We start from the raw sequence: 55,828 nt of genomic DNA on the forward strand, positions 1-55,828 counted from the left end.
TTATACTTGAAAATTATGATCATCATCCTGCAATTAAAGCAAAAATGGCAATCTAAATGATAATTTCTCATGTAGTTGCAATGTCTAATAATAATGTTATCGGGGTCGATAATGATTTGCCTTGGAATTTGAAAAAAGATCTTGAGCATTTTAAAAAATATACTCTCAATAAAGTTATTGTGATGGGAAGAAGAACATATGATTCAATCGGAAGGCCGCTTCCAAATAGACAAAACTATATTGTCTCAAATACTCTAAAACATATTCCAAATGCACAAATATTTACGAATATAAACTTAGCTATCAAAGCTGCAGAAGAATACAATTTAGAAAATGATTTAGAAAATGAGATAGTTATTATAGGCGGTGGTTTTTTATTTAGAGATACTTTGGACTATTTTAATAAACTCATATTAACACGCGTAGATTGTGAAATAGAAAATGGAGAGGTATTTTATCCAGAATTTGATCTTAAGAATTGGAAAAAAACTCAGAGTGAAAGTTATTTAAAAGATGCTGACAATGATTTCGATTTTAAAGTTGAGGAATATGTAAAACTATGAGGAGTTTTGAATGTAATCTCTTCTCAATGCTAAATTTTTAACTCTTATTTCTTCGTTCTCTGTATATTTCAACCAATTATTTGCCGTTCCTTTAATTTTCTTGTCTTTGTCTCTGGCTGCTATTCTAAATTGTTTTCTTGCTTCATCGAATTCTTGAAGTTCAAAATATGCTTGACCAAGAGTCAAGTATACTTGAGATAGTTTTTTGCCTTCTATCTTACCCTTTTTTAAACCTAATTTTATTGCTGTTACAGCATCATCAATTCTATCTTCTGATAAGTATAAATTCCCCAATAAAACATATGGTTCTCCATCTTTCGCCAACTTTGCAGCTCTCTCTAAGACAGGTATGGCTTCATTAATCTCTTGTGCCATTCTCCATGCATCTGCAAGAAGTCTTAGATTTTTTTCAGTATCTTTTACAACAGGAACTATTTTTTCTTCTTTTGTCTTTTCATCTACTATCGTAATTTTTTTATTCTGACCTGATACCAAAACTTTAGCTGCCCAATAAGGATTTTCATTTAGAAGTAATAATTGCGTTAATGCTAAATATTCGGATTCTTTGTTCAAAAAATCTTTTGCATGTGCAGCTTTTAAAGTAATCATATAATCTCTTTCTCGATTTAATCTAGCGTATGACCCACCAAGTTGAATAAAGTAAAGTTTTTTTGGGTATAGATTTACAAGAATCTCATAAATATCAACTTGCCTTAGTAGAGAATCTTTCTCTCCTATTTCAGCTTTTAATTCTTCAATATTTGCTGCTAGCAATACATACCAATTTTCTTTAGGTTTATAGCCCTCAACTTCTTCAGCAAGCTGTATTGCTTTTTCGATAGCAGACATAGATTTTTTATGATCTTCTAACTGAAAATAAGCTTGTCCTAAAATACCCCAAGATTGTGCAGTAACTGTTTCAACTTCAGACATCCAATCTAAAATAAATTCTACACCTTTCCTATAGTTTCCTTGAACCATATAAAGCTGACCCATTGTTAATAATGCTTGCACTCTTATTGGAATAGTAACTTCTGGCTCAGAAATTGTTTTCTCATATGCTTGAATTGCTTGATCATATTTTTCATCTGAAAAATATACGTAACCCCAAGCATTCCACATGACAGATCTATCGTAACTTTTTAAATTTGCTGAATCATTTCTTAGCTCAGTAAGAATATTGGTAACTGTTTCCATATCTGGATCAAGATCACCTACATCATTTACTCTTTCGAGAGCTTCATATACTTTTGCCATTTTTTTTGCTGTAGACGATTGTAATGCCCTTGCTTTTCTGTATTTAATTTCTTTTTTTGGTTTTTCAGATGCTTCTTGAGCCTGAATATTCGACGCAACAAATAAGAAAGAGCCACTAAAAATAATTAGTGAAAAAAAGATATAAATAAATTGATTCTTTAAATTAATCATACATCTTGCTCCATAATATAAGTAAATCTATGAAGAACGCCTTGGACTGGTGTTGCTTTACCATCAACTATTTTTGGTTTGTATTTAAGTTTTAATGCTGCCCTTGCTGATGAACTATTAAATATGGTACATGGTCTATACTCAGTATCTGGATTCGTTGGATCTCCACACCATCCTTCTAATGGTTCAACATCTTCAACAGTTCCGGTCTCTGTAATTGTGAATTGAACTATCGCGTAACCTTGCGTTCCTCTTTCCTGAGCCCTTCTCGGATATACTGGCTGTACTTTAAATAAAGGAATATATTCACCGTCCCTAAAAAAACTACCTCCAGCTTTGAAATTTGCTTTAGGTTTTGCAATATTAACGTCTATCCCAGCCAGAGGTTGAAGATCTAACTCTGGTTGTGCAATATCTTCTGGTTGTTCCTCAGGCTTATCAGGCTTATCAACTTCTGTAAGAAACGTATCTATTTCTCTCTCTGGCATTACTACATCAGCTAGTTTTACAGAACTATCCTCTTTCATACCACTATCACCAAGAGCAATTAATATAACCATTATTGAAAATAATCCAAATGTGATTAAAACAGAAAAACCTATGCCAGCAGCAATTTTATTTGCATTAAAAGCTCTTATATATAGATCTTTAATAGGCCTAATGATTGAGTTTAAAATTGAAAGGGCTTGATCCATAATTCTATTTTGGTTCAGATGCTAATGATATTGCGTTGACTCCTGCTTCTCTTGCACCATCCATTACTTTAATTATAGTATCAGCCATTGCCTTTTCATCAGCCTGTATTACAACTGAGCCTTGCGGATTGTCTGCTAAAAGTTTAACGACATTTGCTTTAACTTGTCTAACATCTATTCTTCTGCCGTCCATCCAAACCTCACCAGTGGGACCAACAGCAACTAATATTGCAGCATTTTCTTGGGTTTCTGCAGTTTCAGAATCTGGTCTATTAATTTCAAGGCCTGGTTCTTTGATAAAGTTTGCAGTAACAATAAAAAATATGAGCATTATGAATACTACATCTAACATAGGTGTTAAATTAATTTCACTTTCTTCATCTTTTACAGCTGATGAAATTGCATTTCTTCTCATAAAAACTCCTTATATTTCTCTCTTAATTATTTCATTTAGATCGGTTTTATGTTTTTCACTTGCACTATTTAAATATATGCTAGCAAATACACCAGAAAGGGCAACAACCATACCTGCCATTGTTGGAAGAGTGGCTTTTGAAACTCCTCCAGCCATAGCTCTGGCATCACCACCACCGTTAAAAGCCATAACTTGAAAAACCTCTATCATTCCTGTGACTGTTCCCAGCAATCCAAATAATGGTGCAAGCATTACACAAGTTTGAATAATGCTTAGGTTCTTGCTGATTTCAATTTTTGCTTGTGAAATTATTTTTTCTCTGATTTGCAGGGCGTGCCAAGAAGTTTTATCAGATCTGTTATTCCATTTCTGAGATTGAACTGAAATGTACTGATTATAGCCATATGAAAAGAACCAAATTCTCTCAAATATCATTGCCCACATAGCAAATACAAGAATGGCAATAAGCCAGAGCACACTTCCACCAGCTTCCATAAAGTCCCTGATAGATGAAAATGCCTCTGAAATTGCAAAAAACATACTCGATCCTAATTAGTTTCTGCGTGCTCTGCTAATATTCCAGTGCTCTGCTCTTCTAAAATACCAATAATTCCTTTAGCAGATGATTGTGTAAAAGAATGTAAAAAAGTAGTTGGAATTGCAACAAGAAGTCCAAGCACCGTGGTCACAAGAGCTTGAGAGATACCTCCAGCCATTAATTTTGGATCACCAGTACCGTATAAAGTAATCATTTGGAATGTAACAATCATACCTGTGACAGTTCCCAAAAGACCAGCGAGCGGCGCAATAACTGAAATAATTTTTATTGCTCCAATACCTCTTTCAATGGATGGTCTCTCTGCCATAATCGCTTCAGCTAATTTTAGTTCAAGAGTATCTATGTCTTTACTGAAATTTTCCTGCCCAGCTTTCAAAACTCTTCCCAACGGATTATTTTCATCTGGAGTCTTAGATTTAGCTTGTTTTCTGACCAATCTTCCAAGCATAAATAAGCTATATAATTTATAAAATGCATAAAGTATTCCAATAGCACCCACAGCAATTATTGCAGCACCAACTTCTCTTCCCTGAGCAGCTCTTTCCATTAGTGATGGAGTTTGAATAAGATTTGCTAAAAGACTTCCGCCAGTTGGTCCAGTTGGATCTACGCCAAATCTAATTTCATCACCTGGGTCAGCTCTACCAATTCTTCTTGCAGTCTTTGTATATCTGCTTGCAGGCTGTCTTGGTAAAAATGCATATTGTCCCTTTGAAGTAGCATACTCTAAATATTTGTCGTCACATACGGCATTAAATAATCCTATTCTAGTGACATTACATTCTTCTGCTTCACCATTAACATCTATTACTTCTGTATCAAATGACACAACTTGACCACTTGCAACCATTTCTCTTTGAAGTTCGTACCATAATCCTTCAATTTCTCTAATGGTAGGTAATTCAGTTGTTTCTGACATTTTGCTTGTAAGATCATTTAAAAAGTCTACCCTTTCTTGACCATATTGAGCGCCAGTTAAGGAACCTGAAAATTGAACTGCAGCTTCACCTGCAGAGCTTTGTAAATGACCAAATAGCTCTACTAAAGATCCTAGTTCTTTTTTATAAGCATCTTCTTTAACTATTAATATGCTCTCGTTTTTCTTATATTCTGCTTCTAATGTATCTGCTATCTTCTCTTGTCTTGCTAATTCTCTTTTTTCAGCAGCCAAAATAGATGCTTGTTTATTCTTGTTAGCAAGAAATTCATTTTCTCTATCAGTATTTGCAGCTTGTTCAACAGTTTTGCCTTCTTTAACCAAAAGAAGAAGAGCTTCAACAGTTGAAATCTCTTCAGAAGCCTCATCAGAATCCTGAGCAATAACATTATTGCTTAAAGCAAATGAAAAAATAGCTAATGAAAATAGTAATTTATAATTATTCATTACACTTCTCCTTTAACAACTGGCATTAAAAGCATATCTGTTGGAGCTAGTTTTTTTGCCATTCTGATTCCATCTCTTATTGGTTTTCTGTATGAAGATGATAGTTCATCCCATGAATTAGTATCATTATTCCATCTACCACTCGTTCTTTCGTCCTTTGTCTGATAAAACATACCAATTCTTCCTATTACTAATATATTCACAACAGTTCCGTCAGAAAGTGTGTCCTCATATGTATCAATTTTTCTGCCATATTCCGCTTCAATGTTATAAGCTTCAAGAACTTGTCTTACCTGTTCTGATGCTGTTACTTTAGGTTTGGCTAATGATGCTCGAACTAAATCAACTCTATTTTGTCTCTCTGCTTTTCTAAATGGTGTATCTAAAGAAATAAATGTTTCTAAACTTTCTAGCATTCTTTGAGCCAAAGGCGGTATCTGTCTTTGCATGACAACTACTTGTATGAGTTGTTCATCTAGCTTATCCATTAAATCAAGTTGAGCTTGAATCTGTATTCTTTTTTGTTCGTTATAAAGTTTTAGGCCTTCGACTTGTTTTGAAACAACTTTATATTCATTTACAATTTTGTCTGTTTGTCTTTCAGTTTTATCGATTCTGTCCTGTGAACTTGCTGACAGTTCTTGATTTTCTCTTCCAACTTCTAAAACTGCTTCCATATCAGATGTATGAATCTGCATAGAAGAAAGTATTAGAGCCAATGAAGAAAATGTTATTAATCCATATTTCATTGCATAACTCCCTTAAAGTTTGTCTATATTAACAGGCATTACGCCTATATTAAAACTTATGTCCCTAACTTTTCTCAATAATCATTATAATACATCGATATTGTTAATTATTAATTTAATTATTTTTTTTATTTAAGGCTAAAAAATAAGGCTGGGGTTTCTTTTCTATATTTTTTATATTCTTCAAGATGCCCCCATTTTTTATTAGCTCTGTCCTCCAACATCCTAACTCCGCTTATGTAAACAAGTAACAAATATGTAAAAATTGGTGATATAAGTGCAATATATTGCATCCCATTAAGAGATGAAAAAGATATTACTGCAATAGCAAACCATAAGACAATCTCACCTAAATAATTTGGGTGCCTTGATTTCGACCAAAGTCCAGAAGTAATAAATTTGTTCTTATTTTCTGAGTTTGATCTAAAAACTGTTTTTTGATGATCTGCAATTATCTCAATAGAGAATCCAATAATAAATAGACCAATACCAATGTATGTTATTAAATTCATCATTACTCCAGATGGATTGGCCATTGCAGTCCAAGCACAAATGGAACAAAGAGATACCCACATGCCTGAAAGTGTCCATGTAAAGAAAAACTGGGAAGCTGAAGTTTTAATGGTTCTGAATCTTTTATCTTCACCATCTTTATGAATTCTCATGAATAAAAAACTACCTAGTCTTATTGTCCAAATAGAAATGAGAGAAGCTAATATTAAATTTCCACTACTATATCCATAAAGTTCATGAGAAAGTATATAAATGAACCAAGTTAGAAGTAGGTATTTAATACTTCCTGTTAAATCATAAAACTTTTCAGTTTGGAATAAATAAGCAGGTATATAAGCTAGCCAACTAATCAAAAATGCCAATAAAACTGCAATAAACACTATTCTACTACCAACTGCATAAGCTATAACCATTGTTATAAGGAAGGCAACAATAGACGAAAGAAAATATAAATACCATTTCATGATTTTTCCCATCCACATGTTCTGTTTTGATTTTGTTCATCTAACCAAGTCTTTAAGGGAGCATAATAATTTAATATAGATTTTCCACTTAATTCTCTTGAGCCTGTTAATTTTTCGAATGCATCTTGCCATGGAACGCTTTGTCCTAATGCCATTGTTGATATAACTCTTTCCCCAGCTTTTTTACTATCATATATAGAACATTCATGAAGGGGTCCATCAAAATTGATTGCATTGCATAATGCTTCATGAAACTGATATTGCATTATTGAAGCAAGAAAATATCTAGTATAAGGAGTATTGGCTGGAATATGATATTTTGCTCCGGGATCAAAGAAGTTCTCTGGTCGATCAATTGGTGGTGCTATTCCTTGATATTTTTCTCGAAGTTCCCACCAAGATTCATTTAAGTTTGATTCGTCTATTTTTCCAGAAAATAATGCAGCACGCCATTTATCAAGCATTATTGCCCATGGAACAATGACAACTCCATCAAGTGCTTTTTTCATTAGCAACCCAATAGGATCCTCATTGGCTTTATTGGCTTGATTTATATCAATAAACCCTATTTGCTCAAGGTAATTTGGGGTTACAGATAAAGAGAGTAGATCACCAAAGGCTTCATGGAAACCATCATTGGCTCCAGCTTGAAATATAGTTGGCAAATGATTATAAGCCTGATAATAAAAAATATGTCCAAGCTCATGATGAATTGTTGAAAAATCCTCTTCATTTTTTTCAATGCACATTTTAATTCTCAAATCGTTATTTTTTGAGTCCAAATTCCATGCAGAAGCATGACAAACAACTGACCTATCCTGAGGTTTTACGAAAAGTGATCTGTCCCAAAAAGTATTAGGCAGAGGATCAAAACCTATAGAAAGAAAAAAATTCTCAGCAATTTGTACCATTTCTATCTCATCAATTTCTTTTTCATTTATTATTTTTGTTACGTCAATTGAATTATTATCATTTGGTTTTTTATAAACAAGATCATAAATATTTGACCAAGACTGCCCCCACATATTACCTAATATATGGGCTGGTAGAGGACCAGTCTTAGAGACAATTCCATCACCATATTCTTTATTAAGTGAGTCTCTAACGTGGCAGTGAAGTGCTTCATATAGAGGTTTCACTTCATCTAATACCCTATCAATCTCCGATAAAAATTCTTCTTTTGGCATATCATATTTACTAAACCATAAATCATCTAAACCATCATAACCAAGATCTATTGAGCCCTTATTTCCAATTTCGACCATCCTTAAATATAGAGGTTTCATTGGCTTACCTACTTCATGCCAACCAGACCAAGCCCTTAATAATTCATCTTCATTCCTAGATAGGTCCATAATTGCTTCAAAGCCTTCGAGATCAAAACACTCATTATTTTCAAAACAGTATTCACCATTTCCATACATTGCTCTTAGCGTTGATTGAATTTCTGATAACTCTTTAGCTAAACTTTCATCTAGGGGAGGCGGCATAACAAAAGAGCTTTTTAGTAATGCTAATTTTCTTCTATTATCTTTGGTTGTTTCAAAATTATTGAAGAGGGATGCTTCTCTTGCTCTTTCTAAAGAATTTATTGAGTATCTTTTACTATAATCAGCAATAACTTTTTGTGAATCATAAGTAATAAAATTGGAGCTTATCCAAGATGCTGAACTAATTATTGGACCTTCTTCAATATTTTGTTTTTCAACTTTTTCTAAAAAAGTCTCTAAGTCTTCAATTGATTTACTTTGTTCGCCAGTTTTTGCACAAGAAGCTACAATTGCTATCATAGCAATAATAAATATCATTTTTTTCATGGTCACACCTCTATCTCACAGATTAAAATAACATAAATAATAATTAATATGAAAATTTCTACAAATCAATTTAAAAATGGAACTAAAATTATTGTAGATAACGCACCATGTTCAATTATAGAACATGAATTTCATAAACCTGGTAAAGGTCAAGCAGTGATGCGAGTAAAATATAAAAATCTTATTACTGGGAATACAAATGATAAAACATTCAAATCTGGCGAGTCAGTTGATGCCGCAGATGTTAATCATAAAGAAATGGATTTTTTGTATTCTGATGGTAATTCGTGGCATTTTATGGATCCTTTATCATATGAACAACTTGAAATTGATTCGTCTTTGATGTCAGAAGCAAAAAAATGGTTAATAGGTCAAGAGAAGTGTGAAATAGTTCTTTGGGATTCTATTCCTATTCTTATCGAGACGCCTGTGTTTGTAGAGCTAAAAATCGTAAAATCTGAACCAGGCGTAAAAGGCGATACTGTTTCTGGTGCAACTAAACCAGCTGAATTGGAAACAGGGGTAATCATTCAAGTGCCTCTATTTGTAAATGAGGGTGAAATTGTAAAAGTTGATACTAGAAAAGAAGCTTACGTGGGAAGAGTATAAGAAAAATGTTCAAAATCATTCAAGACAATATTAATTCTTATCTAAACTTAATAGAAGGTATATCTGAATCAGATATTCAAGCAATAAAAGATAAATACACTATTTCTATTACGGATGATATGTCTAAAGGACACATCACATCGAACATATGCTTGATATTAGGTAGCATACACAAAGCTAACCCCAAGGAATTGTCAAAAGATTTATGTGCACAACTTAATAAATTAAAAAAGTTTGAAAAAGTTGAGTCTGCAGGTCCAGGATTTATAAATATATTTCTTAAAAGAAAAGATTTTGCTTCTATTATCAATAAGGCTAATAAAAAAACATTCGGAGAGTCTGATGTTGGAAAGAAAGAAAAGATTCAAATTGAGTTTGTCTCTGCAAATCCAACTGGGCCACTTCATGTTGGACATGGAAGAGGAGCAGCTTTTGGCGATGCATTGGCCAGAATATTTACTGCCACAGGTTGCGAAGTCCAAAAAGAGTACTATGTTAATGATGCAGGGAGACAGATTGATATTTTGTCAGCAAGTGTTCTTTTAAGATTATATGAAGAAGAGCTTGAGAGTTTTTTTCCAGAAGTTGCATATAAAGGGAAGTATATTAATGTTTTAGCAAACGAATTTTTAAAAAATAATAAAAAACAAAATATAGAAATTAAAGAAATTTTAAAAAATCTACCTAGTGACAATGAAGATCAAATAGATGCAATCATTACAATCTTTAAAAAAAATCATTTGGACTTATGGGAAGAAGTTAAATCGTACTCATTGGACAAGGTTCTAGACGAGATAAAAAGCGATCTAAGTAAATTTAATGTAAATTTTGATAATTGGTTTTTTGAATCTGATTTAGGAAACATTATGGATTCTAATTCAGAAATTTCTAATGCAATAAAAAAATTGCAAAGCAATTCTCTAATTTATAAAGAAAACGGTGCTACTTGGTTAAATACATCAGCAAGTAATGATGATAAAAACAGAGTGCTAATAAGAGATGATAATAGAGCAACATATTTTGCATCTGATGTTGCTTATCACAAAAACAAACTAGATAGAGGTTTTTCAAAAATTATAAACATATGGGGAGCAGACCATCATGGATATATAAAAAGAATTGAATCATCAATTATTGGTTTAGGTTATAAAAAAGAACAGATGAGTGTCCAACTTGTTCAATTTGCAAATCTTTTTAAAGAAGGGAAAAAAATAAAAATGTCTACAAGATCTGGTGAGTTTTATACTCTTTCAAACCTTATTGACGAGATAGGCAAAGATGCTTCAAGATTTTATTATCTTTCAAAACAAGCTGATCAACACCTTGATTTTGATCTTGATTTAGCCAAAACAGACAGTAAAGAGAATATTTTTTATTATATTCAATATGCTCATGCAAGAATTTCATCTCTTCAAATCAAGAGCAAGCTTAAAGATAAAGACTTCGATTTAATAAAACTTCAAGATGGCTCATATAATTTTTGTGATCAATTGATTCATGAAATTTATAAATACCCTTCTATAGTTTTAAGGGCTTCAAATAAGATGCAACCACATTTAATAATATTTTATTTAAAAGACGTAGCTCATAAATTTCATAGTTATTACAACGACAACAAAATTCTCTCAGAAAATGAAGATAATCTTAAATCTATAATGTTTTGTTTAAGTGCAGTTAAAAACGTACTTTCAAGTGGTCTTAATTTATTAGGCATAGAACCAATGAATAAAATGTAGTTTAAATGAAAGATTTTGCAAACAGAAAGACATATAAAAAATCAAATACTTTAAGCAATACTAGAGCCAGCTTTAAGTCAAAAAAAAATACTGCTCAAATAAGCTTTTCAGTAATTGGAAGTCTTTTATTATGTTCTTTTTTTTTAATATTTTTTTCAAACTTTTACTTTGATACTGATATTAAATTAATTGAACCAAGAGAAGAAACAAATTCTGTTAGAGTAATATGCAAGTAAATATAAAATCAAATATAGATTCCTTATATCTTAAAGTTACAAAAAATTCTAGTATTGATGAAACCTTAATCGTTGCCGTATCAAAAAAGAAACCAATTGAAGATATTCTTAAAGCTAATGAATTTGGCATTACCAACTTTGGTGAAAATTATGCTCAAGAATTACAATTAAAGGCAGAACAACTTGATAAAAATATTATTAAATGGCATTTTATTGGCCCTATTCAGTCAAACAAAGCAAAATTGGTAGCTACGCATGCCAATTGGATTCACTCGCTTTGTAGAGAAAAAGTAATAAAAAAAATCAATAATGAGTGTATTAAAATTGGAAAACAGATTAATGGTTTAATTCAAATAAACATTTCAAATGAAGAATCAAAGGATGGAATAGATCCGAAAGAATTAATGGATTACGCAAATTTGATTAATTCACTGGAAAAAATCAATTTAAAAGGGATAATGGTGCTCCCAAAAATTATGGAAGACGAAGCTGAGACAAATAAAATAATGAATGAATGTAAGCAAATACATAACAAGTTATTGAGCAAATATCCTAAAGCAACTTTTCTATCTATGGGAACAACGTCAGATTTTGAGATAGCATTAAAGAATGGATCAAATTTGATAAGAATTGGAGAACTTATTTTTGGTAAGAGAGTCAAATGAAAAAAATACTATTTTTCGGATGTGGAAATATTTCACAATCACTAATAAAAGGTTTATTAAATAATGGATTTAATAATGAAGATATTTTTTTTAAAGATAGAAGTATTCGAAATCACAAGATACCTAACAAGATGGGTATTTCAAAATTTAGGGAATCTCAAAAGAAAGATGTTGGAATTATATTTTTGGCTGTTAAGCCCAAAGATGCCTTAAATGCATTCAAAGAAATTACTACTGAATTTAAAAATCCTAAAATTGTTTCATTAGTGGCGGGAATCAAGTCGAAATCTTATATGACTATCTCAAATAAAAATGAGTTAATTAGAGCAATGCCCAATACATCATCTGCCTCAAATAATGGAATAACAGGAATTTTTAATTATAGTTCAAAAAATACGACACTTTCTCGAGTAAAAACAATTTTCAAAAAAGTTGGGTCGGTTATAGTTTTTGAAAAAGAAAATGAGATGCATGAATTTACAGGATTGATTGGAAGTGGTCCTGCTTATTTTTATTATTTGTTAAAAGTTTATGAAAAAAGGATACTTAAGATTTGCAAAGGCGACAAAAAGATGGCTGAAAAAATTTTAAAAACCTTCATTAATGGAGTTAGTATGTCTGTTAGCAATCATGCAAATATGGATGATTTAATAAATAAAGTTGCATCAAAAAAAGGCACTACGGAAGCTGGTATAAAATCATTAATAAATGATAAAGCTCTTTCAATTTTTAATGATGCAATAAATGCTGCTTCAAAAAGATCTAAAGAGATAAGTGATGAATTCTAGTATTGTTTTAATTTTTGATCTGCTAAGTTATTTCTTTGTAATACTTTTTGTATTCAATCTATTTAAAGTCAATTACTTTAACCCTATAGTGAAAATTTTTGTAAACATTTATAAACCAATTGCTAAAATTAATATTTTTCCAAGTCAGCTAATTACAATTTTTTTAATTGCCCTTCTAATTAAATTTACTGGTTTTTATTTAAGCTATAGTTCTTCATATGATGAAATGACCCTTGCGCTTGTTTCATTGATAAAAACTATATCAATAATTTTTAGGGTCATGTTTTTTGCTATTATTGGGTCGGTTATTTTAAGTTGGGTGGCACCGAATAATAATCATCCTCTTTTAGCATTAATAAATGAAATATCCTCAGGAGTCCTTGATCCAGTTAGAAAATATATTCCTGCATTTGGCGGTCTTGATTTTTCTCCCTTATTTGCATTGATTTTATTCAATCAACTTGAAATTCTCTTAAACAGTATCCTTAGGTCAATAATATGAAAGTGGCCACTAATTTAATTAAATTTAATAAGGGAATTACATTGGAGTCTGGGGATGAGCTTCAAACATTTGAACTAATAATTGAAACTTATGGTGAACTTAACAAAGATAAGTCTAATGCAATACTTGTCTGTCATGCTTTTTCGGGAAATCATCATGCTGCTGGGATTAATGATGCTGAAGTTGAGGGGTGGTGGACTCAAATTATTGGTCCAGATAAGGCCATAGATACTAACAATTATTATGTGGTTTGCTGCAATAATCTTGGTGGGTGTTCTGGATCATCAGGGCCAACAAGTATCAATCCAGACACAAGTGAGGTTTTCGGAAAAGATTTTCCACAGGTATCTGTAAAAGATTGGGTGAAATCTCAAAAAATGCTTTCTGATCACCTAGGTATAGATAAATGGGAATTAGTTTTAGGTGGAAGTTTAGGTGGTATGCAAGCTCTCCAATGGGCAATTTCGTATCCTCAATCCCTAAAAAAAGCAGGTATATTTGCTGCTGCGGCAAAATCAAGCACACAAAACATAGCTATGAATGAAGTAGCTCGGGAATCAATTAGAAAAGATCAAGATTTTCATAATGGTGACTATATCAAGCACAATACAAAGCCAAAAAATGGATTAAAAGCTGCAAGAATGCTCGGGCATATCACATATTTATCTGAAGAACATATGAATATTAGGTTTGGAAGAAAATTTCAAGATGTTAATTCAAGAGTAGCTGGAGAAGTCGATTACGAAGTTGAAAATTATTTACAATACAAAGGAGAAAAATTTTCTGATATTTTTGATGCAAATTCTTATATATTAATGACAAAGGCAATGGATGATTACGATGCATCATCTGATGCAGATGGTAAATTAGAAAAAGCATTAGCAGCAATTGAAGCAAAATTATTAATTATTGGCTTTGACTCAGACTGGCTTTATCCTCCTTCGCGAGGAAAAGAAATTCAAATGGCTGCAATGAAAAATAACATTGCTTCATCTTATATTTGTTTAGATGGTGCTCAAGGTCACGATAGTTTTCTATTTGCCACAGAAAAATACACAAAAATTATTAAAACATTCCTGGAATCATAATGGCAAACTTGATAAATAAATTTATAAAAGATTGGATACCTAAAGATTCCAAAGTTATAGATTTTGGTTGTGGGGATGGATCATTGTTAAAAGATTTAGTTGATACAAAAAATATTTCTGGATACGGTGTTGAAATAGATCATAAAAAAATAGAAGAATGTATTTCGAAAGGCTTATCTGTTATAGAACAAGATATAGACAGCGGTATTCAAGACTATGAAATATTAGATTTTGACATTGCTATCATGGCAAGTTCGATTCAATGTCTTATAAATCCTCACATTGCTTTGAGAAAAATCCTTAATCTATCAAGTAAATGTGTTGTCACACTTCCAAACTTAGGATACTGGAGATGCAGACTGAATCTAGCATCTGGAAAGATGCCAGTAACTCCTAATTTGCCTTCAAGTTGGTATGAAACTGAGAATCTGCACTTATGTACTATTAAAGATTTTGAGAAACTTTGTTTGGATGAAGGATTTATAATTGAAAAAAGTATTTTTTTAAATTCACAACAAAAAAAAGGCTATCTGGCATCTTTGTTACCAAATTTTTATGCCTCAGAGGGGGTATATTTACTTGCAAGAAAATAAACAAATAGTTATTGCTTCGTCCAATAAAGGCAAATTAAAAGAATTTAAAAAAATATTTGATGGCTTTGAAATAATTTCTCAATCTGAGTTGGGCATCAAGGATGCCATAGAGGATGGTAAAACGTTTTTTGAAAATGCTCTAATAAAAGCAAGGAATGCCTCATATCACTCTGGTATATTTTCTATTGCAGATGATTCAGGGTTGGTCGTACCTGAATTAAATTTTGAACCAGGAATTTATTCTGCAAGATACTCTGGTCAAAATGCGTCTGATGGATCTAATAGAAAAAAAATTATTGATGAGTTGAAGAAATTAAATAAGGAAGAGGCTGAAGCATTTTATATATGTGCTCTTGTTGGTATAAGAAATTTTAAAGATCCAATTCCATATTTTTCAACTGGAAAAATATATGGAAAAGTCAAAATTACAGAAAGTGGTGAAGGTGGTTTTGGATACGACAAAATCTTTTATCCAAATGATATAGATGGATCTATGGCATCACTTAATAGTGAAATTAAAAACAAAATAAGTCATAGAGCTATTGCTACAAAATCTTTTATGGAGCAACTTAATTTACATAAGATTTAAGATTTTTGGCTAGTTACTTCTTCTGAAAACCCAGGGTGGTGTAGGACTAGCTTCTGACCAAATATTAAAAGAATTTTTTTTTGCTAGATTTTGATCATTATATAAAGATTGGTCTTCAACATAATAATCATATACCCAAGCAAGTCCACTTCTTACCATTGATCTATTTATATCTTTGTTATCTTTATAAATTTTAGCAACAATTCTGCCATACCTATCTTCTGTAATATAAATCAATTCTATTTCTTTATTTAAAATAAGAGAGGCTAGAAAATTCTTTGATTCAGTTCCAAATCTTTGATTTATCTCAGGCGCGTCAATTTCTGACAGTCTAACTTTATAGTTTCTTTTTTCTTGCCTTACTTCGATAGTGTCTCCATCGATTACTTTCGTCACGAAATATGAATCAGCATGAAGATTAAGAAGAAAAAAAACCAAAAAAATTATAAGCTTATTCATTTCTTTTTAACTTTAAATGAAAATATTTTTCTACCTTCGGTGATCGCTTTTTTTTGAAATTTAGTAGGCATAGATACAGTATTTGAAACCAAATTTTTATTTACAAAAATTTTCGATTTTTTTAAAACTTCATTAATACTTTCAGCATAATTTTCCCAATCCGTTGAAATATATAAATTTCCATTAGCCTTAATTGTTGGATATATTAATTTTAAAAATTCATCATTAATCATTCTTCTTTTATGATGTTTAAGTTTTGGCCATGGATCAGGACATATTATTACTATTTCATCAAAAAGAGGTTGCTTAACTTCCTCTAAAAAACATCTTACATCACCATTTATAATTTTTATATTTGATAAATTGTCTTTTTTTATATTTCCGATTAAGTGCCCTATTCCAGCCAGATAAACTTCAGAACCTATATAAAGATTGCTTAGGTTTTCTTTTGCTAATTTAATTATATTTTCTCCATTTCCAAATCCTATTTCTAGTATAGTCTTTGAATATAAAAGCAAATGAGCATCTATATCAAAAGGTTTTTTTATCTCATAATTTGATATTGAATTTAAATTTTCTATTTGTCCCGTGGTAATTTTGCCTCTTCTTTTTACAAAAGATGGTAAATATTTGTTTCGCATGAAACTTAAATGGTATTTCTATTATTTGGTTTGTTGCAAGTCTTATGCAACTTCGACCATAAAAGATTTGAGTTTTTTTAGGGCGCCGCTTTCTATTTGTCTAACTCTTTCAGCAGATACCTTATATTCATCAGCAAGATCATGGAGTGTTGCTTTTTCATCAGATAAATATCGTCTTTGAAGAATATCCCTACTTCTGTCATCGAGTTGTTTTAAAGCAGCGCTGAGATCCGAGCTATTTAAATCAGCTGCTTCATTCTGTGCAACTATTGTCTCTGGATTATATCTTTTATCTTCAAGGTACTGTGATGGATACATTGCTTCATCATCATCAGTGCCTGAGGGAGCATCAAAAGAGGCATCATTAGATGAAAGTCTATTCTCCATATGAATTACATCTTTCACCTCAACATTTAAATCTTTTGCAATATTTTCTGCTTCTTCTTTTGTAAGCCATTCTAAATTTTTCTTTTTACTTCTTAAATTGAAGAAAAGTTTTCTTTGAGCTTTTGTGGTAGCAATTTTTACAAGTCTCCAATTTCTTAGGATGTATTCGTGTATTTCAGCTTTAATCCAGTGCACTGCAAATGAAACAACCTTAACACCCTTATGAGGATCAAATTTGTCAACGGCTTTCATGAGCCCGACATTTCCTTCTTGAATAATATCTGCTAATGGAAGACCGTAGCCTTGATAAGATCTTGCAATGTGGACTACAAAACGTAAATGATGGATAACTAACTGTCTTGCGGCATCTAAATCATCTTCCTCGAAAAGTTTTAATGCTAATTCTTTTTCCTGTTCTTTATTGAGTATTGGAATAGAATGCACAGAAGCTAAGTAAGACTCAATGTCTTTACCTGGACTTCCTAAGTGAATTGGTTGTAAATCAGTACCCATATTATATAAAAAATTTATAAGTAATTATAATCATAACTAATATATCTGTAAAATTATACCAATTTTTTATTAAAATCGCCTAATAATTTGAAATATTTTTCTCTTATAATAGCATTTCTAATGCCAATAAAAGGAGGATTTAAAATAGAATCTCTCTTTGAATAACTCAACTCACTTAAATCGCTAAATCTCAAAACTTCTCCGCCACAAGCATTCAGTACAGCATGCGCGGCTGCAATATCCCACTCAGATGTTGGACCAAATCTGGGATAAATATCAGCATCATTATCTGATAAAGCACACAATTTTAACGAACTACCCTTTTCAACAATTGAAAAATTGACATCATTTTCATTTAAATATTCAAGAAATCTAATATCTGTAGGATTTTTATGAGATTTGCTCATAACTATTCTTAACTTACTACCCATATTTTCATCAGTATTTTGATTTTTCTTTAAAATTGAGCCATTCCAGATTCTTCCGGATACCGGAGCTCCTACAGCACCAAAGACTGTTTTTTTATTATGAATTAATGCTATATTTACGGTAAAGTCATCTGATTTATTAATAAATTCTTTTGTTCCATCAAGTGGATCAATTAACCAATATGTAATTGGTAGTTTATCTAAAATTTTATTATCAAAAGTTTCTTCAGAGATAATTCCTATTTCAGGTGAAATTTTTTGCAAGTTATCAAAAATTATAGAATTAGATAATTTATCTGCTTTGGTTACTGGTGAACCATCTTCTTTATTAATCTTTTCAAATTTACCACTCTTGTAAATTTTCATTATTGGATTGAATGTTTCTATTATTGTTTTTTCAACTGGAAAAATAAGTTTTTTTATTAAATCTTTTGAGATATCCATCTATGCTTTTATTTGTTTAGTGCTTCAAGCATTTTTTTATATATATCTGTATTATCCATTGTTCCAGAAAAAAGATGTGCTCCAGGACCGTATGCATAAACACCTACGTTTGTAATGTTATGTTTTTTTGTTGCCCAGCTGTATAAAATTTTTTTCTCTTCGTTTTTATCATCCTGTGAATGAATAACTAATCCTCCTGTAGCATGATCAGTTGTTATAACAAGAAGTGTATCTTTATTTTTATTTACATAATCTATTGCATAACCTATGGTTTGATCAAAATCATAAAATTCTCTCAACATATAATCCGCATCGTTTGCATGTCCTCCCCAGTCTATTTGACTTCCTTCAGACATTAAAAAAAACCCATTCTTTGATTTTAATGACAAAAAATTAACAGCAAATTTTGTCATTTCTAATTGAGTTGGTAAGTTGGATGATCTATAAATGGCTCCATTCGAAAAAAGACCTAAAATTCTATCAAATTCTAAACTTTTATCACTTAATAAATCTTCTTTATTTTTGATTAAACTAATATTATTGGATAAATTTTTTATTTTAAAATATTTCTCTCCACCACCTAATGCAATTGAAAAATCTGAATTCACTAATTGATCTGCAATTATTTTTTCTTTGTAGCGACTATCAACATGTGAATAAAAAGCAGCTGGAGTAGCATGAGTAATACTAGAAGTTGCAACTAAACCAAATATGTATCCACTTTTTGTTAGGGTTTCAGTTATTGTTTCAAGTTTTCTATTATCTTTTGTTATAGATAACATCTTATTATTTGTTTTGTAGCCTGTTGCAAATGCTGTGCCGGCAGCTGCAGAATCTGTATAAATATTGTCAACTGAATGATTATTAACAATCCCTACATAGGGCAAATTATCAATATTTAATTTATGCGATGGTCCACCTTTGTGCAGCCTTGCTAAATGAATAGCATTAAATCCAGTTCCATCTCCAATTAAAAAAATAATATTTTTAGGTTTGAGATCGAAATCAAAATCTAAAATTTTCGTTTCTAGACTTTTAGTATTTCCCATGCTTATTTCAAGAATTTCTGTGTCATTTGCGAAAATTTTTAGGCTTAAAAAAATTAAAGCAAATACTCTAAACTGATAATACTTTTTCATTTAGTATTTAGTGACTCTTTTCTTTTTTTAATAAGCTCATTGATGGAATCTGGTCTCTCAAAATCATACAAGGAATCCTCCCATCTCCCATACACAGGATTAGTGATAATAAACCATTTTTTACCCCACATATCGTGATACTTTGTAGCAATTTCTTTTCTTTGATTAAAATCTTTTGTTGATTCTTTTATTGAAATAAAGTCTGTTAGTTGGTCTCCGATGAGTAACAAAATTCTATGTTCTTCTGCTATGGCGATTCTTCTATTAGTCTTATCTTTATTTATGTCTCTCATAAATAAAACATCGTCTTTTTCATTAAAAGGTATGTTTACTTTTTTAAAGTTATTTATAGTTGCTTCTCTTAATTCTGGAACTCTGTTCGTTACATAAAAAATCTTTACATCTCTAGACTTAGCATAATCTAAAAACTTTTTTGCTCCTGCAACAGAACTTGCTGATTCTTCTAATCCCCACTCAATCCAACCATTTGGGTAACCAAAATTGTCTTTGATTGCTCTTGCTTGATAGGGACTATTATCAAGAACAGTTTCATCTACATCAATAATGATAGCTGGTAATTTTTTAGAAAAGTCACCATTTTGCTCTATTGCTGCTGACCAGCTTTTGTCAGACAAAGCTAAATCAATGGCTTTAGCAGCATTTTCATAAACCTGCAAATTGTTTGCTATAAATTCTGCAGATGTTTGCATGTATAGAACAGACAGCAGAGATTGATCATGAACAGAAAAAACATTTTCTAATTCATCTTCAGTCTCTATATATGCTGATGAAAATACTAGAACAATTATAAGATTTATTATAAAAAATTTATTTTGATTAGGTGATTTCATACATTTAGAGCATTATAATGCTTATATATTACATAAGTATAAAAAATGAATAGCGAATTGTTAGAAAATCTTCAGAAATTAAAAAAAATGCTGGTTTTGTTAAGTGAAGAGAGAAAAGTTGTATTATCTCATCATAAAACTTTTGAACACGTTGAAAAGATGAGGAATATTGTTGACGAATCTATTGATATAGCTGATAAATCATGACTAAAAAAAAATATACTTGTTTTGATCTAACTAAGTCTGAACATATTGCTAATTTAGTTTTTTCACGTCCTGATGAACTAAATACTATGTCTAAAGATTTTTGGGTTGAACTAGGCGAAGTTTTGCATGAAATTAATTCAGATTCAGACATCAGAGCTTTAGTGATGTCATCTACTGGCAAGCATTTCTGTGCAGGTATGGACTTAAACGCCTTTTCAAATGGCGTTGAAAATATTGCCGAAGAAAATAAACCTGACCACGCTAGAATTGGTGAAGCTGTTTATAGAGTAGCAAAAGAACTTCAAGGCTATATTAGCCAAATTGAAAAAATTAGAGTGCCTGTTATTGCAGCAATTCATGGTGGCTGTATTGGAGGCGCTGTTGATATGGTCACTGCATGTGATATTAGATTAGCCTCAGAGGATGCATTCTTTTGTATACAAGAGATAAATATTGGAATGGCAGCTGATGTTGGTACACTCCAAAGACTACCAAAAATAATACCGGATTCTAAGATGCGAGAAATGGCTTACACTGGCAGAAGAATGTATGCTCCAGAGGCAAAAGATTCTGGTTTGGTAAGTGATACTTTTGAAAATCAGGAAAAAATGCTGGTTGCTGCAAATAAACTTGCAAAAGAAATTGCGTCCAAGTCGCCCGTTGCAATATATGGGCTAAAAGCCGTGATGAATTATTCAAGAGACCATTCAATAAATGATAGTTTAGATTATAACGCTCTTTGGAGTGGAGCTATGCTTAGTCAAAAAGATATGACAGAAGCAATGACTGCAAATTTTGAAAAAAGAGAAGCGGAATTCAATAAATTAGTCGGCGTTAAAAAATTTAACGAATCAGATAACTAACTTTTTCTTAAAAAAACTGGAGTTGACGCGGTAGATTCTGCTTTTGAGTATTTATAACCATTTAAATCAAAATTAATTAGATCTTCAAAATCTTTTACCTTGTTTTGAATAACCCATTTAGCCATAGTACCTCTTGCTTTTTTTGCATAAAAACTAATTATCTTATATTTACCATTTTTGTAATCTTTAAAAGTAGGTGATACTACATTTATATACTCTGGCATTTTACCTAGAACTGAAAAATATTCTTTTGATGCAAGATTAATAATGAGATCAGACTTGTGTTTTTTCAAATCGTTTAAAATATTTTTTTGAATTTTGTCGCCCCAAAACTCATACAGATCTTTGCCTTCAGATGTTTTTAGCTTTGTACCCATTTCAAGTCTATATGGTTTCATTAAATCTAAAGGTCTAAGAATGCCATATAAGCCAGATAAAATTCTTATATGCTTTTGTGCAAAAGAAATTTCACTTTTTGATAACGTATCAGCCTCAAGGCCTTGGTAAACATCACCCTTGAAAACCAACATAGATGGTTTTGTGTCTTTGGAAACTTTCTTTGCAGCAGTCCATGACTGATATCTATCATAGTTTAAAGCTGCTAATTTATCACTTAGTCCCATTAAAGAAGCAATATCTTTAGGTTCTTTGGTTTTGAGTTGTTTAATTAACTTAGAGGAATGACTTAAAAAGTCCGGCACAGAATGACTCCCGCTTGCCTCAAACTCGTAATCAAGTGTTTTTGCTGGAGAAAGTACTATAATCATGTCTGTATTCTAAGGATACATTAAAGCTTATTCAATATTAAAAATGGAAAAATTTATAAATTTTATAGGAAAATTCATATCATTAATGATACCCACCATAGCATTATTGATGATAGTTATAATTGTGGCTAGATATTTCCTAGGTATTGGATTGACTGGCATTCAAGAATTAGTAATGTATATGCATGCATTAATCTTTTTAGGGTGTGCTGGATATGTTCAATATAAAGATGAACATGTAAGAGTTGATATTTTTTACAGAGAAGCATCAAATTCATACAAAGCTAAAATAAATTTTTTCCTTAGTCTTCTTTTCTTATTGCCTTTATGTTTTGTTGTTAGTTATTACTCAATTGAGTTAATTTATATGGCGTGGAAGATTAAAGAGGTATCTACTGAGGCAGGTGGTCTAGGATTTGTATATATTCAAAAAACTTTGATTGCATTATTTCCAATAACGCTATTAATCACCCTTTTTTATCAGTTTATTAAAAACAAATGGAACTAATACCCCTACTTTTATTACTATTAATATGTGTCACATTATTAATTGGTTATCCTGTTGCATTTACCCTTGCAGGAGTATCATTACTCTTCGCATTAATCTGTATCCCATTTGGAATATTTGATCCAACAATTTTTAAAAGCATACCCATAAGAATTTTTGGCATTATGAATAATGTAACTTTGCTTGCAGTGCCGCTATTTATTTTTATGGGAACTATTTTAGAAAAGTCAGGTATCGCAGCAAAAATGTTAGAGAACATGGCGGCTGCTTTTAGGAGGACAAAAGGTGGTTTATCAATATCAATTATTATTGTTGGAGCTCTCTTAGCAGCTAGCACAGGTATCGTTGGAGCAACTGTTGTAACTATTGGGCTTATGTCTCTACCAATTCTTATCAACCAAGGATATGAAAAAAGTTTTTCAGCAGGTCTTGTTGCCTCAACAGGAACGTTAGGCCAAATCATACCTCCATCCATTGCTTTGGTTCTCTTGGGTGATGTTATGTCTAATGCCTATCAAAGAGCCCAAAACAATATGGGTATCTTTTCTCAACAAACAGTTACAGTTGGTGATCTTTTTATAGGTGCAATTGTTCCAGGAATAATGATCTGTCTTGGTTATCTTTTTTACACAATTTATAAAAATAAAACTAATTTAAATATTAAAAATTACTCAGATGAAAAACACATTAATAAAATAGATTTACTTAAAACTCTTGCACTTCCAATTACTTTAATTTTTCTTGTTCTAGGATCAATTTTTGCTGGGATTGCTACTCCTACAGAAGCAGCAGCCATTGGAGCTTTTGGAGCACTTATAATAACATTTATAAATAAAAAAATTACTCTAACTTTTATCAAAGAAACATCTGAAAAGACTGCTGTTGTATCTACAATGATTTTTACTATTCTCATCGGTGCTTCAATATTTTCATTAATTTTTAGAGGTGTTGGTGGCGATGAATTAATAGATCTTATATTCAACTCTCTGCCTGGTGGTTCCTATACAGCATTGATTTTTGTATTGCTTGTAATATTTTTATTAGGTTTTATCTTAGACTTTATAGAAATTTGCTATGTTATAGTGCCTTTGATAGCTCCTCCACTTTTAATGATGGGTTTTGATCCAGTCTGGTTGGCTATCCTGTTTGCTATCAATCTTCAAACATCATTTTTAACACCCCCTTTTGGGTTCTCATTATTCTATTTGAGAGGGGTTGCTGATGAGACAATTCAGACCAGTGAAATATATAGGGGTGTTATACCTTTTATATTAATTCAATTATTGATACTTAGCATAGTGCTTATATTCCCAGCAATTATAATTTAATCAACTAAAGGATTTTTTACCCATTTATTTTCATCTTCTTTTGCTGGCAGAATAAATTTTTTAATTAACTCTAAAATTAATAGAAAAATTACCCCAAGCCAACATTATTTTTTTCTAAAGCTCTTTCCGCTCTATAGCTTGATCGAACCATAGGCCCTGACATCACTTCAAGAAAACCTTTTTTTAATCCTATTTCTCTGTATTTTTCAAACTCTTTCGGTGTAACCCACCTTTCAATTGGATGGTGATTAACAGTTGGTCTTAGGTATTGACCGATAGTTAAAATATCAACTTTATTTGTGATCAGATCATCCATTGTTTGCTCAATCTCAAGGTCTGTTTCACCAAGTCCTAGAATAATACTGGTCTTAGTAAGTACTTTTGGATTAATGCGCTTTGATTCTGCTAGGACATCTAGTGTTTGTTTATACCCTGCTCGAACATCTCTAACTTGATGTGTAAGTCTTTCAACTGTTTCAATATTTTGAGCAAAAACTTCTAATCCACAATTTACTAAAGTATCAATTGATGAAGTTATGCCTTTAAAATCTGGAGTTAAGGCTTCTACCGCCGTATTTGGATTAAATTCTTTTATAAGTTTTACAGTATCAGCAAAATGTTGTGCTCCTCCATCTGAAAGATCATCTCTATTTACAGATGTTAAAACTACGTATTTTAATTTCATTATCTCAACAGCTTTTGCAGTTTTCATTGGTTCATCTCTATCAAGCCAGCCATTTGGATTCCCAGTATCTACTGAACAAAATTTACATGCTCTTGTACAAACTGATCCCATCAACATAAAAGTAGCTGTCCCTGCCGACCAACACTCACTAATATTTGGGCAATGTGCTTCCTCACAAACTGTGTAAAGTTTTTTACTCTGAACCTGTTCTTTTACTTTATGAAAATTAGGATTAAATTCAGCTTTAACTTTTAACCAACTAGGTTTCTTTGGCGAAGGAATTTCAGAAAATTTATTGAATTTTTGACCATTCTTAATAGCTTTGATGCCATCTCTGTTGATAATTTTTGTTGTTGGTATTATTTCCATTGTAAAAAAATATTTTTTAGTAAATTTATTACTAGTTCTTCTAATTGTAGTTTAGAAATGTTCTTATTTAAATCTCTTATCTGCGTTACTTCGAGACCCGCATAACCACAAGGATTTATTTGTTTGAATGGCAATAAATCCATATCAACATTAAGACTAATGCCATGATAGGTTTTTCCTTTGGAGATTCTTAGACCGATAGAGGCAATTTTCTTCTCACCTACATAAACTCCTGGAGCACCTTCGACAAAATTGCTATCAATTGATATTTTATCTAGCAATTCTTTTACAAAATTCTGTAAAGTCAAAACTAATCTCTTAGGGCCAAGTTCTAATTTCTTTACATCAAGCAAAAAATAGATAACTAGCTGTCCAGGTCCATGATATGTAACTTCTCCACCTCTGTCTGATTGAAAAATAGGTATACCTTTTGCATTTAAAATATGACTCTCATCTGCAGCTGTCCCAAGAGTAAAAATTGGAGGATGCTCCAGCAACCAAATTTCATTCTTGAAATTATTACTTTTAATATGAGACTTCATTAAGTCTAAAGTTTCATGATAATTAACAACACCAAGTGATTTGAATGTTAACTCTTTAAGCACTACTTATTTCTTGACTCAACAAATGCATCTTCCGAAATTTTATGATATGCGGATACATTATTTTTAAACTCTACATAAGAGTTATAAACCTTTGCAATGGTTTCGTCCTCTTTAGCTAAATCATCAAGAATCCTATTAGAAATCTTTCTAAATTCTTCTATTACGTCTTCAGGCAGCTTTCTTAGCTCAACTCCATGAACATCAATTAGTTCAGTAAGTGCTTTATTATTTTTTGCTAAATATTCATCCAGCATGTCTTGATTTACTGCTTTAGAGGCTGTTTCAATAATAACTTGTAAATGTTTTGGCAAAGAGTTCCAAGCATCCATATTAATTAATAGTTCAAGCATAGGTCCTGGTTCGTGCCATCCAGGATAATAGTAGTATTTAGCAGCTTGGTGAAAACCAAATGTTAAATCATTATATGGGCCAACCCATTCTGTAGCATCTATTACTCCTGTTTGAAGCGCTGTAAATAACTCACCACCCGGAAGTGTGACCGGAATTCCTCCAGCCTCTTTTAATACCTCTCCACCAATACCTGGAATACGCATTTTGAGACCTTTTATGTCTTCAAGTGAATTAATTTCTTTGTTAAACCAGCCAAACATTTGAGTTCCAGTGTTACCAGCTGGAATTGGATATATATTAAACGGAGCATAAATTTCTCTCCATAGTTCTAATCCTCCACCTCTATTGACCCATGCATTTATTTCATCAGCTGTTAATCCAAAAGGAACGCTTGTAAAAAACTGCGCAGCTGGAACTTTGCCTTTCCAAAAATAACCGCCGCTATGTCCCATTTGATGAGAGCCACTTGATACAGCATCAAAAACTCCAAATGCTGGAACTTGTTCCTCAGCACCGTAAACAGTTATTTTCATCTGTCCATTACTCATTTCTTCTACAAGATTCGCAATTCTTTCAGGAGCCATACCTAGGCCAGGATAATTTTTTGGCCATGAGGTTACAAGCCTCCAATTATAGGTTTTTTGAATATTTAATGAATCTTCTTTTAGATTAGATTCTTCATTTGAGCATCCAAAGATTAAAAAAAACAAAGGTAAAAAAATAAGCTTCTTCATATTTTCTCTAGATTTGCATATGCCATGACCAACCATTTAGTTCCAGAATTATCAAAACTAACTTGAATTCTTGCAGAATCGCCAGAGCCTTCATAATTTAAAACAATACCTTCGCCAAATTTTTTGTGCTGTACTTTTTGTCCAAGAGCAATACCTATTTCCTCCTCAAATTCCATTTTTGTTTCTTTGAAATCAGTTCTATTATAAGGGATCTTGGTTTGGGCTCTAGGTCTAATCTCATTTATTAATTCTTTTGGAATCTCCCTTATAAATCTTGATGGGGGATTAAACGTATCAGAACCATGAAGCCTTCTAGATTCAGTATGAGTAATATAGAGTTTTTCCATAGCCCTTGTAATAGCAACATAACAAAGCCTTCTTTCTTCTTCCAATTGAGATGCATTTTCCATTGACCTACCATGGGGAAATAAGCTCTCTTCTAATCCAGTAATCATAACCATTTTAAATTCAAGGCCTTTTGCGGAATGCATAGTCATTAATTGTGCAGCGTCGTCATACTCTGATGCCTGCCTATCTCCAGAATCTAGTGAGATCATATCTAAATATTGTTCAGCAATTTCTATATTTGTTTTTTCTTCTCTTATGCTTTGCTCAAAGTTTTTTGTAGCTGAAACTAATTCTTCTAAATTTTCTACTCTTGTTTTACCTTTTTCTCCAGGTTCTTTTGCATGATACGAATAAAGACCAGAGGATTTTATAATTTCCTCCATAAGAGAAGATAGAGTATTTTCTTCAATAAAGCTTTTGCAGTTTGCAATAAATTCTAAATAGTTTTTAAGTCCTAAGCCGCCTCTTCCAGTAATTGAATTTTCATCAATTAATTTTGCAGACGATTTTATATATGAAATATTATGTTTTTTTGCTGTAGCCCTTATTTTATTTAAAGTCTTCTCCCCAACCCCTCTAGTTGGATTTGAGATTGAGCGCTCAAATGCAGGATTGTCAGAATTATTAAAAATAATTTTTAAATAAGCAATTGCATTTTTAATCTCCATTCTTTCGTAGAAACGTAATCCACCATAAATCCTATATGGTATGTTTATTCTTAATAATGCTTCTTCAAGAGCTCTTGATTGAGCATTTGATCTATATAAGATAGCCGAGTCACTATAAAGCTCGCCTTTATTCATCCAATCTTTTAAAACATCAGCGACGTATCTCGCCTCATCCTGTTCGTTGTATGCTTGATACAAAATTATTTCCTCTCCTTCTTTTTTATCTGTCCACAGATTTTTTCCTAGCCTATCTGAATTATTGTCGATAACTGCATTTGCAGCTCCAAGAATCACGTTTGTTGATCTATAATTTTGTTCTAACTTTATTACTTCGGTATCTTTAAAGTGTTTTGTGAAATCGTCAACGTTTTCTACTTTTGCCCCTCGCCATCCGTAGATAGACTGGTCATCGTCTCCAACGGCAGTAATTGAAGCATTCTTCGATGTTATTTCAAGCAACCATTTATATTGAATAGTATTTGTATCCTGAAACTCGTCTACGAGAACAGATTTAAATCTTGAATGAAAAAATTCTTTAACTAATTCATTTTCTTTGATTACTTCATAAGATTTTAAAAGCAATTCACCAAAATCAACAAGATTATCATTTTTGCAGACTTCTTCATATTCTATATATACCTTTTTAATGGTCTCTTTAAAATAATCCTCATTTTCGTTTACATCTTTAGATCTTAAGCCGTCATCTTTCCATGAGTTTATTTGCCATTGAGTCTGCCTTGCAGGCCAAGTTGCTTCATCTAAATTAAGTTCTTTTGAAATTCGTTTTACGATTCTTAATTGATCATCACTATCTAAAATTGTAAACCCGCTACTAAGATTTGCCTCTTTATAGAATCTCTTAAGAAGTTTATGTGATAGCCCATGAAATGTTCCAACCCAAGAATCTCTCATTTGAACCTGTAATAATTCTTCTATTCTTGAACGCATTTCCATAGCGGCTTTGTTTGTAAAAGTTACAGCCATTATTGAGGCGGGATTTATTTGCAAGGCCTCTACTTGCCAAGCTATTTTATGAACTAAGACTCTAGTTTTTCCAGATCCGGCTCCAGCCAAAACCATTAAATGTTCTTTTTCAGAAGTCACAGCCTCTCGCTGTTGTTCATTAAGATTGTCTAAAATATGAGATACATCCATTTAGGGATTCATTTTTTTGTCTAAGAGAGATATTCTAACCCTATGACAACTAAATTATTGAGGCAAATTGAAAATTCTTTACCTGATTTAAGAAAATCAGAAAAATTAGTTGGTGAATTTGTTCTTCAAGATCCAAAATCTGTGATAACCATGAAAACTGCTGAAGCTTCTAAAGCCATTGGCATTAGCGAACCAACTTTAATAAGATTTTGTAAAGCGCTTGGTTTTTCAGGATACCAGGAATTTAAAATTAACTTATCTCAACAATTAGCAGCTGATGACTATTTTGTGATGTATGAAATTGAAGAAGACGATTCAATACATGAGTTGTGTGAAAAAGTTTTCGATACAACAATAAGTGAAATCTTAAATGTTAGGTCACAAATTAATCAAAATATTTTAGAAGAATCTATTGAAACGCTAGCTAATGCAAACAGAGTTGAGTTTTATGCTTTTGGAGGTTCTGCTCCAGTTGCTATGGATGCACAACATAAATTTTTTAGGTTAAAAATACCATCGTCGTTTATAACAGATCCTCATATACAATTTATGTCAGCTAATTCATTGAATGAAAATGATGTTGTCGTTGCAATATCTCAATCAGGCACTACATCTGCTCTTGTAAATAGCGTTAAAATTTTAAGAAAAGCTGGAGTTAAGGTAATAGGTATTATGCCTGGCAATACTCCTCTAGCTAATATATGTAACTATCCTTTAACAATAAATGTTGGAGAAAATAACAGAATATCGAAACCAAATACCTCAAGAATTGCCTATACAGCAGTAATTGATGTTCTGACAATGGGAGTGGCTCAGCTAAAACCTGAAGCACAAGATCATTTATATAATATTGCTGATTCGCAAAGGTCTTTGAGAATTAAATAACTCTAATATCTTAGACCTTCTCTAAACCACAAGTTGATGGCCCACTTTTCTCCTTTCTTGACAGGCATTCCAGCATGTAAAGAATTAGGATGAATGGTATTTGTATCTTTAAGACAGTTTTCAAAAACTATCGCTCTGCCTTTGATGGGTTTGACACCTACATCAAGTTTTGGAAAATAAGTTTCTCCTCCTTCTTCTACATCATTGAGATAGGCTAAAACTGTAAGCACTCTTTGTCCACCAGGATTCCAATGGAGTTTGCCTGCTTCAGATTCTGGATCAAACGAATCAAAATGAGCTTGATATTCTTTTCCAACGCCGTAATAAACCAATTGAAAGTCCTCTGCTGACCTAATTGACATTTTAGTAAGAATTGAAAATCTTTTGCTAACCTCATGAATAATTTCAGTAGCATCATGTTTCACAAAACAATTTTTATTTGTTCTATTTTTGTGCATTGTAGAGCCAGATTCATTGATAACAGTTGCATCTTCAAGTTTATCTTTACTAAAATCAATAAAACTTTGGCACTCCTCTGATGATAGAAAATCATCGACTACATAAATCAATGGATCTGCAGAATACATAAAAACATTTTTAGCTATAGTTTGTATTGGTTCCGTTTTCATACTCTTATTTTAATATTTAATAATGGTTTATTATATACTTGTAAAAATTTTGTTATAAAAAATGTTAAATATACTTAATAATAAACAAAAAAAATTCTTTGAAAAAAATAGATATGTCGTTGTAAAGAATGCTCTTTCACAAGAAATAATTTCATTTATAAAAGATAGTTGGAATAGAATGGATGAAGAGCCATATAGTAAATCAATTTTTGTAAAAGAAGGTAAGCATGTAGATGGTTCGATTTGGAGCAAGCCTTTCATCACTTCTGAATATGGCATTTCTCCGTTTGGTGTTTCAACACTAACTAACCTCCAAAAAATTATTGAAAAAAATATAGAAATTGAATTAATACCAACCTACAGTTTTGAAAGAAAGTATTGGAGAGATGCTGTCTTATATTCCCATAGAGATAGACCAAGTTGCGAAATAAGTGCAACTATAACTATAGATTACGTAACCGATAACAAAGAACCTTGGCCTATATGGATATTGAATGATAAAAACTATGCTGGATTCAATAATGCCAATGCTTTTGCAGTTTCACAATCTAAAAATGAAGATGAAAGAATCAAAGCTGGTTGTAAAAGAATTTTGATCTATCCAGGCGATATTCTAGTGTATCAGGGTGTAAATGTATTGCATTGGAGAGATCCATTGGATGGAGAATGGGCAAGGCAGATTTTTGTGCATTATGTGAATAAAAATGGTCCTTTTTATCAAGAATTTCCTGAATTAGAGTTTGATGGAAGAAAGTCTCTTTATCATACCTATGATGACAATTATAGAAACTACAAAGTTGTTAAAGAACTAAATGAAACACTTGCTAACGATGTAAACTTTTGTAAAGAAAGGGCTTGCAAAGGTATTAGTAAAATATAGAGGATAAGATATGTCTAAAGAGGTAAAAGATTTTTTTGCAGTATATTCAGATTTTGTTGAAAAGGTAACAAGCGATCCAAGTCTAGACTTAGAAGATTTAAAGCGAAGATTTGATGAGATTGAAGACTCTTCTTCAATAAAAACACCAAGATTGCTTACGGCAGCTCTTGGGCTTGGGAGCGAAACAGGTGAATTTGTTGAAATTGTAAAAAAAATGTTTTTACAGGGAAAACCCCCATCAGAAGATAATATTTTTCATATGAAAAGAGAACTAGGAGACATAATGTGGTATTGGACAACTGCGTGTGCTTCATTAGGCTTAGATCCATATGAGGTAATAAGTGAAAATCAAGAAAAGCTTGCTGCCAGATATGGAGAAAAATTTGAAGTTGAAAGAAGTGAAGTTCGAAAAAAAGGCGATCTGTAACTTTAGATGACTAAAAATAAGCAAGAAATTAAAAATAGTCAATTGCCTTCAGCGGTTGATGATTGTGCTGATGTAAAATCAAAGTTTGATAGATTTAAAAGGAAAAAAAAGCATGATAGATTTACTCCTGTTTCTTATGAGAAACCACCCCATTTTTAAATGTTAATTTTTTTAGCATCATTATATTTTATCTATGCATTTTTTTTTCTTTTTACCTATGTAAAGGGGTACAGCTTATTGAGATATCTTCTTAAAAGAAAAAATATTAATGTTCAATTATCAATTGAGCTTATTTTTATTATCATATGCTCATTTGTTTTATTCATGACACAACCACTGAACTGGATAGTAGGTCTAATAATGTTATCTCATGTTGGTGGGATAATTTGGATTATTTCAAACCCAGATCAATACTATGCCATGGTTGAAGAGGCCTCAGTTGATATGGATTCATTCGAGATTATTGCATTTATGACATACATTGCTTATGGAGCATTTGCATACTACTCCATAATAATTTAAATAATATCTTTTATTCTTTTGTATAAGCTTGATGTATCCCATCCCCCGCCACCAGCATTTTGTATATCTTTATAGTATTCATTAATAAGTTTTGTTAGATCTAGGTTAATATTTGATTTCTTCGCTTTTTCTAAAACTATATTAAGATCTTTTCTCATAAGATCTACTGCAAATCCATGATCATATTTGTCCTCTGACATTGTTTTCCACCTATTTTCCATTTGCCAAGATTGAGCAGCACCTTTAGAGATAACTGAAATCACATCATTGATATTTAAACCTACTTTATCTGAAAAATTCATTCCCTCTGCTAAAGATTGAATAAGTCCTCCTATGCAAATTTGATTTACCATTTTTGTTAATTGTCCCGAACCACTTGAGCCCATATATTTTATAAATTTTGAGTAGCACTCTATAATGTCTTGTACTTTTTTATAGGATTGTTCTTCACCACCAACCATTACAGTTAGTTGACCTTTTTCTGCGCCTATTTGGCCACCTGATAGAGGTGCATCCAAAAATTTACAATTTTTTAATTTTAAAGAATCATTAATTTCTTTTGGTAGATCTGCCGAGGTTGTTGTATGGTCAATGATTATTGTTTCTTCATTTAAATTTTCGTGAATCCCAGATTCACCAAAGATAATATTTCTTACGTCATCATCTTTTGTCACACATAAAATTATAACTTTAGATTCTTTAGCAATATCTGATGGTGTTTTACAAACATTCCCAACATATTTATTTGACCAGTCAACTGATTTTTTTATAGATCTGTTAAATACAGAAACCTTATAGCCTTTGTTAGAAAGATGGCCAGCCATTGGAAAGCCCATCACCCCCAAGCCTATAAAGCCCAAGGCTTGTTTCATACTATAAAATCTTCTCTATCATTTTTTTCAGACTTATTAGCCTTTTTTTCATGATTTTGAGGTATGCCTTTTGTGCCTGATATTTCTTTTTTAGATAAATTTAACAAGTAAACTATTGAAGCGATAGAGGTGATTGTAAGCGTTATGATTATAAAAATATCCATATGATTTCCTAAATTTATATCTCTATTTTGGTTTTAAATTCTTTAAATGCAAGTTTGTATTCACTTTCAAGTCTTTTAACAAGTTCTTCAACGCTTGGTGAATCTTCAATTAACCCAATCCCTTGCCCAGACCCCCAAATATCTTTCCATGCTTTTGAATCTGTATTTCCACCTGATCCAAAATTCATTGTTGATTTGTCTGCATCTGGAAGATTATCAGGATCTAGCCCAGCATTTTTTATTGAGGGTTTAAGATAATTACCAAGAACACCAGTAAATAAAGAAGAATAAACAATATCTGCAGCTGTGCTTTCTTCCAACATTTTTTTGTATTCTCTATCAGCATTAGCCTCTTTTGTAGCAATAAATCTTGTTCCTAAATATGCAAAATCCGCTCCTAGGGTTATGGCTGACGCAACAGAATAACCATCACCAATTGATCCAGAAAGAATTATAGTGCCATCAAACCAATCTTTAACCTCTCTTAAGAGTGCAAAAGGTGATAAAGCACCTGCGTGTCCGCCTGCACCGGCACAAACTAAAATTAGTCCATCAACCCCCTGTTCAACTGCTTTCTTTGCATGTCTCACGTTAATAACATCATGATAAACAAGACCTCCATAACTATGAGCAGCTTCTACTAATTCAGCTGGTGGCCTTAATGAAGTAATAATGATTGGTACTTCATGTTTTACACAAGTTTCCATGTCATCCATTAACCTATCATTTGATGCATGACATATTTGATTAACTGCAAAAGGTGCAACTTTTGCTTCAGGATTTTTTTCTTTGTAGCTTTTTAGTTCTTCTTTAATTTTTATAATCCACTCCTCAAGCACATGTTGAGGTCTTGCATTAAGAGCTGGAAAAGACCCAATAACGCCAGATTTGCACTGAGCTATTACTAGCTCGGGTCCAGAGACAAGAAATAATGGTGCTCCGATAACAGGAATAGTTAAATTTTCTTTAATATTATTAGGTATAGCCATTTTTTATTTCTTTGTTTTTAATTTTGATTTTATAAAAGTTAATTTATATTGGAAGATTATAGTCTTTTTTAATGGTAATAGTTCCATTAATAATGTTAGCTTAAAAGGTTTAATCACCCATGGCTTCTAAGATTTCTAATAGTAAATTGATAATGTCTAAATAAATTGTGAAAGCAATGGTAAACGCTGTGTTCCAATTATTTAAATCTGCAATTTCACCAGCCTTTTTAAGTAAATTGAAGTCATATAATAAATATAACGAAAAAACAAAAGCACCAAAAATTGCAGCAGCTCTGGTAGTTGGCCTGCTTATATTTATGAAAGTTCTTACTATATTAAATAGTACAATTCCAATTAGTGATATAAAAAGAATAGCTGCGAATATTGTACTCTCTGAAAAAGAAATAAAATCACTATAACCAATAAATCCAGTCAAAATAGTAACAAAAAATACAATTTTTAATGCTTTATATCCATCATTTTCATCCATCTCTAACATTATTAAGCCTATCAATGGACCGGTTAGAATGCTATTTAATGAAAACATCAATGCTTGAGCAGTTATTGATACACCAGAAACTCCTGAAACAAAAAAAAGTGTCATACATAAAGAAATAATCCATGCAAAACCTAAAAAATTCACTGATTTATTTGTTTGTGTAACATGTTTAAATCCTAGTTTTAATAAACTTGATTCTTCTGCCTCATTTAATGCGATTTCTTTTCTGGTTATAGTATTTTTAAAAATGTTTACGGGTTGTGTAAAGTCTCTTTGGTATTCATCTTCTTTTGTCATTGTTTTAGGAAAAGATTTTGGCAATTCGTTATAAGGTATTAAATCAAGCTGATTTTTCATATTAACCGAGCCAATAAACCTAAGCCCTAAAAGTTTTGAATCCTCTCTATATGCTTGATTAGCTTTTTTGATAAAAAACAAACATCCCAGCAGAACAATACCTAGTTGAGATGACAAAATAATCATGGTTTTAAAAAACAGAGTTGTTTCCATAAACATAAATAATCATAGCTTGTATTTGCTAAAAAGAAATTTTAAATAATGTTACAAAATAATATATATATATTATTTTTTAAAATAAGCTACGGAGTGATCAACAAAATTGTGAGTCCCAATTTTTTTGAATCCATATTTATAATGAAATTTTATAGATGCTTTATTTAAAGGTTTAATATTTACCTCGCAGCATAGAGGTAGATTTTCATAATTAACTTTTTTTTCAACATATTTATATAAATCTGAGGCAAGGTTATTGCGTCTAAATTCTTTTTTTACAGCAATCCTATCTATATACAAAAATTTTTCAGTATTATTTGAAAAAAATTTATAATTTTGTGACGAATAGTCAGAACTCTCTCTGAAACATACAATAAAACCTATAACTTTATTATCATAACTAAGATAGAAGTTAGCGAAGCTTAATCTTAATAATTTAATTAAATCATCAAAAGATCCTAAATCGCCAACCTCAGGTGTATTAGATTGATTAATTAAATAAATAGACTCTAGAATGTTTGCTTCAGAATCTAAAAAAAATTCTTTAATTATTAACTCAGACTTGAGGATCATCCTTTGGAATCACTGGTTTAGGATCCGAACCAAGATTATCAATTGCATCATTAATTTTTTTTAAAGTCTCAGCAATAAATAATTCTTTTGTAAGAGAGTAACTAGGATTTCCCATTGTTGATAAATCCTTTGCTTTTTCCATTGCGGTATTCATCAAATTATTTGACTCTGTTATTTCATCAATAATGCCAGTTTTTGTAGCGTCTTCTAATGCAAACATTTCGCCGCCAAGGACTGCTCTATATTTATAAGACTGCGTAACCCTAAATTTAATTAATTCTAATATTGGTGTAGGTATAACCATGTTTGTTCTCATTTCATTTGCGCCAACCATGTATTCGCCTTTAATACCAATTCTATAATCACAACAACATAATAAAAAGGTGCCAAGTGCTATTCCGTGACCTGAACAAGCTGCTAAAACTGGTCTTGGAAAAGAAAAGATTCTTGCAAGAAGCTTAAAGCCATTCAAAGTCATATCTCTTATTTTTTCTATATCACCCGAACTAATTACTTTTAAATCAAAGCCAGCAGAGAACATCCCTTCCCTCCCAGTAATAATTAGTGAGCCTTTGTCTGTTGGTACATTATCTAAACATTCATTGAAGGCATCTATCATGTTTTTAGAAAAAACATTTGCCTTACCATCGTCAATAGTAATGATTGATACGTCGTCTTTGCTTTCTAGAGTTGCTAATTTTTCCATCATGCTCCTAATTTTTTATAAGAATATATTAATATGCCCCTTTATTAAATATAAATGTTTAAAACTTATCTGGATATTTTGGAGCAAAACTTGAATAATATTTTTTAATTTCTTCAATATCTTTTTCGTTGTCACCAGTTGGTATATAAATGTCACCTAGTAAAATTTCTTTAGCTGAAAAGTCTATGGATGCCATGAGAACATTAGCCTGAATTTCTTTTGCTATTCTTAAAAAGCCTGACTTCCATTCACTAACCTTCGATCTTGTGCCTTCTGGTGCCATAGCAAAAAGTGTCCCAGGATTATTTTTTATTTTTTTAACAATTTTTAAAACTACATCTCCAGGTACTGATCTATTAACCGGTATACCGCCAAGCGACTTCAAAAACCAACCTAATCCAAATCTAAAAACAGTATGTTTTCCGATAAATGAAATTCTTGCATCTAATCCAATTATAGTGGCAAGTCCTAACGCACCATCCCAGTTTGAGGTATGTGGCGCAACAATTACGACTAAATTTTCTCCATCTTTGACACCTGCAATTTTTCCATTAACCTGCCATCCAAGAATATATAAGAAATATTTTCCTAACCATTGATAAAAACCAGGTCTATTTGCCCGATAGTAATTTGGAATTTGATCACTTGAAACAGTATGATTTTTTTTCAAAATAATTTATGTCCTATCTTTGAGAAGATATGGCGTATAAAGCAAATAACAAACTATTACAGCAAAAATATATAAATCAATAATATGGAAAGGTTCATTTCTCATAAAAGCTGTAACATTATTCCCGATAGGCTTTTCGATTAAGAACCAATAATTTGCAGGGGGTCCCAGTAAATAGTTTATTAAATACATAAATACAAGAAGCACGGATGCAAAGAAAAGAGCTTGATGAACATCTTTAAGATATGGTCTTTCTTTCTCAACGATAATTGCATATGAAACCACTAGGATAATAACAGTATGTCCAATTTGATTTTGAATATATCCAACATAAGGAAAACCATAGAAAGTATCTGGCGTTAATATAGACATGCCAGCACCTGCAATTCCAAAAAAGAAAGCAAAAACAAAAAAAGGTCTTTTTTTGGTAATTAAATATGCAGCTGCAGCAAAAGTTGAAAAATCACACAAATGCAGTGGTAAGCCAAGTTTCCAATCGTCAAGTATTCCTTCTCTATAAAAATCCGTAGCTTGATTAATTATCATTATCACGATGACAATAATTGCAAAATTACGTTTAGTTTGTTCGGATGTGCCAATAAAAAATCTTGGTAAAAAAATTATGGTAAGAGTGCATAAAGCAACAATAATTAGGTGAGATGTATCAAAGAGATTAAGTTTGCTCATCAAAAAGGAATTATTAAATATATAAAGGCATTATAAAGTATTTAAAAAATATATCTCCATTAATTGTCAAGCATACTTGACATTTTATTTTCTTCAATTATATTGATATTACATAATTTTAAAGGATTTAAATATGGCAAAAATTACATTTGGTGGAATGTGGGTAGATATAGAGTCTTTAGAAGGCAAAGATAAGTCATATTGGATTGCTTGCTTAATTTTTTCAATAATAGCAGGAATGTGTTTTGGCGTTATATTGGGTTTTACTTCAGAGAGTTGGCTTTTCGAAGCCGATGTTGATAGAACAAATGAAGTTTCTGATATTTATAAAGAAAATAGCTGGCTTTTGTATTTAGCAATAGCTGCTGTTATTTCAACATTTATTGCTGGGTATACCTATATAAAAGTTCTAGTTAATCAAGATGACTTATTTAAAAAATATAATGAAATGAGTATGATTGGTGGTGCATGCGGTTTTGTATTTATTGGTGTACCAATCGCGGTGCTATCACCTTTTATTGGATACTCACCGAACTTTTTTGATTTTTTCCTAACATTTGCTGTAGGCTCTATAATAAATGGTTATAGGTTTAGTAAGAAATATCTTAATTAAATACCATAATGAAAAATAACATTAAAGAGCTTAGGGCTAGCATTGCAATTAGTCAAAGTGATCTAGCGAAATCTTTGAATGTTAGTAGGCAAACAATTAATTCAATTGAAAATGGTAAATTTGATCCATCATTGACCCTCGCGTTAAAACTAATAAAATATTTTAATAAGCCTTTAGATTCTATTTTTAAATACGAAGATAGTCTTTAATTAAATTTATTTTTTTTGTGCCCCCGAAATAGCTCACTTCATTAGCATCTAAGATATCTAAACTTTTCTGTAGGCCCTTTTTTGCCTTTGGAAAATTATGGATTGCGCTAAGTGGTTGAAAAATTACATTTATAGTAAATAAAGAAAAGTCTTCATGGAATCTACATATTGTTTCTTTTTCAGATCTAATAAACCAACTGGAGGGATTAGTCTCTAGAGAATCCTCCTCATTTAGATGAAACCTTTTAGTGTCACCGTGAATTAACCAGTTTTGTCTGGCAAAAGGTTTCTTCAAGGGTGACTGTTTTATAAATGTTTCTATATGAGAACCAATTTTTTTGTTTAAAGAAATTACAGGTTTATGAATATCTCTTAAGGGTTTTCCTATTTTTGTTTTTACATTCCAGTAGCTTGGCGAACAAATGCTGGCAGCTATCATCCTCTGATCTCCATTTGCTTCTATTAAACATAAATCATCTTGAATACATAAACCAATGTCAGCTATTAAATCTTTATATAAAGGCTTTTTAATTTTAAAAAATTTGCCAAGTTCTAATTGCGCATCTAAAGAATCTTTGGTTGCAGCAACTACTTGATCGTATTTATTTTTCAGGAGTTTTTTTTTATGCTCAAGAATTTGACCATTGATTGGCCTATCAATCCATGTATCAAAATGTATTGGATGAAGACCAAGCTTATATTTTTTATTGCCATTTCCCCATGGAGGACTTCTCCAAAAACTTGAATCGATTTGTAGCAAAACTGTTCCTTATAAAATTTCTAAAAAATCTTATGTTTACCCCTTATGATTTCTAGGTACATAACATGATCCGCTATAAGACTATACAAAGGATATTTGAATGTTGCCGGTTTATTTTTTTCGATAAAAAAATGGCTTATCCAAGCAAATCCATAACCACTAAACAATGCAACTAAAAGAAAGAAATAGTTTAATGTAATAAAAAATAAAACTAAAAAAGATAAAGAGAATGTGGTTCCAATAAAATGATAAAGCTTTGTTTTCTTCTCTTTATGTTCACTTAAGTAAAATGGGTAAAAATCCCTAAAATTATTATACTTTTCCATTAATGACCTCCATACGCATTTACTAGAATAACGCCATTTACTATTAGAAACAAACCCAAAATAGATTGCCAGCTCAAGGTCTGTGAATAAAGATAATATGAAAGGATTGCTATTAAAAAAACTCCCAAGCCGCTCCAACATGCATACACTATTGCTAAAGGTATTTCTTTCAAAGCTATTGTTAAAAAATAAAAAGATAAAATATACAAAGCCGATAGAATCACGGTAGGAATTATTTTTGTAAATTGTGCGCTAATTGGAAGAAGTAAAGTACCGGTTACTTCAAATAAAATAGCTAAAGTTAGAGCTGCATATGCAGACATTAATCTCTTGGTGGTAACCCGTTAATTCTTGTTAATGTAATTGTAGTTGAAGCTCTTCTAAATTTACTAATCTCTTTATAATCAGAATCATCCCACCAAGCATCTGCTTTTTCGGCAGACGGAAAGCTAAAAAGTATAACTCTGTCTTGCTCAATTGGACTGTCGCCTTCAACGTGAATAGGATTATCATCAAATGTTATAAATTCTCCATCATACTTTTTTAAAATAGGAAAAAATCCTTTTTCATACTTTCGATAGGTTTCAGCGTCATGGATTTTTATATTTACAATATAATAAACTTTTGTATCGCTCATATTTGCTCCTTATTTATAAATTTTTATTCTGGAGCAGCAGAAGGCTGATAATCATAATAACCATCCAAAGGAATCATTAGGTGGACAAATTTTGTTCCTTTAAACATAACGTATGGCGCACCAGTAGTATAGTCAGTGGTTTGACCATCTAGGCTTGATGGATCTTTTGGCATTAACATTATGTGAGCACCAGATTCAATGTAATGTTTATGACCAGCATCTTTTTGACCATCAGTATAAGGTTTAAAATTATCAACGCCTAAGTCGCCATGTTTCATCCAAATCCAACCGTCGCTTTCTAATTTAGGAGTCGTATCTGATATGTATGCTTCTACCCATGCAACTGCATTTGGATCTGAACAAGCTGCAGCTGAAGCATGTGCATCTTCATATCCACCTTCAGGCATCGGCACAAGCGGTCTGCATGTCCACCCATTTGAACCTTCTCTTAGAACCTCGCCTGAAGCACTTATAACTGTTGCATAATCACCGATAAATGCCGGCGCGGCACTAGTATATGCTTTTAACTGCCAGTCTGAAGAATTACCAGCATTTTTATGATCGTCCGCGATTAAACTAACAGCAAAAATGATAAATAATAGACCTAAAATAAAATTTGTTTTTATACTCATACATCTCTCCTTTATTTAAAAATATAATGTCATTTAATATTTAGTATTTCAAGAATATTCGAACAAAAAATGGGTATTATTGCCAACTAAACCAAGGTGATTCTGAAAAATCATCTCCTTTAATTTGAACTGTTGTATTCATATAGTTACCTTGAATAAAAAAGTCATTTATCAAATTGGTAAGGTCTTGTTTTGTAGTATTTTCTAAATATTCTTTTGCCTTTTGTTTTGTATCAAAAGAATAGTTTCCTTCTCCCCAATCAGCAAAATATTGTGATGCTTCTATTCCTAAATTTTCAGGGATTTTGTTCATTTCGTCTAGAAGTGCTTTTTTAGTATTCTCTACTGTAGAATCTGGAAGTTGATCAAAAGCAACAACAAAACTATATATGAAACCCATAACTTTTTCTTTTAGATCTTTAAGATTTGTATTGTCACTTACTATAAGCATTGATAGAGTTGGATATTCGTTTGTTTCACTGTCAAAACTACTAGCAATATAACCAACTTCTTGTAAAGTTCTCAATTCATTAAAAAAAGTTGGTCGCATTAATCTATTTATTAAGTTCAGTTGGATGCTTATTTCTTCTGATTTGACTGGATATACATAATTATCTAGCAATCCAACTCCGTCCTTAGAAATAGAAACTTTTTTCATTCTTGCTGTTCCGGTCTTTACTGAAAAATCTGGTATATCTCTCCAGTGTATTTTTTGAGAAGTATCTCCAATTATATTTCTTGCACTTTTTGCAAAATTTACAACCTCTGATGGATCATAATTACCATACGCATAGATATCTAAAAAGATTGAGTTAGTAAATTCTTGATAAATTCTTTGCACATCCTCATACGTAATTTTTTTTGTAGCTTCTATGTTTTCTTTAGTTGTCCATTTTTGAGTTTTATTAATCAAAGCATCATGCACAAAAAGTTGAGAACTGATATCGTCTTCTTCTATTGATTCATATTGATCCAATAAAAATTCTTTTGCATTTTTTAATTCCCAGTCCTTAATCTCAAATTCCATTAATTTAGATATTAAATCATTTGCATATCCAATCTGTCGCATTGATCTGCCCGACATAAAGAAACCTATATTTCCATAATTATCTGGATTTGGAAGAATACTCACTCCTCCACCTTGATATGCTTTTTGTAGAATTCTTCTGTTTGATTTTATAAAATGATAAAAAATTATTCCCATAGCTGCGTCAATTTCAGCAGTATTTGAAAAAATTGGAGACATCATATTAATTGACATCAAACCTTTGTTATTTTTATGGTTAATGCTTTGAGAAAGATAAGCTTGCACACCCTCATTAAAATAAACTTTCTGAGGAATTTCATAATCACTTGAAGCTATTACATTTTCATTTGGTTCATCTAAAAGAATTATCATTGGTTCTGGGAGTTTTAATGAGGCTATACCAGTTTTCCATCTAGAAATGTCTTCAGCTGGTATTGGTTCAGTTCGATAGGAACCATCAGCATATTTTAATTCAATATCAGCATTTTCTTCTGTACTTAGATGATAGATCCTTACAAACTCAGGTTTAAGTTGTGACATAAGATCTTTGATAGCTTGTTCATCATACTCTTCTGTTAGATAACTATAATCGATTAAATTTTCTACTGGCACATCAAATATTTGACTTCCAAAACCTACAGCAACAGCTAGAGCTCTTGGAGCAGATAAATCTATAAAGTTCCTTTCGTTAATAGCTTTAATTTCATCAAAATACTCTTTTATAATTCCATCTGACTGAATTAAATTTAAATATTCAAAAGTTAAATCCAAAATAAGGTTCTTATTTTCAACACCCTTTTCTGTGAGAATATAATCAATAAATGCTGATCCATCGTATCCCCATACTTTAGATTGTATTGATGCATTACCAGATTCTATAAAACCTTCATCAACTAAGTACGACATCAAGGTATTTTCTTCTTGGGAATTTAATAACTTTTCAACAAAAGAGTTTGGTTTGGATTTCCATTCAGATGAATTATCTCTTATGGGAAATTCTAACGATAGACTTGGTGAACCAGCTCTTTTTTTAATATAAATATTTTTTAAAAGATTTGAAGAAAGATAAGCTTTCTCTTTAGTTAAAGGTCTCTCGACTTTTTTATTTTTTATTCCTTCAAAATACTTTCTTGCTAAACTTTTTAATTCTCTTGGTGATTGATTTCCAACTAACACAAGTTTCATCAAATTAGCTGAATAATATTTGTTATAAAAATCTTTCAGTGAAGCTAGAAGTTGCTCTCTATCATCTGAGAGTGTATCTTTATTTCCAACTCCAAGATTTGTTTTTGGATGGTCAGGATTTCCTGTCATTGCTGCTGTTCTTTGTGTTACAAACTGATCGGTTTGTCTTGCAAGAAGCCATTCAGAATTAACTGCTGAAATTTCTTTTTCAACCATTGATGGGTCAAAGATAGGCGCCTTGATTGCAGCACTTAATCTATCAAGACCTGCTTCAAATTTATCACTATTAATTGAAAACAAATAAGTAGTTTGCTCTGTTGCAGTAAAAGCGTTAGTGCTTCCACCGTTCTCACTTATAAACTGCATATATTCATTCGGTTTTTTATATTTTTTGGAACCCATAAAAATCATGTGTTCTAAATAGTGAGCTATTCCTTGAGCGTCATCTGGATCTTGAAACTGACCAACCCCAACACTCAGAGTTGCTGCAGATGTTGCTAAATTTTTATCGCTAACTGTAACAACCTCAATTCCATTTTTTAATGTAAAAGTTCCGTATTCTCTAGTATCACTTGGTGCTTTGTTAATAGAAGCACTAATTGATAATGTAAAAAAGAATAAAAGGAATAAGGATTTTGATCTAATCATATGTATTTTTGTTATGTTATTTAATTTTGAAATACAAAGATAAATATGTCAAGTATATTTGACATATGAGATTATTCTTTTGTTTTTGGTGGCCCAAAAAATAAATACAACGATTCTTTTATATTATTTGAATTCTTGATGTCTTTAAGAATGTTGCTCCACTCCATAAAAGTAATCTTGATCGGATTAAATGTTTTAACATTTTTTACTAGGCCATACTTTACGGATTCTTTTTCAGGCTCAAAAGTTCCAAACATACGGTCCCATACAATCAATAAGTTTCCATAGTTTTTATCAATATATTGCTTATTTGAGCCATGATGAACACGATGATGTGAAGGTGTATTGAAGATATATTCAAATGGGCCTAGGTTTTTAATTATTTGAGTATGGCCTACTATCCCCCACAAAGTACTTATGACTCCAGCAATTGCAATAATTGTTGGATCAATGCCAACAATTGGTAAAAAAATAAAAAAGGGAATTTTTGAAATTGGCCCAAGCCAAGCTTGTCTAAAAGATACTGCAAAATTCATTTCTTCACTAGAATGATGTGACATATGCACAGCCCACAAAAAACGACTCCTATGAGATACGCGGTGATAAAAATAGAATACTAAATCTATCAAAACGAAAGCTAAAATCCACATCATCCAAATAGGTATTAATGAGCTAAGATCAAGTATTCTGTATTGATACAAATATATGTGAATTGCCAGAGTAATGCCTTTTACTAGAAATACCATTAAAATATTTCCAGTTAAAAGTCCGATAGTGCATAGAGTATCGTTTTTTCTGTATAGCTTCTTATTATTTAAACTTGAAAATAGTACTTCAATTAAAATAAATACAATTACTATTGGTAGGCCAATAAGATATACTTGTTGATAGGTCAATTCTGTCATTTTTAATACTAGTTATCTAACTTATATAAATTCGAATTGAATATTGTAAATTATTAATAAGGTCATTTTGAATATTTCAACAAAATATATCTTGCTTACAGTTTTCTTATCTACAAATATATTTGCAGGCTTGTCGATTGGATATATCGAAGAAGACTATGTAAGTGTCAATGATGACTTGGATAGAAGGATACAGATTTATTATCCATTTGAAAAAAAAATCGACTCGAATACTACATTTATAATCATGAACGACGGAGAAGAGTTGTTTTATGAAAAAGATTCATGGCATGGAAAAGCATGGAATATCGATGACAGCTTTAAAAGATTAAAAGAATCTGGGTATCAATTAAACATTGTTGTTGTTGCAATAGATAGTGCAAGAAGAGCAAAGGGAGGGATAATTGATGAGACAAGAAGATACTCAGAATATTTCCCAAAAGATGCTATTCCTTTTTTTAAAACAGGTTTTAAAAAATATATTTATAGTTCATTCATAGATATCCCAAAAATGGATTATCTCGAATTTCTTGAAAAGAAAATAGTGCCTTATATTGAAAATAAATTTAATGTGACTTTAAATAATACTAATTTAGGAATAATTGGTGCAAGTATGGGTGGTTTAAATGCTATAAACGCTCAATTAGAGTATCCTGATTTATTCGGTTTTGCTGGATGTATTTCGACACACTGGATAGGAATAAAAATATCTGAATATTTAGCTTTACCATTTAGTAAAAAGATATCTGGTGATCCAAACACTACAAGCGCAATTATCAAATATATCAAGTCAAAATCTGAAGTTTTAAATGATCAGAAACTTTATTTTGATCATGGTAGTGAAGGTTTTGATCGTTACTATTCAAAGCCTCAAGAACAGATTAATCAAATATTTGATATTAACAACATTAACTACGATTATAAAAAGTTTGAAGGTGATGATCATGAGCCTAAATATTTTGGCAGAAGATTTGATAACATTCTAATTTATTTATTAGATGTATAAAATATTTTTATTCTGGCTTTACAAATAAAAGAGTCATTCTGTCGCTCTCACCTATAGCTAAGTATTTTTCTCTGTCCTCATCTTTTAATCGCATGACAGGTGGCAGTGTCCAAACTCCTCTGGGATGAACAGTTGAATCTTTATAATTAGCATTTATTTCTGACTTGGAAACAAACTTAAAACCATTTTTTTCGGCAATTTTTATTGCATAACTTTCTGATACATACCCACTTTTTTTCATATCATCGAATGACGTTCCAGGTTTTGCTCTATGCTCAACTATGCCCAAAATACCTCCTGGTTTAAGTGCTTTAAATGAATTTAAAAAAATAATATCCATATTTGGTCCAAGCCAATTATGTAAATTTCTAAAAGTTAAGACTGCGTCAACGCTATTATCATCAGCAAGATTTGAAAAAAGATTTACAAGCTGTACTGATTCATACATTGGTTTTGAATTTAATTTTTTCTCAAAGTTTGCTCTGCTTTTTTTGAAATATGATCTCTCTGAATTGGGATCAAAATGAGCAGCAATCAAATAACCTGGATCATGAAGATAATTTGCAAGAATTTCTGTGTACCACCCTCCGCCCGGCGATAGCTCAACAACTGTCATATCAGATCTAATTTTAAAAAAAGTTAGTGTTTCATAAGGATTTCTATATTCATCCCTTAGAGTATTTTTTGGATCTCTATCTTTACTATTTATTGCTCCTTCAAGACTATGAGAGTTCCCACTTAATGGAAGAAGCATTAAACAGATAAAAGTAAATAACTTAATTATTTTCATCTTCAATATTTTCTTTTTTTAAACTTTTAATGTGTGGTGTGATTTTACCTATAAGTTTCTTTAGTTCTGGTTTGTTTAGCTTTATTTCTTGCTCACTTAGACCCTGTAACTCGTGAGGAAATACTAACCATTTATCTGTCTCATGCAAGAAAAAATCAGGTTTTCTGCCACTTTTATTTTTACTCGGTTTGTAAAAGGGGGTTGCTATTCGTATTTCAGGGGTATTCTTTTTACATGCAACTTCTAAATCTTTAATTATTTGCTCTACAGATAATCCTGTATCGTAAACATCATCTACTATTAGTAATGAATCTTCAGCTTCAAGCTTTCGAATTATATAATTGAGTCCATATACTTGTACCTTATCTTTTGTTTCATTGATGCCAGAATAATAAGATGTTCTTATGGCAATATGATCAGAAGATACACCAAGAACATCTAAAAATTCTTGAACCGCTATGCCAACAGGCGCGCCACCCCTCCAAACTCCAACGATATAGTTTGGTCGATATCCACTTTCATAAACATTCCATGCTAAAGAAAACGAGTCCTCTAAAAGGCTATCAGAACTTATAAATAACTTTTCCATGTAACAATTATATTATGGAATATATCTAAAAAAACTTACTTATTTAAAAAGATCTACTTACACGGAGCATCATTTGTCTTGGTGGTATATATTCTATACCTGTGCCTGCAACTCCAAATACATCTGTCATGCTTGAATTCATTCCATCTTTATTGCCAGCATTTAGAAGTAGCAGGTCTACGCCCCACTTATCCCCGATAAGATCTAAGCTAGCTGTTAAATTATAAATTGTGTAAGCATCAACTTGATCGACAATTGGGTTATTAAACACTCTTTGCTGGAAGGCTCCTCGGTGAATAAGTTCAGCAGTAATTGTAAGCAAACCAGAATCAATAGGAGTAGTGTATACAAGGCCCATGTTTGCTGTTAGTTCTGGACTTTTTGCTAATTCATTTCCACGTATATCTTCTCTTAAAGAATATCGAATTGGCTCTTCGCCAAAGAAATATAGCTCTGCATTTAAATTATCCAAGGCTTCGTATGAAGAAGTAATTTCAGTATCAAGATAAGCAACCCTTAAATCAAATGATAAAGAATCTGAAATTAAGCTTATTAATTCAAGCTCTAAACCTTTCATTTCAGACTCTGGTATATTAGCTACACCGCCTCTGTAAACATCTGGATCAGTTGACTGAAATTGGAGATTTTCGTAATCGTATGCGAATGCGGAAATATTAGCTCTCATTCTTCCCTCCAGAAAATCTGTTTTTAATCCAACTTCAAAAGCGTCGATCATTTCACTTTGAAAGAATGGGAATACTAATTGTGGTGCGGGTAGTGCTCCAAATTCTCGTTCGTCGTCAACTGGCCATCCAAAGGTTAAATTGCTTCCACCTGGTTTAAATCCTTTTGTATATGAAACATAAACCATTGTATCTTCATCAAGATCTCGTTCGTAAGCAATTCTTCCTGTTGTTTCGTCAAGTTCGTCTTGTATAAGATATTGTTGAAGTCCAAAAAAGTTTGTTACATTACTTGAAAATTCATCTTCAGTGTATCTAAATCCAAAAATAGCTCTATTAGCATCATCAATGTTTACAGTAGCTTGCCCATAGAGTGACTGAGATTCTCTAGATGGATAGGCTTCAGAAACAAATCCAATTTCAGCATCGTAAGCAGCAAAACATATCCCTTCAAAAGGACTTGTTGCACATATTGGAGCATGAACATAGGGAGTAAACTGACCATCCATTAAAGCAGCCTGTTTATTATTGTTAACATCTTTAACTTCATATATATGATTTTCTATTTCATGATCAAAATAAAAAGCTCCAAGAATCCAATCAGTATTTCCAAATAAAGGCTCATTTGAGATTAAATTTATTTCAAAGGTTGACGTTTCAACCAAAGAGGTTTCTGGTCTATATTCTGCTCTATTGTATGGAAATCCCTCCATTGGACCACTGGAATGAACATCACCGTAATTATGTCTGTCATTGTCTCTACTAACATAAATATCGTCTTCTTGTATGCTTGTTAAAATTTTGAGGTTAGCAAAACCTAAATCAGTGTTAAATATTCCAGCAATAATTTCTGATGTAAGCTCATAAACAGAAGCTGAGTCTTGTTTTAATTTTCTTGGATTTAATGTGGGGTCATCTAAACCTTTCATAGCCGCACCATTATTATCAGCTTCAAAAAATTGAGCGAATAATCTTAAGCTAGAATTATCACTGATATCAAAAAGCCAGTCAGTTCTAAAAGTTGAATGGTTAGTATCATCTAAATCTTGTCCATTGACTAAATTTTCAGTAAAGCCTTCATGATCAGTTGTAACCCATGAAAAACGAGTAGCAACTGTGTCAGATATTGGCATATTCACTCCGCCACGCAATTTTACTAAATCATAATCACCCAATGTAAGATCTACTTTGCCAGACAAATCCTCAAAAGTAGGAGCAGTGTTAATAACATTTACTGTCCCTCCTGTTGAATTTTGTCCAAATAAAGTTCCTTGCGGTCCTCTTAAAACTTCAATTCTATCTAAATCTATAAAATCTGTTCTTAAAGAAAATTTAGATGCAATAAAAATACCATCCATGTGTAAGGCAACTGATGGTGCTGCGATAGCGTTCTGGTTAGTTTCATCTCCTACGCCACGAATTGATATAATAGTTTTATAACCTTCGTTTTTAGCAACTGTAACTCCTGGTGCTATAGCGCTTAGGCCAACAAAATCAACAATATTTTTTCTCTCTATTTCTTCACTACTTAATGCGGTAACAGCCTTAGAAACATCCTGGAGACTTTCACTTCTTTTTTCAGCTGTGACTATTACTTCCTCAATTACCGCTTCTTGAGCAGTCATATTAAAAAATGCAAAAAATGATAGAAATAAAAAAGATTTATTTACGTAATTTGATAATTTCATCTAGAATCCCCTCGGAAAAGTTAAATATATATTATATACATTTTATGCAAAAACTGTGCCAACTTGTAAAGATAATATTTGAATAATAAACTTGTCGTTTGGAAGAAAAGATATGTTAACTATTTTAGAAAAAACATTCGATTTAAAATTAAACAACACCACTGTTAAAAAAGAGCTTTTAGCGGGTTTCACAACTTTTATAACAATGGCATACATAATATTTGTTAATCCTCAAATGATGGCTGCAAGTGGAATGGATCAAGGAGCAAGCTTTGTTGGAACATGCCTAGCCGCAGCTATAGCCTGCATTGCTATGGGCCTTTATGCAAACTGGCCTGTTGGTCTTGCTCCAGGCATGGGACTTAATGCATTTTTTACATATACCGTTGTTAACGAAATGGGCTATGCATGGGAAATTGCACTTGGAGCAGTTTTTTTGGCTGGAATCTTGTTTGTAATTATGAGTGTTACTCCCTTAAGAAGGTGGATGTTGGACAGTATTCCATTGAACCTCAGAATAGCTATGGGTTCAGGTGTTGGTTTATTTATTGGTTTTATAGGCTTAAAAAGTGGTGGGATTATAATTTCAAATGATGCAACTTTATTAAGCTTAGGAGATTTTTCTAAAATAGAAACTCTTCTTGCTGCCTTAGGTTTTTTATCAATAACAATTTTATCTGTAAGAAAAATTCCTGGTGCTATTATCATAGGAGTTCTTGGAATAACTATAATTGGTATATTTCTAGGAATAGTCAATTTTAATGGTGTTGTTTCTATGCCTCCAGCGCTTGCTCCAACGTTAATGAAATTAGACATCATGGGTGCATTGGATCTTGCGATGATAAGTGTCATTATGTCTTTTTTATTCGTTAATTTATTTGATACTGCTGGAACACTCTTAGGGGTTGCAACTAGAGCAAATTTAGTCGATGAAAAAGGTGATATTAAAAATCTTGATAAGGCTCTTAAGGCCGATAGCAGTTCAAGTGTTTTTGGCGCATTTTTTGGATGTTCACCGGTAACAAGCTATGTTGAAAGTTCTGCAGGTATTGAGGCAGGAGGTCGAACAGGATTAGCTGCTGTAGTAGTTGGCATCTTATTTATTATTGCAATATTTTTCTCACCAATTGCTGCAATAATACCGGCATATGCAACTGCAGGTGCTTTAGTCTATGTTGCGATATTAATGCTTAGTGGGATGGAAAGACTAAACTGGCAAGACTCTTCTGAACTTCTTCCAGCTTTAATAATTATAATTATGATACCTCTAACCTTTTCAATTGCTAATGGAATAGCTTTAGGTTTTATTGCTTATATTGCTATCAAAATTTTTACTGGCAAGCTAAAAAGCATCTCTTCTGGCGCTTGGTTTCTTGGACTCATCTTTTTATCTAAATTTATATTCTTATAAGTTTTGATTTATTTCTGAATAAACTTCATCAGGCAATTTAAATGATGTCCCTTTAACTTTCCATTTTTTTTCAATCATTTCGTATCTAAGTTCAGAATAAAGATGTGGAAATATCTCTTTTCTTTTACTATTTTTATTAACCTCGTATTTCAACTTCTTTTGGTCTATGTCGGTATTTATTTTTAGTAGGATAATTTCATTCATATCAGAAAAATAAATTTTTATAGTCATTTCTAATTGCTTTGGAAAAGAAAGATGTACAAAACCACTTTCCAAGTCTAGGCGAGTTTTTATTAGCCCTGTTTTTTTGACATTATTCCATTCTTTAATTGACAGTATTTTATAAATACTTGGTTTATCTTTTCTCTTATCCATTTATAATTTTACCTACGCATGTACATGATAAAAATTTTTTTAAGTATATATCTTTTGATATCTTTTTCTTTAGATATTTTTAGCTCTAGCAATGAAAGCGTATATGTCAAAATTGATAACGTAAGAATAATTGGAAATCATAATAAATTATTTGGAGTTGAAGAGTACCTTGGTATTCCTTTTGCACAACCACCAATAGATAATTTGCGATGGGAGAAACCTGTACCATGGGTTTCAAAGAAAAAAAATATAAACGCAAAAAATTTTAAACCTGCATGTATGCAGACTCCTAGTATTGTTAATTGGTACAAAAGACTTATAGAGACATTTGGCTATGACCCAGATACTTTTGCTAGTCCTGAGTTTAGTGAAGATTGCTTGTATCTTAATATTTGGAGGCCATCGAATTCAAAAAAAGATCTGCCTGTTATTGTTTACATTCATGGAGGTAGTAATGAAGCAGGATGGTCATATGAACCAAACTATAGAGGTTATAACATTGCTAATAGAGATGTCATCCTTGTTAGTATTCCATACAGATTAGGTATTTTTGGTTATTTTTCTCATCCAAAAATGCAACATAATAATCTTGCGCTCTATGATCAAGTTTTAGCTTTGAATTGGATACAAGACTATATAACTAATTTTGGTGGTGATCCCTCTAATGTAACAATAATGGGAGAGTCAGCTGGAGCAATGAGCATTGAATATCTTATGGTTTCACCTTTGTCAAAAAATACTTTTAATAAAGCTATTCATCAAAGTGGAGGTGTGCCATTGATTTATCCAACGCTTAAAACTGATGCACAAAATCAAGCTATAAAGTTTGAGAAATATTTTTTTAATGAATATACAGGCAATGTTTTAAATGAATTGAAGAAAATTGATTCAAATGAAATTTTGAAAGCTGTTGAGGAAGTATATTCTGAAGAGTTTTTTGATTTCGTGGAAGATGGCATAACTATTATTGAACCCCTTATGGAATCTTTTAAAAAAGGTAATATTCATTCTGTAGATCTAATAATTGGTGCAAATAACGATGAATGGTCTTTGTATCATGATGATAATGTTGATGTTAATAAGTGGCTTGATGAGGAAACCACACCAGAGCAAAAAGAAAAATTATTAAATTTATTCAAAGATATAGATGATCCCTTAAGAAAAATGGATCTTTTGCTTACATCTCAAAGCTACGTTTGTCCATCTCTAATTATTGCCAAAAGTGTGAAGAATAAAAACAGGCAAGCTTGGGTCTATCAATTTAACAGAGTTAGAGATAATGATTTAGCAAAAACATTTGGAGCTTATCATGGTGCAGAACTGCCATATGTATTCAATACTCATGATGAATGGCTGCCAACAAATAAAAAAGATATAGATCTTACAGATGATATTCAAGATTATTGGATAAGCTTTGCTAGATATGGCAATCCAAATTCTGATAGAACAAGCGAATGGCTACCTTATGATGCAAAAAATAAATATACGCAAATACTTGACGTGAAATCATATTCTGTAGAACATCCAAGTCAAAAAATTTGTGAGATAATGCAAATATATTAGATAGGGGCATACATGTATAACGTAGTTTACATTGGACTTTGGTTAATCCTTAGTACCATCGTAATTCAATTTTTTGTAGTAACGTGGCTTCACAGAACTCAAAAAAGATATAAAGTCGGTTACATTGATCCTGAATTAGGTCAGGCATCTTTATTATTTAGAGCGCATAGAACATTTTGGAATTCGATAGAAAATATTATTCCGATGTTTGGCATGTCCCTCATTGCAATTCTTGCAGAATATGATCCTAAAAAACTTTCTATTTTAGTATGGTTGTATGCGATTATGAGAATCTTACACATGATAATTTATTACAAAATAGCTACTGAAAAAAATCCTAGTCTAAGGAGCATTCCATATCTTTTTGCATTCTTTGCGAGCTTCTATTTGATGTGTGACTTAGGAATATTTCTAATTTTTTAGATTTTTTTCCAAACCAATTTATCAATGAAGCCATTCTGATTTGCGGTTAACGTAAGCAAGTTATTATTTTCTGTAAATTTATATTCCCTAGACAGAGTTGTATTTATCCATTGAGGAAGATGGCTTGCTTTCAGGTGATGATGAACAGAAGACTCATCAGCTTCAAATGTTCCACTGTATGATACATAACCAGTAAAAGCCAAGAAATGACTTTCTAAATGGTCCATTTGAGTTTTATTCATTGAAAAATTAACTTTATCTTTTAATTTGTTTCTCAATTCCGCAATTTGCAAACGATCATCAGAAAGTTTTGGGCGATCTTTTTCTAGAAGAGTGGCTGACACCCAACCCTCAGGATGATATAAGAGAAAACCTTCAACATTTCCACCATAAGGTTTTGTACTTTTGCCATCTGGTTTCGTTACATTCCAGTCTGAAAGACTCCAAACGCCACAAAAAATATCTAAATTACTTTTAATTCCCAAAACCTCTCTCCAGTTAAAATATTTTAATACTAATTTAAATGCTCGATCAATAAAGTAGGAACATTATGTGTATGTGACTTTATGGTTGCAACCAATGTATTTTCCTTTATGCCTTTTTTAATTGAAGATACTTCAACTTGCTCTTTTAGTAATCGATTGCATGCTTTTTCTAAAGACTCGACCTCCCAAGCCAGTCCCCATAATGAATCTTTTGCAGGCTCTTCATTTTTGCTTTCGATAACCTCAATTGTTGTCTTGTTTACTCTAAAAAAAAGCATTCTCCTATTCCAGGACTCAATGACTTTGTCTAATGCAAGTCTTATTTTAAAAATGTCTCTGTAAATATTAATAAATCCATCTGCATCATTTGTATTAATGACAACATGATCTAATTTTGAGGCCATTTCAGGTTGAAATGCTTTTTGCATTGGAAGTTCTGCGCTTAGGTGTTGAATGATAAAAGAGAACATTCCTCTAGTAAGATCATCTGGCAAAAAAAGGTTTTTCCATACTCTTGTCTTATCATTATTAGAATTTTTTCCTTCTCCAAAAATTATTTCAGGGACACTAAAATTATTTTTCTTAAGTACATTTGAAAAATTATCCAAATTATCAGTTCCAAGTGATATGCCAATAAAACCCTCACCGTTTTCTTTAATATGTTGTTTTATGAAGTCTGCTCCCAAGCCATCTCCAGATGCAGCCAGAAGTTCTAAGTAAGTATTTTTAAAATTAAATAAGCAATTTGATGTTCCAAAGTCTTTATGCTCACCTTTCCATGAAGATGGTATACCTAAGATCTTAGTATAATTTGATTCTGCTTCTTCAAGATTTTCTACTGCTATTATTAGATGGTCTATAGAATTAATCATTTTCAACTATATCCATTGATCATTTTTTGCAGTTAAGTCGCTTTCAATATCTCCAGTATTTATGATCCCTCGTGGTTCTACCAACATAATTTTAGCTTCTTCATTGGCGAAAGGTTTATGTTTTTTTCCTTTTGGAACTACTATCATTTCGCCTGCATTCAATTCAACTATTTGATCCTCAAATTCAATATTTATTTTTCCCTCGACAACAATGAAAACCTCGTCTGTATCTTTATGTTTATGCCAAACAAAATCATTTTTTATTTTGACTAATTTAAATTGATAGTCATTCATTTCTGCAATGACTTTTGGTGACCAAGTTTCGTTAAATTCTTTGAATTTAGATTTTAAGTTTATTTTTTTCATAGGTGCTCTTTAAAATAATTGAGCAATAAATAGACTTATTCTTCGTGGCAAGAGCAGTCCAGTTCTTGACAAAGCTTGTGATTCATATAGTGGGCATATAAAACACATATTGATGCGATTAACGTAAGTATCTTCTCGCCAGATTCACCAAGGATGCTTTCGCCTAGAACAGTTGACAAAATAAGCAAAGTCAATCCAATTAAACCTAATGGAAGAAAGGTGACCTTTTGATGATTTTTATAACCACTAAAAAAAGCAAACAAACTTACAGGCACGGCAATAGAAACAATTAATTTATGAATGACCTCGTTATCTATTGAAAATGATAAGAAACCTGAAGTTAAAATTAAAAAGGATGGAACAAAAAAACAGTGTATTACACATGCAAATGACAAACTCATTGCAACTTTATCGGTATTTTGTTGTGTCTTAATCATAGGAACCACATGATACTTTGAGTTTTGTTTTAATGCTACCTAAATTAATTGTTTAATAAAGTAAAGGGTCCTAAAATAATAAGATTCCTAAAACTTCTCATAAATGATTAGTTTATTCCACCAATATAATTCTTTATTATTGGCTTCATTGCTTTAATTTTTTCTTTAACTGCATCGGTGACTTTTCCCAAAACTGTCATACCTTCAATATTAAACATCTCACCAAATTTAACATTTACAGGAGTGCCTATTACTTTATTTGCAAGATCTTCCCATGCGACTGGATTTGCAAATACTTCAATTAGGGTTCCTGTTTTATTTGATTCATCAAGAAACCAT

At 31.6% G+C, this 55,828-nt stretch carries 70 protein-coding genes (2 of these 70 running past the window's edge); 26 read left to right on the forward strand and 44 right to left on the reverse strand.

The window, feature by feature from the left end:
- Both M9C80_05990 and M9C80_05995 read left to right on the forward strand, forming a co-directional pair.
- On the forward strand, positions 1-56 hold the 3' end of the coding sequence (locus M9C80_05990; protein ID URQ69483.1) for a thymidylate synthase. Its footprint begins 808 nt before the window's first position; 56 of the gene's 864 nt are visible here — the last part of the coding sequence; its start codon lies off the left edge, out of view; it ends in the stop codon at positions 54-56.
- Positions 57-563: a dihydrofolate reductase gene (locus M9C80_05995; GenBank protein URQ69484.1), complete on the forward strand. Its 507-nt coding sequence runs from the start codon at positions 57-59 to the stop codon at positions 561-563.
- Here the strand turns inward: M9C80_05995 and M9C80_06000 are convergent.
- The 8 genes from M9C80_06000 to M9C80_06035 form a co-directional block, all read right to left on the reverse strand.
- Entirely contained in the window at positions 558-1,991 is a 1,434-nt protein-coding gene (locus tag M9C80_06000; protein ID URQ69485.1) for a hypothetical protein, read from the reverse strand. The genes M9C80_05995 and M9C80_06000 overlap by 6 nt on opposite strands.
- Positions 1,988-2,686 carry a TonB family protein gene (locus M9C80_06005; GenBank protein ID URQ69486.1) on the reverse strand — a complete coding sequence of 233 codons (699 nt, stop codon included), beginning with the start codon at positions 2,684-2,686 and terminating at the stop codon, positions 1,988-1,990. Before M9C80_06005 ends, M9C80_06000 begins: the two co-directional genes overlap by 4 nt.
- Before the next feature lie 4 nt (positions 2,687-2,690).
- The gene (locus M9C80_06010) at positions 2,691-3,101 is read right to left on the reverse strand and encodes a biopolymer transporter ExbD (GenBank protein URQ69487.1); all 411 of its coding nucleotides are present in this window, start codon (positions 3,099-3,101) and stop codon (positions 2,691-2,693) included.
- A 9-nt stretch (positions 3,102-3,110) separates the two neighbouring features.
- The gene (locus M9C80_06015) at positions 3,111-3,641 is read right to left on the reverse strand and encodes a MotA/TolQ/ExbB proton channel family protein (GenBank protein ID URQ69488.1); all 531 of its coding nucleotides are present in this window, start codon (positions 3,639-3,641) and stop codon (positions 3,111-3,113) included.
- Between the two features lie 8 nt (positions 3,642-3,649).
- Complete coding sequence (locus tag M9C80_06020) at positions 3,650-5,044, reverse strand: MotA/TolQ/ExbB proton channel family protein (GenBank protein ID URQ69489.1); 1,395 nt, start codon at positions 5,042-5,044, stop codon at positions 3,650-3,652.
- Positions 5,044-5,793, reverse strand: a complete 750-nt coding sequence (locus M9C80_06025; GenBank protein URQ69490.1) for a DUF3450 domain-containing protein — start codon at positions 5,791-5,793, stop codon at positions 5,044-5,046. The genes M9C80_06020 and M9C80_06025 overlap by 1 nt, the downstream gene beginning before the upstream one ends.
- A gap of 128 nt (positions 5,794-5,921) precedes the next feature.
- Positions 5,922-6,770, reverse strand: a complete 849-nt coding sequence (locus M9C80_06030) for a DUF1295 domain-containing protein (GenBank protein ID URQ69491.1) — start codon at positions 6,768-6,770, stop codon at positions 5,922-5,924.
- Positions 6,767-8,587, reverse strand: a complete 1,821-nt coding sequence (locus M9C80_06035) for a M2 family metallopeptidase (protein URQ69492.1) — start codon at positions 8,585-8,587, stop codon at positions 6,767-6,769. The genes M9C80_06030 and M9C80_06035 overlap by 4 nt, the downstream gene beginning before the upstream one ends.
- Before the next feature lie 48 nt (positions 8,588-8,635).
- Here M9C80_06035 and efp point away from each other — a divergent pair, with 48 nt between their 5' ends.
- Genes efp through rdgB form a run of 9 tightly spaced genes read left to right on the forward strand, consistent with a single transcriptional unit; the run spans position 8,636 to position 15,393 of the window.
- Positions 8,636-9,196 (forward strand): elongation factor P, encoded by a 561-nt coding sequence (efp, locus tag M9C80_06040; GenBank protein ID URQ69493.1) that lies wholly within the window; start codon positions 8,636-8,638, stop codon positions 9,194-9,196.
- A 5-nt stretch (positions 9,197-9,201) separates the two neighbouring features.
- Positions 9,202-10,932, forward strand: coding sequence for an arginine--tRNA ligase (gene argS / locus M9C80_06045; GenBank protein ID URQ69494.1), 1,731 nt, complete (start codon positions 9,202-9,204; stop codon positions 10,930-10,932).
- A 5-nt stretch (positions 10,933-10,937) separates the two neighbouring features.
- Complete coding sequence (locus tag M9C80_06050) at positions 10,938-11,168, forward strand: hypothetical protein (GenBank protein ID URQ69495.1); 231 nt, start codon at positions 10,938-10,940, stop codon at positions 11,166-11,168.
- Positions 11,159-11,833: a YggS family pyridoxal phosphate-dependent enzyme gene (locus tag M9C80_06055; protein ID URQ69496.1), complete on the forward strand. Its 675-nt coding sequence runs from the start codon at positions 11,159-11,161 to the stop codon at positions 11,831-11,833. Before M9C80_06050 ends, M9C80_06055 begins: the two co-directional genes overlap by 10 nt.
- Positions 11,830-12,621: an NAD(P)-binding domain-containing protein gene (locus tag M9C80_06060; GenBank protein URQ69497.1), complete on the forward strand. Its 792-nt coding sequence runs from the start codon at positions 11,830-11,832 to the stop codon at positions 12,619-12,621. The genes M9C80_06055 and M9C80_06060 overlap by 4 nt, the downstream gene beginning before the upstream one ends.
- On the forward strand, positions 12,611-13,123 hold the full coding sequence (locus M9C80_06065; GenBank protein URQ69498.1) for a YggT family protein: 513 nt from the start codon (positions 12,611-12,613) through the stop codon (positions 13,121-13,123). Before M9C80_06060 ends, M9C80_06065 begins: the two co-directional genes overlap by 11 nt.
- Entirely contained in the window at positions 13,120-14,211 is a 1,092-nt protein-coding gene (locus M9C80_06070; protein ID URQ69499.1) for a homoserine O-acetyltransferase, read from the forward strand. Before M9C80_06065 ends, M9C80_06070 begins: the two co-directional genes overlap by 4 nt.
- The gene (gene metW / locus M9C80_06075; GenBank protein URQ69500.1) at positions 14,211-14,804 is read left to right on the forward strand and encodes a methionine biosynthesis protein MetW; all 594 of its coding nucleotides are present in this window, start codon (positions 14,211-14,213) and stop codon (positions 14,802-14,804) included. Before M9C80_06070 ends, metW begins: the two co-directional genes overlap by 1 nt.
- A complete protein-coding gene (rdgB, locus tag M9C80_06080; protein ID URQ69501.1) occupies positions 14,791-15,393 on the forward strand; it encodes an RdgB/HAM1 family non-canonical purine NTP pyrophosphatase in 603 nt (200 codons plus the stop codon). Before metW ends, rdgB begins: the two co-directional genes overlap by 14 nt.
- A gap of 9 nt (positions 15,394-15,402) precedes the next feature.
- Here the strand turns inward: rdgB and M9C80_06085 are convergent, their stop codons facing one another.
- Genes M9C80_06085 through M9C80_06110 form a run of 6 tightly spaced genes read right to left on the reverse strand, consistent with a single transcriptional unit; the run spans position 15,403 to position 20,255 of the window.
- The gene (locus tag M9C80_06085; protein ID URQ69502.1) at positions 15,403-15,852 is read right to left on the reverse strand and encodes a thermonuclease family protein; all 450 of its coding nucleotides are present in this window, start codon (positions 15,850-15,852) and stop codon (positions 15,403-15,405) included.
- Positions 15,849-16,493, reverse strand: coding sequence for a tRNA (guanosine(46)-N7)-methyltransferase TrmB (gene trmB, locus M9C80_06090; GenBank protein URQ69503.1), 645 nt, complete (start codon positions 16,491-16,493; stop codon positions 15,849-15,851). The genes M9C80_06085 and trmB overlap by 4 nt, the downstream gene beginning before the upstream one ends.
- A 42-nt stretch (positions 16,494-16,535) precedes the next feature.
- On the reverse strand, positions 16,536-17,393 hold the full coding sequence (gene rpoH / locus M9C80_06095) for an RNA polymerase sigma factor RpoH (protein URQ69504.1): 858 nt from the start codon (positions 17,391-17,393) through the stop codon (positions 16,536-16,538).
- A gap of 53 nt (positions 17,394-17,446) precedes the next feature.
- A complete protein-coding gene (locus M9C80_06100) occupies positions 17,447-18,265 on the reverse strand; it encodes a 3'(2'),5'-bisphosphate nucleotidase CysQ (GenBank protein URQ69505.1) in 819 nt (272 codons plus the stop codon).
- Between the two features lie 8 nt (positions 18,266-18,273).
- Positions 18,274-19,404 (reverse strand): alkaline phosphatase, encoded by a 1,131-nt coding sequence (locus tag M9C80_06105; protein URQ69506.1) that lies wholly within the window; start codon positions 19,402-19,404, stop codon positions 18,274-18,276.
- Positions 19,401-20,255 (reverse strand): hypothetical protein, encoded by an 855-nt coding sequence (locus tag M9C80_06110; protein ID URQ69507.1) that lies wholly within the window; start codon positions 20,253-20,255, stop codon positions 19,401-19,403. The genes M9C80_06105 and M9C80_06110 overlap by 4 nt, the downstream gene beginning before the upstream one ends.
- 45 nt (positions 20,256-20,300) lie before the next feature.
- Between M9C80_06110 and M9C80_06115 the strand changes: the two genes are divergently transcribed.
- Both M9C80_06115 and M9C80_06120 read left to right on the forward strand, forming a co-directional pair.
- Complete coding sequence (locus M9C80_06115) at positions 20,301-20,462, forward strand: hypothetical protein (protein URQ69508.1); 162 nt, start codon at positions 20,301-20,303, stop codon at positions 20,460-20,462.
- Positions 20,459-21,325 (forward strand): crotonase/enoyl-CoA hydratase family protein, encoded by an 867-nt coding sequence (locus M9C80_06120; GenBank protein ID URQ69509.1) that lies wholly within the window; start codon positions 20,459-20,461, stop codon positions 21,323-21,325. The genes M9C80_06115 and M9C80_06120 overlap by 4 nt, the downstream gene beginning before the upstream one ends.
- Here M9C80_06120 and yaaA read toward each other — a convergent pair.
- A complete protein-coding gene (gene yaaA, locus M9C80_06125; protein ID URQ69510.1) occupies positions 21,322-22,092 on the reverse strand; it encodes a peroxide stress protein YaaA in 771 nt (256 codons plus the stop codon). The two genes, M9C80_06120 and yaaA, sit on opposite strands and share 4 nt — an antisense overlap.
- A 43-nt stretch (positions 22,093-22,135) precedes the next feature.
- Here yaaA and M9C80_06130 point away from each other — a divergent pair, with 43 nt between their 5' ends.
- Positions 22,136-22,600 carry a TRAP transporter small permease subunit gene (locus M9C80_06130; GenBank protein URQ69511.1) on the forward strand — a complete coding sequence of 155 codons (465 nt, stop codon included), beginning with the start codon at positions 22,136-22,138 and terminating at the stop codon, positions 22,598-22,600.
- Positions 22,591-23,928 (forward strand): TRAP transporter large permease subunit, encoded by a 1,338-nt coding sequence (locus M9C80_06135; GenBank protein ID URQ69512.1) that lies wholly within the window; start codon positions 22,591-22,593, stop codon positions 23,926-23,928. The genes M9C80_06130 and M9C80_06135 overlap by 10 nt, the downstream gene beginning before the upstream one ends.
- An 88-nt stretch (positions 23,929-24,016) precedes the next feature.
- Here the strand turns inward: M9C80_06135 and lipA are convergent, their stop codons facing one another.
- From lipA to uvrD, 4 genes are read right to left on the reverse strand one after another with little or no spacing between them, the layout of a single operon-like run.
- Complete coding sequence (gene lipA / locus M9C80_06140; GenBank protein URQ69513.1) at positions 24,017-24,982, reverse strand: lipoyl synthase; 966 nt, start codon at positions 24,980-24,982, stop codon at positions 24,017-24,019.
- Positions 24,973-25,587: a lipoyl(octanoyl) transferase LipB gene (gene lipB / locus M9C80_06145; GenBank protein ID URQ69514.1), complete on the reverse strand. Its 615-nt coding sequence runs from the start codon at positions 25,585-25,587 to the stop codon at positions 24,973-24,975. Before lipB ends, lipA begins: the two co-directional genes overlap by 10 nt.
- A complete protein-coding gene (locus M9C80_06150) occupies positions 25,587-26,672 on the reverse strand; it encodes a TRAP transporter substrate-binding protein (GenBank protein URQ69515.1) in 1,086 nt (361 codons plus the stop codon). Before M9C80_06150 ends, lipB begins: the two co-directional genes overlap by 1 nt.
- Positions 26,669-28,843 (reverse strand): DNA helicase II, encoded by a 2,175-nt coding sequence (uvrD, locus tag M9C80_06155; protein ID URQ69516.1) that lies wholly within the window; start codon positions 28,841-28,843, stop codon positions 26,669-26,671. Before uvrD ends, M9C80_06150 begins: the two co-directional genes overlap by 4 nt.
- A gap of 42 nt (positions 28,844-28,885) precedes the next feature.
- Here uvrD and M9C80_06160 point away from each other — a divergent pair, with 42 nt between their 5' ends.
- Positions 28,886-29,728, forward strand: coding sequence for a MurR/RpiR family transcriptional regulator (locus M9C80_06160; protein URQ69517.1), 843 nt, complete (start codon positions 28,886-28,888; stop codon positions 29,726-29,728).
- Between the two features lie 2 nt (positions 29,729-29,730).
- On the opposite strand, the gene M9C80_06165 is transcribed toward M9C80_06160, so the two are convergent.
- The gene (locus M9C80_06165; protein URQ69518.1) at positions 29,731-30,357 is read right to left on the reverse strand and encodes a 2OG-Fe(II) oxygenase; all 627 of its coding nucleotides are present in this window, start codon (positions 30,355-30,357) and stop codon (positions 29,731-29,733) included.
- 61 nt (positions 30,358-30,418) lie between these two features.
- On the opposite strand from M9C80_06165, the gene M9C80_06170 reads away from it, so the two are divergent.
- The 4 genes from M9C80_06170 (at position 30,419) to M9C80_06185 (ending at position 32,186) form a co-directional block, all read left to right on the forward strand.
- Complete coding sequence (locus M9C80_06170; protein URQ69519.1) at positions 30,419-31,237, forward strand: hypothetical protein; 819 nt, start codon at positions 30,419-30,421, stop codon at positions 31,235-31,237.
- Between the two features lie 10 nt (positions 31,238-31,247).
- Complete coding sequence (locus tag M9C80_06175; protein URQ69520.1) at positions 31,248-31,664, forward strand: nucleoside triphosphate pyrophosphohydrolase family protein; 417 nt, start codon at positions 31,248-31,250, stop codon at positions 31,662-31,664.
- Positions 31,665-31,670: 6 nt separating this feature from the next.
- Complete coding sequence (locus M9C80_06180) at positions 31,671-31,823, forward strand: hypothetical protein (protein ID URQ69521.1); 153 nt, start codon at positions 31,671-31,673, stop codon at positions 31,821-31,823.
- 78 nt (positions 31,824-31,901) lie between these two features.
- Positions 31,902-32,186: a hypothetical protein gene (locus M9C80_06185; GenBank protein ID URQ69522.1), complete on the forward strand. Its 285-nt coding sequence runs from the start codon at positions 31,902-31,904 to the stop codon at positions 32,184-32,186.
- Here M9C80_06185 and M9C80_06190 read toward each other — a convergent pair.
- The 8 genes from M9C80_06190 to M9C80_06225 form a co-directional block, all read right to left on the reverse strand.
- Positions 32,183-33,058, reverse strand: coding sequence for an NAD(P)-dependent oxidoreductase (locus tag M9C80_06190; GenBank protein URQ69523.1), 876 nt, complete (start codon positions 33,056-33,058; stop codon positions 32,183-32,185). The two genes, M9C80_06185 and M9C80_06190, sit on opposite strands and share 4 nt — an antisense overlap.
- Positions 33,055-33,222 (reverse strand): hypothetical protein, encoded by a 168-nt coding sequence (locus M9C80_06195; GenBank protein URQ69524.1) that lies wholly within the window; start codon positions 33,220-33,222, stop codon positions 33,055-33,057. Before M9C80_06195 ends, M9C80_06190 begins: the two co-directional genes overlap by 4 nt.
- A gap of 14 nt (positions 33,223-33,236) precedes the next feature.
- Complete coding sequence (locus M9C80_06200; protein ID URQ69525.1) at positions 33,237-34,211, reverse strand: nitronate monooxygenase family protein; 975 nt, start codon at positions 34,209-34,211, stop codon at positions 33,237-33,239.
- A 109-nt stretch (positions 34,212-34,320) separates the two neighbouring features.
- Positions 34,321-35,220 (reverse strand): Bax inhibitor-1 family protein, encoded by a 900-nt coding sequence (locus M9C80_06205; GenBank protein URQ69526.1) that lies wholly within the window; start codon positions 35,218-35,220, stop codon positions 34,321-34,323.
- Positions 35,221-35,292: 72 nt separating this feature from the next.
- A complete protein-coding gene (locus M9C80_06210) occupies positions 35,293-35,796 on the reverse strand; it encodes a GNAT family N-acetyltransferase (protein ID URQ69527.1) in 504 nt (167 codons plus the stop codon).
- On the reverse strand, positions 35,780-36,505 hold the full coding sequence (locus M9C80_06215) for a crotonase/enoyl-CoA hydratase family protein (protein ID URQ69528.1): 726 nt from the start codon (positions 36,503-36,505) through the stop codon (positions 35,780-35,782). Before M9C80_06215 ends, M9C80_06210 begins: the two co-directional genes overlap by 17 nt.
- A gap of 55 nt (positions 36,506-36,560) precedes the next feature.
- A complete protein-coding gene (locus tag M9C80_06220; GenBank protein ID URQ69529.1) occupies positions 36,561-37,172 on the reverse strand; it encodes a 1-acyl-sn-glycerol-3-phosphate acyltransferase in 612 nt (203 codons plus the stop codon).
- Positions 37,173-37,178: 6 nt separating this feature from the next.
- Complete coding sequence (locus tag M9C80_06225; GenBank protein ID URQ69530.1) at positions 37,179-37,859, reverse strand: TIGR02206 family membrane protein; 681 nt, start codon at positions 37,857-37,859, stop codon at positions 37,179-37,181.
- A 133-nt stretch (positions 37,860-37,992) separates the two neighbouring features.
- Here M9C80_06225 and M9C80_06230 point away from each other — a divergent pair, with 133 nt between their 5' ends.
- Positions 37,993-38,472, forward strand: coding sequence for a hypothetical protein (locus M9C80_06230; GenBank protein URQ69531.1), 480 nt, complete (start codon positions 37,993-37,995; stop codon positions 38,470-38,472).
- A gap of 5 nt (positions 38,473-38,477) precedes the next feature.
- A complete protein-coding gene (locus tag M9C80_06235; GenBank protein ID URQ70210.1) occupies positions 38,478-38,681 on the forward strand; it encodes a helix-turn-helix transcriptional regulator in 204 nt (67 codons plus the stop codon).
- Here the strand turns inward: M9C80_06235 and M9C80_06240 are convergent.
- From M9C80_06240 to M9C80_06270, 7 genes are all read right to left on the reverse strand, one after another.
- Positions 38,659-39,441 (reverse strand): DUF3445 domain-containing protein, encoded by a 783-nt coding sequence (locus tag M9C80_06240; GenBank protein URQ69532.1) that lies wholly within the window; start codon positions 39,439-39,441, stop codon positions 38,659-38,661. The genes M9C80_06235 and M9C80_06240 overlap by 23 nt on opposite strands.
- Positions 39,442-39,461: 20 nt before the next feature.
- On the reverse strand, positions 39,462-39,767 hold the full coding sequence (locus M9C80_06245; protein URQ69533.1) for a DUF962 domain-containing protein: 306 nt from the start codon (positions 39,765-39,767) through the stop codon (positions 39,462-39,464).
- Positions 39,767-40,090 (reverse strand): multidrug efflux SMR transporter, encoded by a 324-nt coding sequence (locus M9C80_06250; protein URQ69534.1) that lies wholly within the window; start codon positions 40,088-40,090, stop codon positions 39,767-39,769. Before M9C80_06250 ends, M9C80_06245 begins: the two co-directional genes overlap by 1 nt.
- Positions 40,090-40,404 carry a DUF1330 domain-containing protein gene (locus tag M9C80_06255; GenBank protein ID URQ69535.1) on the reverse strand — a complete coding sequence of 105 codons (315 nt, stop codon included), beginning with the start codon at positions 40,402-40,404 and terminating at the stop codon, positions 40,090-40,092. The genes M9C80_06250 and M9C80_06255 overlap by 1 nt, the downstream gene beginning before the upstream one ends.
- Positions 40,405-40,427: 23 nt before the next feature.
- A complete protein-coding gene (locus M9C80_06260; GenBank protein URQ69536.1) occupies positions 40,428-41,036 on the reverse strand; it encodes a hypothetical protein in 609 nt (202 codons plus the stop codon).
- 76 nt (positions 41,037-41,112) lie between these two features.
- Positions 41,113-43,896 carry an insulinase family protein gene (locus M9C80_06265; protein ID URQ69537.1) on the reverse strand — a complete coding sequence of 928 codons (2,784 nt, stop codon included), beginning with the start codon at positions 43,894-43,896 and terminating at the stop codon, positions 41,113-41,115.
- A gap of 71 nt (positions 43,897-43,967) precedes the next feature.
- On the reverse strand, positions 43,968-44,801 hold the full coding sequence (locus M9C80_06270; protein ID URQ69538.1) for a sterol desaturase family protein: 834 nt from the start codon (positions 44,799-44,801) through the stop codon (positions 43,968-43,970).
- 67 nt (positions 44,802-44,868) lie between these two features.
- On the opposite strand from M9C80_06270, the gene M9C80_06275 reads away from it, so the two are divergent.
- Positions 44,869-45,807 (forward strand): alpha/beta hydrolase-fold protein, encoded by a 939-nt coding sequence (locus M9C80_06275; GenBank protein URQ69539.1) that lies wholly within the window; start codon positions 44,869-44,871, stop codon positions 45,805-45,807.
- 7 nt (positions 45,808-45,814) lie between these two features.
- On the opposite strand, the gene M9C80_06280 is transcribed toward M9C80_06275, so the two are convergent.
- The 3 genes from M9C80_06280 to M9C80_06290 are packed head-to-tail and all read right to left on the reverse strand — an operon-like array spanning position 45,815 to position 49,557.
- A complete protein-coding gene (locus M9C80_06280; GenBank protein URQ69540.1) occupies positions 45,815-46,597 on the reverse strand; it encodes a methyltransferase in 783 nt (260 codons plus the stop codon).
- Positions 46,584-47,186, reverse strand: a complete 603-nt coding sequence (locus tag M9C80_06285) for a hypoxanthine phosphoribosyltransferase (GenBank protein ID URQ69541.1) — start codon at positions 47,184-47,186, stop codon at positions 46,584-46,586. Before M9C80_06285 ends, M9C80_06280 begins: the two co-directional genes overlap by 14 nt.
- 43 nt (positions 47,187-47,229) lie before the next feature.
- Positions 47,230-49,557, reverse strand: a complete 2,328-nt coding sequence (locus M9C80_06290; GenBank protein URQ69542.1) for a TonB-dependent receptor — start codon at positions 49,555-49,557, stop codon at positions 47,230-47,232.
- Positions 49,558-49,669: 112 nt separating this feature from the next.
- Here M9C80_06290 and M9C80_06295 point away from each other — a divergent pair, with 112 nt between their 5' ends.
- On the forward strand, positions 49,670-50,968 hold the full coding sequence (locus M9C80_06295; protein ID URQ69543.1) for an NCS2 family permease: 1,299 nt from the start codon (positions 49,670-49,672) through the stop codon (positions 50,966-50,968).
- Here M9C80_06295 and M9C80_06300 read toward each other — a convergent pair.
- Complete coding sequence (locus M9C80_06300; GenBank protein URQ69544.1) at positions 50,963-51,343, reverse strand: DUF952 domain-containing protein; 381 nt, start codon at positions 51,341-51,343, stop codon at positions 50,963-50,965. The genes M9C80_06295 and M9C80_06300 overlap by 6 nt on opposite strands.
- A gap of 24 nt (positions 51,344-51,367) precedes the next feature.
- Between M9C80_06300 and M9C80_06305 the strand changes: the two genes are divergently transcribed.
- Positions 51,368-52,906: a carboxylesterase family protein gene (locus M9C80_06305; protein ID URQ69545.1), complete on the forward strand. Its 1,539-nt coding sequence runs from the start codon at positions 51,368-51,370 to the stop codon at positions 52,904-52,906.
- 12 nt (positions 52,907-52,918) lie between these two features.
- Complete coding sequence (locus tag M9C80_06310; GenBank protein ID URQ69546.1) at positions 52,919-53,329, forward strand: MAPEG family protein; 411 nt, start codon at positions 52,919-52,921, stop codon at positions 53,327-53,329.
- On the opposite strand, the gene M9C80_06315 is transcribed toward M9C80_06310, so the two are convergent.
- The 5 genes from M9C80_06315 to M9C80_06335 all read right to left on the reverse strand — a co-directional run.
- Complete coding sequence (locus M9C80_06315; protein URQ69547.1) at positions 53,326-53,814, reverse strand: lipocalin-like domain-containing protein; 489 nt, start codon at positions 53,812-53,814, stop codon at positions 53,326-53,328. The genes M9C80_06310 and M9C80_06315 overlap by 4 nt on opposite strands.
- A gap of 29 nt (positions 53,815-53,843) precedes the next feature.
- The gene (locus tag M9C80_06320) at positions 53,844-54,686 is read right to left on the reverse strand and encodes a VOC family protein (GenBank protein URQ69548.1); all 843 of its coding nucleotides are present in this window, start codon (positions 54,684-54,686) and stop codon (positions 53,844-53,846) included.
- Between the two features lie 6 nt (positions 54,687-54,692).
- Positions 54,693-55,052 carry a cupin domain-containing protein gene (locus tag M9C80_06325; protein URQ69549.1) on the reverse strand — a complete coding sequence of 120 codons (360 nt, stop codon included), beginning with the start codon at positions 55,050-55,052 and terminating at the stop codon, positions 54,693-54,695.
- 35 nt (positions 55,053-55,087) lie between these two features.
- Positions 55,088-55,489 carry a MerC domain-containing protein gene (locus M9C80_06330; GenBank protein URQ69550.1) on the reverse strand — a complete coding sequence of 134 codons (402 nt, stop codon included), beginning with the start codon at positions 55,487-55,489 and terminating at the stop codon, positions 55,088-55,090.
- 107 nt (positions 55,490-55,596) lie between these two features.
- A protein-coding gene (locus tag M9C80_06335) for a hypothetical protein (GenBank protein ID URQ69551.1) crosses the window boundary here: on the reverse strand, positions 55,597-55,828 show its 3' portion. It continues 146 nt past the right edge of the window; only the last 232 of its 378 coding nucleotides appear in the window; its start codon lies beyond the right edge, outside the window; the stop codon is at positions 55,597-55,599.

Source organism: SAR86 cluster bacterium, assembly GCA_023703615.1.
Classification (GTDB): domain Bacteria; phylum Pseudomonadota; class Gammaproteobacteria; order Magnimaribacterales; family D2472; genus MED-G85.

Excerpts from the sequence above, each read along its gene's own strand:
- M9C80_06190 (URQ69523.1), bottom strand. The coding sequence starts at position 33,058 with ATGAAACAAGCCTTGGGCTTTATAGGCTTGGGGGTGATGGGCTTTCCA.
- M9C80_06170 (URQ69519.1), top strand. The coding sequence starts at position 30,419 with ATGTTAAATATACTTAATAATAAACAAAAAAAATTCTTTGAAAAAAAT.
- M9C80_06105 (URQ69506.1), bottom strand. The coding sequence starts at position 19,404 with ATGAAAAAGTATTATCAGTTTAGAGTATTTGCTTTAATTTTTTTAAGC.
- M9C80_06200 (URQ69525.1), bottom strand. The coding sequence starts at position 34,211 with ATGGCTATACCTAATAATATTAAAGAAAATTTAACTATTCCTGTTATC.
- M9C80_06135 (URQ69512.1), top strand. The coding sequence starts at position 22,591 with ATGGAACTAATACCCCTACTTTTATTACTATTAATATGTGTCACATTA.
- M9C80_06120 (URQ69509.1), top strand. The coding sequence starts at position 20,459 with ATGACTAAAAAAAAATATACTTGTTTTGATCTAACTAAGTCTGAACAT.
- M9C80_06180 (URQ69521.1), top strand. The coding sequence starts at position 31,671 with ATGACTAAAAATAAGCAAGAAATTAAAAATAGTCAATTGCCTTCAGCG.
- M9C80_05995 (URQ69484.1), top strand. The coding sequence starts at position 57 with ATGATAATTTCTCATGTAGTTGCAATGTCTAATAATAATGTTATCGGG.
- M9C80_06070 (URQ69499.1), top strand. The coding sequence starts at position 13,120 with ATGAAAGTGGCCACTAATTTAATTAAATTTAATAAGGGAATTACATTG.
- M9C80_06165 (URQ69518.1), bottom strand. The coding sequence starts at position 30,357 with ATGAAAACGGAACCAATACAAACTATAGCTAAAAATGTTTTTATGTAT.
- efp (URQ69493.1), top strand. The coding sequence starts at position 8,636 with ATGAAAATTTCTACAAATCAATTTAAAAATGGAACTAAAATTATTGTA.
- M9C80_06060 (URQ69497.1), top strand. The coding sequence starts at position 11,830 with ATGAAAAAAATACTATTTTTCGGATGTGGAAATATTTCACAATCACTA.
- M9C80_06300 (URQ69544.1), bottom strand. The coding sequence starts at position 51,343 with ATGGATAAGAGAAAAGATAAACCAAGTATTTATAAAATACTGTCAATT.
- M9C80_06285 (URQ69541.1), bottom strand. The coding sequence starts at position 47,186 with ATGGAAAAGTTATTTATAAGTTCTGATAGCCTTTTAGAGGACTCGTTT.
- M9C80_06110 (URQ69507.1), bottom strand. The coding sequence starts at position 20,255 with ATGAAATCACCTAATCAAAATAAATTTTTTATAATAAATCTTATAATT.
- M9C80_06290 (URQ69542.1), bottom strand. The coding sequence starts at position 49,557 with ATGAAATTATCAAATTACGTAAATAAATCTTTTTTATTTCTATCATTT.
- M9C80_06130 (URQ69511.1), top strand. The coding sequence starts at position 22,136 with ATGGAAAAATTTATAAATTTTATAGGAAAATTCATATCATTAATGATA.
- M9C80_06010 (URQ69487.1), bottom strand. The coding sequence starts at position 3,101 with ATGAGAAGAAATGCAATTTCATCAGCTGTAAAAGATGAAGAAAGTGAA.
- M9C80_06280 (URQ69540.1), bottom strand. The coding sequence starts at position 46,597 with ATGAAAATAATTAAGTTATTTACTTTTATCTGTTTAATGCTTCTTCCA.
- M9C80_06065 (URQ69498.1), top strand. The coding sequence starts at position 12,611 with ATGAATTCTAGTATTGTTTTAATTTTTGATCTGCTAAGTTATTTCTTT.
- M9C80_06270 (URQ69538.1), bottom strand. The coding sequence starts at position 44,801 with ATGACAGAATTGACCTATCAACAAGTATATCTTATTGGCCTACCAATA.
- M9C80_06265 (URQ69537.1), bottom strand. The coding sequence starts at position 43,896 with ATGATTAGATCAAAATCCTTATTCCTTTTATTCTTTTTTACATTATCA.
- M9C80_06295 (URQ69543.1), top strand. The coding sequence starts at position 49,670 with ATGTTAACTATTTTAGAAAAAACATTCGATTTAAAATTAAACAACACC.
- yaaA (URQ69510.1), bottom strand. The coding sequence starts at position 22,092 with ATGATTATAGTACTTTCTCCAGCAAAAACACTTGATTACGAGTTTGAG.
- M9C80_06150 (URQ69515.1), bottom strand. The coding sequence starts at position 26,672 with ATGAAGAAGCTTATTTTTTTACCTTTGTTTTTTTTAATCTTTGGATGC.
- M9C80_06310 (URQ69546.1), top strand. The coding sequence starts at position 52,919 with ATGTATAACGTAGTTTACATTGGACTTTGGTTAATCCTTAGTACCATC.
- M9C80_06025 (URQ69490.1), bottom strand. The coding sequence starts at position 5,793 with ATGAAATATGGATTAATAACATTTTCTTCATTGGCTCTAATACTTTCT.
- M9C80_06205 (URQ69526.1), bottom strand. The coding sequence starts at position 35,220 with ATGGAAACAACTCTGTTTTTTAAAACCATGATTATTTTGTCATCTCAA.
- M9C80_06000 (URQ69485.1), bottom strand. The coding sequence starts at position 1,991 with ATGATTAATTTAAAGAATCAATTTATTTATATCTTTTTTTCACTAATT.
- M9C80_06320 (URQ69548.1), bottom strand. The coding sequence starts at position 54,686 with ATGATTAATTCTATAGACCATCTAATAATAGCAGTAGAAAATCTTGAA.
- rpoH (URQ69504.1), bottom strand. The coding sequence starts at position 17,393 with ATGGGTACTGATTTACAACCAATTCACTTAGGAAGTCCAGGTAAAGAC.
- M9C80_06055 (URQ69496.1), top strand. The coding sequence starts at position 11,159 with ATGCAAGTAAATATAAAATCAAATATAGATTCCTTATATCTTAAAGTT.
- uvrD (URQ69516.1), bottom strand. The coding sequence starts at position 28,843 with ATGGATGTATCTCATATTTTAGACAATCTTAATGAACAACAGCGAGAG.
- M9C80_06245 (URQ69533.1), bottom strand. The coding sequence starts at position 39,767 with ATGGAAAAGTATAATAATTTTAGGGATTTTTACCCATTTTACTTAAGT.
- M9C80_06085 (URQ69502.1), bottom strand. The coding sequence starts at position 15,852 with ATGAATAAGCTTATAATTTTTTTGGTTTTTTTTCTTCTTAATCTTCAT.
- M9C80_06160 (URQ69517.1), top strand. The coding sequence starts at position 28,886 with ATGACAACTAAATTATTGAGGCAAATTGAAAATTCTTTACCTGATTTA.
- M9C80_06115 (URQ69508.1), top strand. The coding sequence starts at position 20,301 with ATGAATAGCGAATTGTTAGAAAATCTTCAGAAATTAAAAAAAATGCTG.
- trmB (URQ69503.1), bottom strand. The coding sequence starts at position 16,493 with ATGCGAAACAAATATTTACCATCTTTTGTAAAAAGAAGAGGCAAAATT.
- M9C80_06175 (URQ69520.1), top strand. The coding sequence starts at position 31,248 with ATGTCTAAAGAGGTAAAAGATTTTTTTGCAGTATATTCAGATTTTGTT.
- lipA (URQ69513.1), bottom strand. The coding sequence starts at position 24,982 with ATGGAAATAATACCAACAACAAAAATTATCAACAGAGATGGCATCAAA.
- M9C80_06225 (URQ69530.1), bottom strand. The coding sequence starts at position 37,859 with ATGAGCAAACTTAATCTCTTTGATACATCTCACCTAATTATTGTTGCT.
- metW (URQ69500.1), top strand. The coding sequence starts at position 14,211 with ATGGCAAACTTGATAAATAAATTTATAAAAGATTGGATACCTAAAGAT.
- M9C80_06250 (URQ69534.1), bottom strand. The coding sequence starts at position 40,090 with ATGTCTGCATATGCAGCTCTAACTTTAGCTATTTTATTTGAAGTAACC.
- M9C80_06210 (URQ69527.1), bottom strand. The coding sequence starts at position 35,796 with ATGATCCTCAAGTCTGAGTTAATAATTAAAGAATTTTTTTTAGATTCT.
- M9C80_06030 (URQ69491.1), bottom strand. The coding sequence starts at position 6,770 with ATGAAATGGTATTTATATTTTCTTTCGTCTATTGTTGCCTTCCTTATA.
- M9C80_06255 (URQ69535.1), bottom strand. The coding sequence starts at position 40,404 with ATGAGCGATACAAAAGTTTATTATATTGTAAATATAAAAATCCATGAC.
- M9C80_06325 (URQ69549.1), bottom strand. The coding sequence starts at position 55,052 with ATGAAAAAAATAAACTTAAAATCTAAATTCAAAGAATTTAACGAAACT.
- M9C80_06050 (URQ69495.1), top strand. The coding sequence starts at position 10,938 with ATGAAAGATTTTGCAAACAGAAAGACATATAAAAAATCAAATACTTTA.
- argS (URQ69494.1), top strand. The coding sequence starts at position 9,202 with ATGTTCAAAATCATTCAAGACAATATTAATTCTTATCTAAACTTAATA.
- M9C80_06260 (URQ69536.1), bottom strand. The coding sequence starts at position 41,036 with ATGAGTATAAAAACAAATTTTATTTTAGGTCTATTATTTATCATTTTT.
- M9C80_06005 (URQ69486.1), bottom strand. The coding sequence starts at position 2,686 with ATGGATCAAGCCCTTTCAATTTTAAACTCAATCATTAGGCCTATTAAA.
- M9C80_06100 (URQ69505.1), bottom strand. The coding sequence starts at position 18,265 with ATGGATATCTCAAAAGATTTAATAAAAAAACTTATTTTTCCAGTTGAA.
- M9C80_06230 (URQ69531.1), top strand. The coding sequence starts at position 37,993 with ATGGCAAAAATTACATTTGGTGGAATGTGGGTAGATATAGAGTCTTTA.
- M9C80_06330 (URQ69550.1), bottom strand. The coding sequence starts at position 55,489 with ATGATTAAGACACAACAAAATACCGATAAAGTTGCAATGAGTTTGTCA.
- M9C80_06020 (URQ69489.1), bottom strand. The coding sequence starts at position 5,044 with ATGAATAATTATAAATTACTATTTTCATTAGCTATTTTTTCATTTGCT.
- M9C80_06035 (URQ69492.1), bottom strand. The coding sequence starts at position 8,587 with ATGAAAAAAATGATATTTATTATTGCTATGATAGCAATTGTAGCTTCT.
- M9C80_06305 (URQ69545.1), top strand. The coding sequence starts at position 51,368 with ATGATAAAAATTTTTTTAAGTATATATCTTTTGATATCTTTTTCTTTA.
- M9C80_06195 (URQ69524.1), bottom strand. The coding sequence starts at position 33,222 with ATGGATATTTTTATAATCATAACGCTTACAATCACCTCTATCGCTTCA.
- M9C80_06215 (URQ69528.1), bottom strand. The coding sequence starts at position 36,505 with ATGATGGAAAAATTAGCAACTCTAGAAAGCAAAGACGACGTATCAATC.
- M9C80_06015 (URQ69488.1), bottom strand. The coding sequence starts at position 3,641 with ATGTTTTTTGCAATTTCAGAGGCATTTTCATCTATCAGGGACTTTATG.